A 54,184-nucleotide genomic window follows, 5' to 3' on the forward strand; every position below is an offset into this window, starting at 1 on the left:
ACCCCCCCCCCTTCTCCCCCTCCCCCCCCCCCCCCCCCCCCCCCCCCCCCCCCCCCCCCCCCCCCCCCCCCCCCCCCCCCCCCCCCCCCCCCCACCGCCGGGCGGGTTCACTCGGCCACGGCTGAGCGGGCCGTGCGGCCGGTGCCGGTCTCGACGGCCGCGGCGGTCCGGCCGCGCAGGCGCGCGATGCCCACGTCCAGAGCGGCCTCCAGGTGGGTGGTCGCGCCCGTGGTGAGGAGGATCAGCACGCCGCCCTGGATGCCGGCCAGCAGGGCGGCGGCCTCGCGGTCGGGGTCCAGGTCGGGGTCGGTCTCGCCGGCGTCCCGCAGGTGGCGGATGCCCGCGGCCAGCTGTTGCTGCCACCGGTCGAGCAGGCCGCCGGCCACGGTCCGCGTGGCGTCGGTGGCCGGGCCCAGCTGGGCGAGGGCGGTGTGCAGCGGACAGTCGGTGCCCTGGGCGCGGTAGCGGGCGACGACCTTGTCGCGCCACCGCTGCCAGGCGGCCCACGAGGTGAGGGAGCCGAGCTCCGGCTGCTGGTCGTCGATCACCCGGGCCGCCTCGTGCCGGGCCACGGCGAGGAGCAGCTCGTCCTTGCCGTCGGGGAAGTAGTGGAACAGCTGGCTCTTGCTGGTCGCCGTGTGGGCCATGACGTCCTCCAGCCGCAGCGCGAACACGCCCTGGGCGCGGATCTGCTCGGCGGCGCCCTCGACGATGCGCTGCCTGGTCGCGGCGCCCTTGCGGGTGAGCGGCATGTGTCCTCCCGGTACGAGCTGTCGGCTCCCATCGAAGCGGATCCGGCCCGGCGGTGTCACGGCAGGAGCAGCAGCTTGCCGGTGGTGCGGCGGGATTCGAGGTCGGCGTGGGCGCGGGCCGCGTCGGCGAGCGGGTACCGGCCGCCGACCCGCGGAGTGAGGCGGCCGGCCAGGACCAGGTCGAAGACCTCACCGGTGCGCCGGACGAGCGCCTCGCGGGTGGCGACGTGGTGGTGCACCACGGGATAGGTCAGCAGGATGCTGTTGGGCAGGTCGGTGGGCCGCAGGGTCGGGACGCCCATGAAGGGGCCGTAGTAGGCGTGCACGCCGTGCGGGCGCAGGGCCAGTTGGGAGGAGCGGAAGGTGTCGGCGCCACCGCCGTCGTAGACGACGTCGGCGCCGCGTCCGCCGGTCAGCTCCTTGATCCGGCCCTCGAAGCCGCCGCCGGAGTGGACCAGGACGTGGTCGGCGCCGGCCTCCTTCGCGGCGGCGGACTTCTCCTCGCGGGAGACCAGGCCGATCACGTCGCCGCCACGGGCCTTGACCATCTGGGTGAGCAACTGGCCGACGCCGCCCGCCGCGGCGTGCACCACGGCGGTGTCGCCCGGGCCGATCGGGTAGGTCTCGGTGCTGAGGTGGCTGGCGGTCAGGCCCTGCATCATCAGGGCGGCCGCCGTCTCGTCGTCGACGCCGTCGGGCACCTTGACCAGGGAGTCCGCCGGGACGGCGAGCAACTCGGCGTAGCTGCCCGGGTGGTAGAACCAGGCCACCCGGTCGCCGACGGCGAGGCCCCGGACCCCGTCGCCGAGCGCGGTGACGTACCCCGTGCCCTCGACGCCGAGGACCGTCGGGGCCGCCCAGCCGGGACCGCCCTGGGTGCGGGCACCGATGTCCATGTAGTTGACCCCGGCGACCCCCAGGCGTACCAGTGCCTCGCCGGGGCCGGGGGTGGGGTCGGGCAGCTCGGTCCAGTGCATGGCCTCGGGGCCGCCGTGCTTCTCGATCCGGATCGCGTGCATGGTGCCGCCTCTCTGCAGGGCTTCTTCGTGAGGGAACGGTCAGCACGTTAGGCGGCTCAAAATGGACCGGCAAGTCCAAAACCCGCGCTCGGAAGGCCGGTTGGCGACCCCGAGGGTCCGTGGGGCCCTCGGGCCGGACCGGGTTCGGGTTCGGGTTCGGGTTCAGGCCAGGGTGACGGTGAGGGCGGAGTCGTCGCGGCTGAGGTGGTCGATCCGGAGCTCGCCGGAGGCGCCGGTGTAGTCGCCCGTCCCGCCGGTGATCGCGAAGGTGTGGGACCACGGCTGGTAGCCCAGCGCCACCTCGGTCACCGCCGGAAGCGGCCGCTCGAAGGCACCGGCGGCGGTGAGCATCCCGTCGGTGAGGCGCAGCGCCACGGTGGCCAGGACCAGGGACCCGGTCGGCCCGACGGTGATCGGCAGGCTGTGCGCGCTCTCGGTGCCGACCGGATTGTCGTCGGTGTCGCGGAGTTCGTAGTGGACGAAGTACGGTGCGCCGGCGGTGAGGACGCCCGGGATGTCGGCCGCCGCTCGCCTGCCCTTCAGGTTCAGGGTCGAGGCCCGCCGGCTCGCCCGGGCGGTCCCGGTCGCGCCGAGGGTCGCACCCATGCCGACTGCTGCCGCGGATGCCACGCGCAGGGCGTGCCTGCGGTCGATGTTCGTCATCACGTTCCCGATGCCTGGTGGGGTGGTGGGCGGACGCACGAGGGGTGCGCCCGTGTCCCGGTGGACACGGCGGCTGCCTTCCCCGTTCCGCGCGGTGCCTACCCCGACCTGCTCCGGATCCCCTCGAACGGGCTATGGAGCGAACCGGAGGGTGCGGGGTGGGGACAGCCCCCGTACCGACACGGGCGTCAGCGGGATGGGCAGCCGGTGCGGCGGCCCGGCACGATGAGTCAGGACGAACACGGGCAACGAGGACAGGAGCAATCAGTGAAGGTACGTACGGGGGCCGCGGCAGTGTGGGTGGGGATGTGCGTGGTGGCGGCAGCGGGCGTCCTCCCGGGGGCCGCGGCCGCGGCGGACCGCCCGTCGGCCCCACCGGCCGGCCTCAAGGCAGCCTTGGAACAGACGGTCGTGGACGGGTTCCCGGGTGTCGTGGCGTACACCCGGAACGGCGAGCGGGAGTCCCGCGCGGCGGCCGGGCTCGCCGACACCGCGAGCGGCGAGCGGGCCCGGCCCGACCAGCGTTTCCGGATCGCCAGCAACACCAAGTCGTTCGTGTCGACGGTGCTGCTGCAACTGGAGGGCGAGGGGCGGCTCTCCCTCGACGACAGCGTGGAGCGGTGGCTGCCGGGCACGGTCCGGGGGAACGGCAACGACGGCGCGGCCGTGACCGTCCGCCAACTGCTCAACCACACCTCGGGCATCTACGACCCCACGACCGAGCCGGCGTTCTTCGCCCCCTACCTGGAACACCAGGACCGGGACTTCGTCTACACCCCGCGGGAGGTGGTCGCGCTGGCCGTCCGGCACGCGCCGCTCTTCGCCCCCGGCACCGACTGGGCGTACTCCAACACCAACTACCTGCTCGCCGGGCTGGTCATCGAGGCGGTCACCCATCGCAGCGCGCCCTCCGAGATCCAGCGGCGGATCATCGCGCCGCTCGGCCTCAAGGACACCTCCTTCCCGGTGACCGACCCCGACATCCACGGTCCCCATCTGCACGGCTACGACCTCGCGGGGCACGATGTCACCCGGTTCAGCCCGTCGTACGACTGGACCGCCGGCGCCATGATCTCCACCGTCGACGACCTGTCCCGGTTCCACCGGGCCCTGTTCGCCGGCAGGTTGCTGCGCCCCGCCCAGCAGCGCGAACTCCTGACCACGGTCGACTTCCCCGACAAACCGGCCTACGGACTCGGCGTGCAGCGCCGGGACGTGGAGTGCGGCACCGAGCCGGACACCAGGCAGGTCGGTACCTGGACGACGGACGGCGGCGGCCCCGGCTACACGAGCGTGTCCCTCACCACCGTCGACGGTGAACGGCAGCTCGTCCTGGCCGTCAACCTCTACGACCTCGGGGCCGACCTCAAGGGCGCGCCGCCCGTCCCGCGGAGTACGGGACTGATGGAGGCGCAGACGGCCGCCCTGTGCGGCTGATGCCCCGACAGCTCGGAGTCGACCTCCCGTCACCCCCGGGGCCGGGCGGTCGGTGCTACGGCCCGGGGGGAGCGGGGGAGCCGAGCAGTTGGTCCCCGAGGTGGCTGCGGCGGTAGAGGATTCGGCGGCCGTCTCGGGCGCGGGCCACCAGGCCGGTCGCGTGCAGGACGCGCAGGTGCTGGGAGACGGCGCTGGGGGAGACGTGCAGGCGGCGGGCGAGTTCGACTCCCGCCAGGGGCTCATCGAGGAGGGCGAGCAGCCGCGCCTTGGGCGGGCCCACCAGCGCCGCCAGCGCCGGAGCATCGGGCGCGGGCTCCCGGGACCAGAGGGTCGCCACACCGCGGCAGGGGTAGGAGAGGGCCGGCGCGCCGTCCGGGCTGAGCGGGGGCGCCGGCTTGTGGGCGAAGACGGACGGCACCAGCAGCAGACCGCGTCCCGAGACGGCGACGTGGTGGCGGCTGATCATGTCGGCGATGCGCAGCACCCCGTTCTCCCAACGCAGGAAGGGATGCATGTCGGCGAAGAGCAGACGGGCGCCTCCGACGGCTAGCCGGCGTGCCCGGTAGGTCATGTCGGCCTCCAGGAGGAGCCGCATCCGGGGCCAGCTCGGCCGTACGGCCAGCTCCCAGTACCGCTCCAGGGCGTCGCAGAGCGCGTCCCGAAGCCGCGCGGGGTCCGAGCGGGCCTCCAGAAGGGGTGCGGGGAGCCGGTCCGGCGCGTGGGTGGCCAGCAGGTCGGCCCTCACGACCTCCGGAGCGGTCCGGCGGACGACGGCCAGCTCCTCCTCGAAGGGCGGGGCGAAGCTCTCCGGCCGCGGGGTCAGGAAGTCGGGCAGGGTGCGCCGTGCGGAGACCACGGAGAGCAGCAACTCGGTTTCCGGCCCGGCCAGTCGGGGGAGGATCGACCGCCGCCACGGCAGGTGGAGCGCGGAGAGACCGGGCTCGCGGAGCACCCGCAGACTCACCACGGCCTCGTGCAGGGGCGAGAGGGCGAAACGGGTGTCCGCGAGATCCTCGACGCCCAGTTCGAAGGTGACGACCATGAAGCCCCACGCTACATCCATTGGCGGCGACCACCCGGGTGCCGTGGACTGCCCCGCATGACACCTGAAGCGAACCCGGCCACCGTCGCCCTCGGCGGTGAGGTGGGATGAGCCGCCGCCTTCTCCTGCTCCTCTCGCTGACCTGTGCCTTCGGCGTGGGCAACCTCTACTTCCCGCAGGCGATCACCCCACTGGTCGCCGCCGGACTTGGCACGTCGCTCGATTCCGCCACGCTGGTGGTGACGGCGGTCCAGATCGGTTACACGGTCGGGATCTTCCTGCTGGTACCGCTCGGCGACCGGCTCCCCAGCCGGCCGCTGCTCGTCACCCTGCTCACCCTCAGCGGTGTCGGGCTGCTGGCGGCAGCCTGCGCCCCGACCCTGCCGGCCCTGGTGGCCGCCGGAGCCTTCGTCGGCGCCACCACGGTCGCCGCGCAGATCATCTCCCCGATGGCGGCCGGCATGGTGCCCGCCGACCGGCGCGGTGCGGTGCTCGGCACCCTGCTGAGCGGCTCCATCGGCGGCATGCTGCTGGCCCGCACCTTCGGCGGGGCGCTCGGCGAGTGGCTCGGATGGCGGGCCCCGTACCTGGTGGCCGGCGCGCTGGTGCTGGCGCTCGCGGCGGTGCTGGCGCGCGCCCTGCCGGACGGGACCACCGCCACCGCGTCGGCCACCCGGCAGCCCTACCCCGCGCTGCTCGCCGAACCGCTCAGGCTGCTGCGCGCCGAACCGGAACTGCGCCGCTTGTGCTTCTACCAGGCGACGGTCTTCGCCGGCTTCTCGGCCGTCTGGACCTGCCTGCCGCTGCTGCTCACCGAACCGGCCTACGGCCTGGGCGCCCAGGCGGTCGGGATGCTCGCGCTGGTGGGTACGGCGACCATGGTCTGCACCCCGCTCGCGGGTCGCCACGTCGACCGGCGGGGCTCCGACCCGGTGAACCTGATCGCCCTGCTCGGCACCCTTGGCGCGGCGGCGGTCCTTGCGGCGGGCGGCTGGGGCGGCGCACCCGGGCTGGCGGTCCTCGTCCTCGGCACGCTCCTGCTCGACGTCGCGATGCAGTCCGGCATGATCGCCAACAAGACCCGGGTCTACGAGCTCCGCCCCGACGCCCGCTCCCGGCTCAACACCGCCTACATGACCTGCGGTTACCTCGGCGGCAGCGCCGGCTCCTGGCTCGGCGTCCGGGTCTACGGCCTCGCCGGCTGGCCGGCCGTCTGCGCTCTGGTGGCGCTCCTCGCCGTCCTCGCGCTGGCCCGCCACCTGGCGCCGCCGCTCCGCCGGCGCGGGTCGGACCGGGCCGCCGGAGCGGCCGGACCCATCGCGGCGCGCTCCACCGACGAACGCACCGCCCACTCCTGGCCGGCGGCCGGCGGCCGGCGAGCGGAGCCGGTGCGGGCGCGGGTACAGGCGCAGGTGCCACAATCGCCCCATGAGTGAGCACGGCACCGACCACGGCTACCTGCTGGACAACAAGCAGGCCGAGGCGGGCGTTCGCTTCGGCGCCCTCGCCGAGCTGTTCGACCAGGTGACGTTCCGGCACGTCGACCGGATCGGCATCGGCCCCGGCATGCGGTGCTGGGAGGTCGGCGCCGGCGGACCCTCCGTCCCCCTCGGGTTGGCCGAACGCGTCGGCCCGACCGGGGCGGTGGTCGCCACCGACCTCGACGTCGGCTGGACCAGGGACATCGCCGGCGGCGCGATCGAGGTGCTGGTCCACGACGTGGCGGCCGATCCGCCGCCGCCCGGCGGCTTCGACCTGGTACACGCCCGGCTGGTCCTGGTGCACGTCGCCGACCGCGCCGAGGCCCTGCGCAGGATGGTCAGCGCGCTGCGCCCCGGTGGCCGGCTGCTCCTGGAGGACGCCGACCCCGCGTTGCAGCCGCTGCTCTGCCCGGACGAGTCCGGCCCCGAGCAGCGGCTCGCCAACCGCTTGCGCACGGGGTTTCGCACCCTGATGGCGGCGCGCGGCGCGGACCTCGCCTACGGGCGGACCCTGCCCAGGGTGCTGCGCGAAGCCGGCCTGGAGGACGTGCGGGCCGACGCGTACTTCCCGATCGCCTCACCGGCGTGCGCCGTACTGGAGGACGCGACGGTGCGGCAGATCCGCCACCGTCTGGTCGAGCACGGGCTCGCCACCGACGAGGAGATCGACCGGCACCTGGCGAACGTCGCCACCGGGCGGCTCGACCTCGCCACCGCTCCGATGATCTCCGCATGGGGACGCCGCCCGTAGCCCCGCCCGACGGCTGTCGGACCGGTCCACGGGCGGCGCCGGGCGCCGGACCGGGGGCTCCCGGCCGCGACGGTCCCGCTACCGGAAGAGGCGGTCGCCGGAGTTGGCCATCCGGTGGGTGCCGCTGTGGCGGTTCACCCAGTCACGGATCAGGTTGACGGCGTTGGCGCACTGCCAGCTGTTGTCGTACTCGCGCACGCCGGTGAAGGCGCCGTAGCCGGCGATGATGCCGTCCACGCGGGCGTCGCCGAGGAGCTTGTCGACGTACCACGGGTCGTTGTACGTGGTCGTCCAGGACAGCGTGGCCGCGAGCCGCCCGGCGGCCCGGTCACCGGCGCCCTTCTTCAGCTCCGCGCAGGTGTTGTAGGTGAGTTCCGTGCAGTTGCCGAACCCCTTGGTGATGTCGGAGTCGCCGTAGTCCATCGCCCGGTGCCCGGCCGGGAACCCGTTGCCGGACCGGTCGAAGGCGCCCTGGACCTGGTCGCGGGTCCCGGTCGAGGTGATGCCCTCCAGCGGGCCGAGCCTGCCCGCCAGGCTCTGCCAGCCCCGGCCGCCGACGTCCGGGGTGCTGCCGCCGTGGTACTCGAAGAAGCCGTAGAGCACCTGGATCCCGGCGGCCGTCAGCCGCTGCGCCTTGTCACGCAGCCCGGCGACGCTGCACGTACGGTTCGGCTGCTCCCCGCAGTAGTTCGGGTCCTTGATGTCCAGCCAGACCAGGGCGAGCCGGCGTCCCGCGTTGGCGTTGGAGAGGATGCGGTCGATCATGCTGTCGAAGCTGGGGCCCAGTCGGTTCTCACCGGCCGAGGAACAGTCGTGGTAGGCACGCCATTCGTTCGGGTTCCACCACGCGCAGACGTCGATCTCGATCGCGTTGGCGCCGTGGTTGAGCGCGGCGTCCACGCCGTCCAGGGTGTCGACCCGGTGCGCGATGGCGTAGATGGCCTGGCGCTGGTCGGCGGCCGCGGCCGCGGGGGCGGCCTGGGTGGCGGCCGGAGCGGCGGTCGTGGCGGGGGCGGCGAGGGCGGGTGTGGCCAGCGTGAGCAGCGCGGCCAGGGCCGCGGCCGTGGCGCGGAGGGAGCGGCGGACGGACAGCTTCATCGGTAGGTCCTTTCTGTGCGGGATCCGGCCCAATTGTCCCGTGCATGACAATGAAGGGGGAGTGTATTCTCGGCCAACTTCGTGCACGGACTTGCTGTGCGGGTATCGAATGGCTCCGAGGGGGCGGCCGAGGCCCGTCGTGCGCGATACGCCGGGCGGCGTCGGGGGTGTCGCCGGACACCGGTATGTTGATCACCCGCCGACCCCGCCGGTGTCCCGTCCCGGGGGCCGGCCGGCCGGGCGGGTCCGGTCTCGGTCCGCGTGGGGCCCGGGAGCCCGGCAGCCTGTCGTCCCAACGTGCTTGAAGGAACTTCGTATGGCCATACCTGACCTGCCAGAGACTCGGCCGACCGCGGAGGGACCGGCCAACACCGACCCCTGGGCACCGCCGGACCCGGGCAAGGGTCAGGCTCAGGTCCAGGGTGAGACCGCGGCCACGACCGCCGCCCCCGCCGGTGCGCCGGCACCGGTCCCCGGCGGGGCCCCGGGCGCGGGTGCGCCGTACTGGCCGCCGTACGCGATGCCGCCGCCACCGCCCCGCAACGGCCTGGGCATCACGGCCATGGTGCTCGGAATCGTCGGTACGGTCCTGAGCCTGGTCATCATCCTGTTCTGGCTCTCCTGGCTGCCTGCCCTGCTCGCCGTGATCTTCGGCGCCGTCGGGCTGGGCCACGTGCGCAAGGGCGTGGCCACCAACCGGGCCATGGCGGTCTCGGGCGTGGTGCTCGGGATCGTCGGCCTGCTGGTCTCGGTCGGCGCCGGGGTGTTCGTGGTGGCCGAGGTGCGGGCCGTCCACCAGGAGCAGCGGGCGGAGGAGGCGGCCGCGCGCGCTCGTGCGGACGCGCTGACCAGGGCCGCCGAGGAGCGGGCGGCGAAGGAGAAGGAGCGGATCGAGACCGAGCGGAGGCGGATCGAGGCCGAACGGCAGCGGATCGAGGCCGAACAGGAGAAGGCCGCCGCGGAGGAGAAGGCCCGCCACCTGTCGTTCGGCCAGTCCTACACCTACGGCGACGGGCTGAAGGTCACGATGGCCAAGCCGGAGCCGTACGTCCCGAGTTCGGCGGTCTTCGATCCCCCCAAGGACGCCAGGATCGTCCAGGTGAGGATCACGGTCGTCAACACCGGGTCCACGGACCTCTCGCTCTACGGATCGGGGATGCCCATCGTGAAGGACGCCAAGGGCGACCTCGTCTTCTCGCTGACGGACGGCAGCGGACGGCTGAAGCTCCTCAGCGGTTCTCTCGCGCCCGGCCAGCAGGCCGTGGGCCTGTCCGCCTACGCCCTGCCGAAGGACGCGGCCGACCCGTTCACCGTCGAGTTCGACTACGGCACCGGCCTGCTGCGCAAGGGCGTCGTCTTCTCGGGCCCACCCAGCTGACCCGAGGCACTCCGTGACGGGGGCAGCTCCCGTCACGGGCCCTCCGGCGATCCCTCGCGGGCGCCGGGGCCCCGTGCTGGGCCCGGCGGACACGAGCGCCCGTCACCGCGGCACGGGCGGCCGTCCGCACCGGTCACGGCACCCGCCCGCTCGCCGGGCAGGAGCCGGTGGTCGAGAAGCTGGCACGGGATCCGTCGCTGCGCCTGCGGGAGGACGGCCGCCGACTCCTGCGACTGCTGCGGCAGACCACCGACACCGGATGGTCCGGCCTGATCGCCGCCGTGCCGCCGCACTGCGAGGCCCAGGTCGGCCACCTCGCCCGGGCCATCGCCGCCCAGTGGCTGGCGTTCGCCAAGCAGGTGGAACGGCGCGAGCCCCCGGTCTGACCAGCCGGCACCGTCCGCGGCCGCCCTGTTCGTGGCGGCCCTGTTCGTGGCGGCCCTGTCCGGCGAACGGCGCGGGGCCGGTCGAGTCGGCGGCCCTGGATCCGACGCGCCGCAGCGATGTCGACGGGCGGTGCTTCGGGACGGGCGTGGCTCTGACGCTCTCGGGCCCGCAGCACTGCCCGGGGCCCGGGGCCGCGGCGAAGCCCGCGCGCGGGTGGATTCACCTGCGCGGCCGCGGCCGCGATCATCGGTGCCCTCGCCTGCTGGAGCCACCGCCTGCCGTGGTGAGCGGCGGCACAGACGGCGCTCCCACGGCGGTTCGTGCGGGCCTGAGCTGCGCGGGGGTACCGCCGGGGACGGCGGAAGCCGGCCGGAGGCGGGGCGCCTCGGGAGGTGCCTCAGGCCCCCGCGCCAGGGCCGGGAACCGGTGGCCGGGCAACGCTCCGTAGTCGATGACGCTCCGTCAGTTCGGCCGCATCGCGGCCCCGGTCACTCCCTGTTCCCACGGTCGAGGGGACCGGCGGTGCCCGCCGGCCGGGCGGTCCGGTCTCCCCGTGCGCCCCGCCGCACCGCGGCCTACCGTGGAGACGAGGGGTACGGCCATGGAACGGGGGTCTCCCGTGCAAGAGCCCGTGATCGCCACCGCCCTGCTGATCGCTCTGACCGGCTGGTGTGCGGTCCACTGCGCCCTCGCCGCCGCGGGGCGCGGCTGTCCGGACCGCCGGCTGGAGCCGATCGAGTTCGTGACGGCCCTCGCCATGGTCGCCATGGTGGCACCGGCGGCGGACCCGTTGCCGCGAGTCCTGTGGGCCGCCCTGCTCGCCACGGCCGCGGCCTGGCCGGCGGTCCTGCTGGCGGGGCGGATAGGCCGTCACCACCGCTCGGCCCCGATCGGCGCCCTGCGTCACTATCCGCACCACCTCCTCAGCGCGGCGGTGATGGCCGCCCTGGTGCTGCTGATGGCACCGGCGCAGCACCACGCGGGCGCCGGCCACACCGGTGGCGGCCACGGGGGCGGCCATGCCGCGGTGCCGGAGTGGGCCCTGCTGGCGCTGGTCGCCTACTTCCTGGTCCACGCGGCCCGCGGCGCGGGCACGCTCCTGCCGCGTCCGGCCGCCGGGGGCCGGACGCGGGGGGAACGACCGGCAGGGCGGTCGGCCCGTGTCCACGGACCTGCCGCCCTGACCTCACCCGACCTGGTCGCCGCGCGGCGCACGGTGATGTCGATCGGTATGGCCTACATGCTGCTCGGCATGAGTTGACGGCGGGCCGTCCGGTGACCGGGTCACGCACCGTCGCGGCGCACCGCCAGAAAGCTCGCGGTCTGCCCGGTGGGGCCACCCGAGTGCGGCTCCGCCCGCAGCACCGCCCCGGCCAGGACCATCCGCTGGTCGATCCCGGTCTCCCAGTGGCGCAGGACGACGCCGTCGTACTCGTAGTGGAGGTCCGCGACGGGCGGTCGGCCCCGGCCGCTCAAGGTGAACGGGAGGCGGGGCGATTCCTCGGCCCGGCCGGCGCCGGTCAGATCGCTGACGTTCATGGCGCCCCTCCTGGACGGGTGAGGCGGATCGAGCACCTCGTTCCAGGGTCCTGCGGGCGCCCCGTGCCGCCCACCGCTGCTCGTCCGGACAGCGGGCCCGGTTCACCTCCTCGAAGGCTTGTGGACGAAGCACCACGGGGTGGCCGCCGCCGCCCCGGGAAGCCGGGCCGCCCGGCCAGGGCGCCCGGCCCACCCTAGGAGTGACATGTCGAACGGAACGTTCATACGAAGAGACGCCAGCAAGATGGCCGAGTGGGATCCGGTGCTGTACTGGTACGCCCGCGCCGTCGGAAGGATGCAGCAGCGACCCGCCACCGACCCGACGAGCTGGGTCTTCCAGGGGTGCATCCACGGCATCCCGCCCACCGTCACGCAGACGCACGAAGCCTTCAGCCAGTGTCCGCACGGAGGCTGGTTCTTCCTGCCGTGGCACCGCGGCTACCTCTGGTACTTCGAGCGGATCATCCGGGCGGCCATCAAGGAGATCGCCGCCGAGGAGCACATCACGCCCGACCCGTCCACCACCTGGGCCCTGCCGTACTGGGACTACGCGCTGGACGCACCCTCCGCCGGCCCGCCCCCGACCTTCACGACGCGCGCGCTCCCGGCGGCCTTCCGCAGCCCGAAGATGCCGGACCGCCCGGGCGGCACCACCCTGACCGTCGACAACCCGCTCTGCCTCCGGGACGACCTGGAACCCACGACCGAGGCGGAGTTCTGGGCCGCCCCGCATCGTGCCAAGGACAAGAACGCCGCCCACCAGGTCCTCCCCTACGTGGACCTCAACCCCTTCAGGGCGATGAGCGCGACGATCTTCGCTGCCACGAAGAGACTGTCAGCGGTCCAGCCGACCTTCGGCAGCGAGGTCAGCTACACCGTCATGCCTCACTTCCAGTCCGGCTTCGGCGAGCTGGAGAACGTCCCGCACAACCAGGTCCACGGTGGTGTGGGCGGCTGGATGGGCCGGGTGGAGGGCTCCGCCCGCGATCCGATCTTCTGGCTGCACCACGCCAACCTCGACCGGCTCTGGTCGGGCTGGCTGGACAAGGGCAACCAGAACCCGGACCACACGTCCTGGCTGGACCACGAGTTCATCTTCTTCGACGGGAACGGACAGGAGGAACGGCCCACCAGCAAGGTGGTCATGGACGACGCGCGCGACTACGCGTACGAGTCGCTGACCGACGGGTCGGGCACCCGGCCGGTGATCCTGCCGCCGGTCCAGGCCCCACGGGCGGGCGAGCGGGTCCTGGCGGCCTCCGTCGGCAACCCCCGGCAGCCGCTCGACGTCAGGGCGGCGACCACGGTGTCCCTGGAACCGAGCGGCGTCGAGGGTGCCATGCGCTCGCTCGCCGCCCGCGACGAGCCGCAGACCAACCTCATCCTCACCGTGCACGACGTGTACACCGAGATCCCGCCCGGGACGCCGTTCCACGTCTTCCTCAACGGCCCCGGCGGCGACCTCGACCCGGAGGGCCCCTACTTCGTCGGCTGGATCTCCTTCTTCGGCATGGCCGGCGCCGGCGGGCACGACGCCAGCTACGACGTCACCGAGCAGGTCCAACGCCTCAAGGACCAGGGGCTGATGCCGGACGGTCCGCTCACGGTCTCGATCGTGCCGTCCATCCCGCAGCCGGCGACGAACATCCCGCAGCCCAGCTTCGAGAGCGTCAGCCTCACCAGCATCTGATCGTCCCCGTCCCCGTCCCGGGGGCCCCGGCGAGTGCGCCTCGGCGCGTGGATCGTGCTGACGCGGAAATGCTTCGCGCGGGGGAACCCCGCCCGCGAGCTCCGCACCCCGTCTCGGCGGTGGTCAGCGGGCTGCGGTGGGTCCCTCGTGCCGGGTGCCGGACAGCGCTGCGTGCACGGCGGCCGCCGCGTGGAGTCGCGCGGTGGGGAAGACCGGGACGGGGCTGTCCTCGGAACCGATGAGGAGCTCGATCTCGGTACAGCCGAGAATGATCCCCTCCGCACCGTCGGCCACCAGGTCCGTGATGACCTTCCGGTAGGCGGCGCGGGACTCCTCCCGCACGACGCCCAGGCAGAGCTCCTGGTAGATGACGTGGTGGACGATCGCGCGCCCGTCGGCGTCCGGGACGCGCACATCGAGTCCGCCGGCTTCGAGCCGGCCCCGGTAGAAGTCCTGCTCCATGGTGAACGCGGTGCCCAGGAGACCGACCCGGCGCAGGCCCGACGCCCGCACGGCCGTCGCGGTGGCGTCGGCCAGGTGCAGCAGCGGGATGGAGACCGCCGCCTCGACCCGGTCCGCGACCTTGTGCATGGTGTTGGTGCAGATCAGCACCATGTCCGCGCCGGCCGCCTCAAGCGCCCGGGCGGCCGCGGCCAGGATCTCGCCGGCCTCCGTCCAACGGCCCTGCACCTGCAACCGCTCGATCTCCGCGAAGTCCACCGAATAGATCACGCACCGCGCCGAGTGGAGTCCGCCGAGGCGCTCCCGCGTGAACTCGTTCAACAACCGGTAGTACTCCGCCGTCGACTCCCAGCTCATCCCACCGATCAGGCCGATCGTCCGCATCGCCACACCCTCACATCGACTCCGAGCGGCATCGCGGCCGCCGCGCGATGCCTCGCCATAAGGAATCCATCATGGCAGACGCCGATGTATAAGCTTCCCTTGGCTGTCGTGAAGCCTCCGACGCAAAGGAGGCGGAGGACATCGTGACGCCTGCCGCTGGAGGGCAGAGTTCGGCCGATCCGGTCTGCCGACGAATGGTCCTGACGTAGCGTCAGTAACCCGCAAAAGTCCTATGTGTTGCCGGTCAGCGGGCCCGCAGGCCGTCGAAGACCACTTCGAAGATCCGCTGCTGGGCCGCCGGTTCGGTTCCGCGGAGTTCCATCGTCGTACTGGCGCCGGCGATCAAGGCGATCAGTTCCGGCAGACGCAGCTCCAGGCGGACCGCGCCGCCCTGCTGCGCTCCGGCCAGCAGCGTCCGCGACGGTCTGATCGTCCGCAGCCGGGACTTCCACGACCACCTCACCCTCGTCGTGGCCGGCGGCGCCCTGCCGCAGCTGGTGGCCGCACTGGACGGCCGGCAGACCACCGCCTCTCCGGGGGGAGGTAACCCGCCATCGGACCAAGCGTTCAGCATCCCGGTGGCGCCGGCGGGTTCCGTTCCGCTGCCGCCCCCACGACAACGGCCCGGGGCGCGAGAACCTCGCGCCCCGGGCCGTCGAACTCCGGGCTGTCGAACTCCGGCTCGCCGGAGTCCGGTTCAGCCGTAGGCCACCCGTAGATCGTGGAGCTTACGTCGGCCTGGCCCGCATACGCGTTGCTCAGAGTGAAGAGACGGGTGCTCGGACCGAACACGGTGATCATCCAGGAGGCCTGTGACAACACCGCACGGGGGCGCCTCGACGGCGGAGCCTCCGCGCCGCCCGCTGTCACCCGGCCGCACCGGCTGCGCCGCAGGTCAGACGGGGGAGCGACGCGGTGACGCTAGCGCAGCGGCCCGCACTCGTCGACGAGGACGGGCGGTGCCGACAGGAACACGTCGGCGTCGGCCGGGCCGTAGGCGATGTTGAAGGTGTCCAGCCAGTACGACCAGTCCTGCCTCCCCGCCGCGCTGCTGAAGCGGTAGTTCACTTGCCAGCGCACCCACTGACCCGGCCGGAGCCGCACCGCGGGAGGCCTTCGGGGGCGAGGCGGCAGACCGAACAGGGGATCCACACGAGGAAGCACCCGCAACCGGTCCTCCGCCTCGTGAAGGCGGACCGGTACGTCACGAAGCGCCGCCCGGCTCTCGCGCGGCTCGAAGCCGTCGCGCTCGTGCATCCGGACGATGTGCGCGAACGCGGCCGGGGTCACCGGCACCCCGAATCCCACCGGAGCCGCGTTCCTGCGAGCAGCGGCCTCACCGCCCCGGGATGCCTTCGTCCATGACGTCCTGATCCACTGCACCGTGATCGCCGAACCACCCACCTCTTCCCGCTGGAGGACAGGGGACGATCGGACGGACCGAGTCGTCGGCCGATTCCGGGCCTCCGGGCCCCCGGGCGTCGGCCGGCACCGCCAGCTCGTGGGGGCGCTTCGATCTGGTCGAGGACATCGCCGCCCGTTGCGTTCGGGTCGGCGCGGCCGCTTTCATGGGGGCATGATCACCATTCATCTGAAGTACGAGATCGACGCCGACAAGCTGGCGGACTTCGAGGAGTACGGCCGCCGCTGGGTCGGGCTCGTCAACCGGTTCGGCGGGACGCACCACGGCTACTTCCTGCCGAGCGAGGGAGACAGCGACATCGCCTACGCCCTCTTCTCCTTTCCCGGCTTCGCCGCGTACGAGCGGTACCGCACGGACAGCATGACCGACCCGGAGTGCCAGGCGGCCTTCGAACTGGCCCGGAGCACCGGCTGCATCAAGCGGTACGAGCGCCGTTTCCTGCGCCCGCTGGACGTCACCTCCTAGGCCGGGCAGGGGCTTGGACCGGCTGCCCCGGACCGCCGGGGCGATCGGGGCAGCCGGCGGACCGACTTCACGTCCGGCACGTTGACGAGCGCGATGTGCCTGGCCTGGCCTGGCCCGGCCCGGGTCGGCCTCGGTGCAGGGCGGCGGCTCGGTGGTCGTGAGGGCGAGCGGCCCGGGTGGTGGTGCGCCGACGTGTCCGGAGCGACGACCCGTGACGTACGGACGGGGCTAGGGAGCGCTCGTCCCCGGGCGGGCCTTGCTCATCTTCGTCGCCCTGGCCTGCGCCCAGCGCAGGAGCAGGACCGCGACCACCACCGCCATCAGGGCGGCCTTGCCGACCGGGACGGCCGTCCCGCCGCGCAGGGCGGTGGAGAACATCGGCGTCAGCACCGCCACCGCCACGGCAGGCCCGGCCGCGTACCAGGCGGCGAACAGCAGCGGGCCCGTCCCGCCGCCCGCGCCCTGGGCCGGGGACAGCATCAGGTCCTTGCGCAGCACCCCGCGGCAGGCGTTCACCAGCCCCGCGGCGACCAGTGCCGGTGCGGCGGCCGGGGCGAGCCAGGCGGCCGGGCCGCTGCCCGCGGCCAGCAGCGCCCCGGCGCAGGCCAGCCCCAGCAGGAGCCCGGCCACGGTCGGGACGATCGCGTGGCGCAGCATCAGGGCGGCGAACGGATAGGGCGACCAGGAGGCCCGCCGGACGTCGTCCGTCTCGATCCGGGCCGGCTCCAGCAGCTGTGCCACGGCCAGGTAGCCGAACACCAGGGCGGCGGCGGTGGTCAGCCAGGACAGCCCACCGGTGGCGCCGTGCGCGAGGACGGCGCAGAGCAGCGCGGGCACCGCCAGCGCCACCGCGCGACCCAGCCGGGCGGGCGAGCGCAGCAGGGCGAGGGTGTCCCGCCACGGCACGACCTGCCACGCCCGCCGGGGCGCCGGCAGCCGGAGCCTGCGCTGCCGGTCACTGCCGTTGGCGCTGTTCACGGCCAGTCGTGCGCTGCGCAGCTCGACCGTGCGGAGCGCGGCCAGCACCCCGGCGGCCGTCCTGGCCCGCTCCCGCAGCCGGGCCAGTGGCACCGTCGCGGCGGCCCGGTCGGCGAGCGCCAGGGCGGCGACGGTCGACAGCACCAGCAGTGCGGCGGCCGCCCAGCCGCCCGCCACGGCGGCCGGCGTCGGCGCCAGGGCGGCGATCGCGGCCCAGCCCCACGGCCCCGACCACAGCTCGACCAGCTCCAGCCAGTGCACCGGGTGTCCGGCGACGGCCAGCGCGCTCTGCCCGGCCAGCGCGATGATCAGCACGGTCAGGTACGGAGTGAGCCGGCGCACCCAGCGGGCGGCGCGGTCACTGCGCTCCACGACCAGCGCGGCGCAGGTGGCCAGCAGCGGTACGCAGAGCCCCCCGAGCAGGCACCAGCCGAGCGCGGCCGGCAGGCCGACCCGAACGGTCAGCCCGAGCGCGACCATGCCGCCGACCGCGGCCACCAGGCCGGGGAAGGCGGCCACGGCGCAGGACAGCCAGAACCACGGGCGGAGCACCGGGCGGGGCCGGACGGGGTGGATCAGCAGCCAGTCGGTCGCCGCCCGGGGCGGCACCACCGGGCCGCGCCACAGGCCGTCCCGGACCAGCAGGACGAAGGTGAGCAGCCCGATCGCGGTGATCCCGGCGGGCATGGCGGCGAGCAGATCACCGCCGTGGCCGGTGTAGTCGGCGCCCATGGAGGCTTGGAGGAACAGGCCGAGGCTGGGCACGCCGCCCCAGATGATCAGGATGAGGACCACGCAGTAGACCGCGAAGCCGACCGACTTGGCACGGTTGCGCCGGTGGGGGGCCCGCAGGGCGCGGAGCAGGGCGAGCGTCTCGTCGGTCCAGTCGTCGTCGTCCGTCCAGGCCTCGACGGCGAGGTCGCGGTCGGCCTCCGGGTGGGTCGTGGTCACCGGGCACCCGCCGAGCCGGCGGCGGTGCGGGCCGCGAGATCCGCTGCCAGGACCTTGCGGGTCGCGCCCTGCTTCAGGATCTTGCCGTCCTCCAGCACCACCACCCGGTCGGCCACGTCCAGGGCGAGGTCGGTGTGGTGGGTGACCAGGAGCACCGCGACGCCGTCGGCCAGCTCCGCCCTGAGCAGGTCGGCGAGGTGTCGGCGGGCGTCCGGGTCGAGCCGCTGCTCGGGCTCGTCCAGCAGCAGCAGGTCGCGCGGGCGCACCAGCGCGCACGCCAGCAGCAGGGCCTGCATCTGTCCGGAGGAGAGGGCCGAGGGCAGCGCGTCGGCCCGTGCCGTGAGCATCCGGTCGGTCAGTACCTGGGAGACCCAGTCGGGCGCGTCGGCGACCCCGTGCGCGACCGCGACCAGGAGCAGGTGCTCGCGGACGGTCAGGTCGGGGTAGCAGGCGACGGTGTCGCCGACCACCGCCACCCGGGCCCGGACCCGGGGGTCGTTCTCGTCCATCGGGATGCCGTCGAAGACCACGGTGCCCCTGCTGGGGGCGTCGCGTCCGGCCGCGACCCTGAGCAAGGTCGACTTGCCCGATCCGTTGTGGCCGAGCAGTGCCACGCACTCTCCGGCGGCCAGCGACAGGCTCACGGGGTGCAGCACCTCCCGCTCGCCGTACGAGCGGCTGACGCCGGTCAGCTGCAGCAGGGGCTTGCGGGCCGCGGCACGTGGTTCGGCGGCGTTCTTGGCCATGGGGAGGGCGCCTCTCGACGGGGTGTCCGGCCACAGTACCGATCCACCGGCGGCCACCCGGGTGAGGGTGGTGCCGGCCCGGAGCCGGTGCGGACGTCGAGCCCGGTTCGGCCCGGGGTGGGCGTGGAGCGCACCGGGGGCCACCCGCCCGCCCGCGGTGCGCCCACGCGCCGGTCAGGCGGGGTCGATGACCACGATCGGGATCTCGCGGTCGGTCTTGGCCTGGTACTCGTCGTACGCGGGCCAGTGGCCCACCATGACCGGCCAGAAGGCGGCCCGCTCCGCGGCGGTGGCGGTGCGCGCGGTGCCCTGGACGATCGTCGGGCCGACCTGGACGCGGACCCGGGGGTCGGCCGTCAGGTTCCGGTACCACAGGGGCGCGTCGTCGGCCCCGCCCTTGGAGGCGACGACGAGGTAGCGGCCGCCGTCCTCGCCGTAGATGAGCGGAGTGCGGACGGCCTGCCCGGAGACCCGGCCGACGGTGGTCAGCAGGAGGGTCTGGGTGCCCTTCCAGTGCTGCCCCTCGGCGCCGTTCGAGCCCACGTACTGCTTGACGTGGTCCAGCTGCCAGGTGCCCGGCGCGGGGTCCTTGGGGTGGTCCCAGTCGATGTCGGTCACGGTGTCCGCCTGCCTTCGTGTGGAATGGGTCGACAGTTTCGACAACGACTGCCGACGCCTCCGGGCACGGCCGCCCCGGGCCACTGGTCCGGGAGAACCTGCGGGGGTACAGCGACGGGGCGACCCAGGGGTGCCGCGGGGAGGCAACGGTGGCGCCCGGTCGGGTGCCGCGGCGGTGGGCCTCCCGACGACTCGAAGGGAGGCCCCACCGCTTCTCTCCTACGCTCCCGCCGACCGCGACAGCTGCCGCGCCGTGTCGAGCGCTCCGAGAGGGTGCGGAGCAGTGCGCGCGCCGGTCGGCGCACGGGTGCCGAGGAGCGTCGCGGGCTTCGCCACGTCGACGGAGCCGAAACGCTGGATCGTCAGTTCGAAGTCCCGGTGCGCCCTGGCGCCAAGGGCCGGTGGCAGGTGGATGCGCCCGTCCCCGAGCATGCGCCGGATCCGCGCGCGGCTCAGCCCGAGCCCGAGCGCGAGGAGCCGCTCGACGCGGATCGGCGCGGGCAGCTCGAAGGTGACCAGCACCCTGAGCGGGGTCGGGTCGTCGAGCGCGTAGAGGGGCGTGCGGGTCTCCAGGCCCCAGGTGCCGGTCCAGTCGAGGCGGTATCCGGTCTTCGCGGCGAGTGCCGCACTGATCGTCAACTCCCGCACCACGGACGGGTCATTGGTCTCGTACGCCACCCGGCGGGCGGGCTCCAGCGACGAGACGTGGACGCGCTCGTGGACGGGCACCTTGGACGTCCGGTCGCACCCCGCGCAACTCAGGAGGAGCCAGACGTCGAGGAGCTTGCCGTTCGCGTTGACGCGGATCTTGCCCGAGGGACGGTGACGCGTGCTGGAGCAGTCCGGGCACTGGCGCACGATGGTGGGCAGGGCGGACTGGCGCACGGCCCACAGGGCCTTGCGGTCGGTATGCATGGAGGTGATTGCTTTCAGGACTCGGCAGGAGCTCTCGCAGGCGGTGCTGCGGCTCCTGGATCTGACGGATGCACACGCGGGCGCGACTGATCGCCCCGGGGCCGAGCCATCAGGCTCCGAGATCGATCGCGCGACAGGTGGTTCTCGCTACGTGGCAGCCGTTACAGGTCCATGCGGGCGATCCTGATCGAGGTCACCGCTCGAAGGCAAGCCGTTTTCCGTCGGCCTGGGCCTGGGCTCGGGCTGGGCCGGAAACAGGTGCGGGTGCGGGTGCGGCGTCAGGTCGCCGGCAGCGCAGGGGGCTTCGGACGCCGCGGCAGTCCGGGCGGCGTGCAGGGGAACCGGGGGAGGAGGGAGCGGCGGCTCAGTCGAACCGGATGTGCTTCACACCCGTCCACGTCCGCCGAAGGCGTCCGCGGAGCGCGCTGTCGGTGTTCGGGGCGAGCGTCAGTCCGGAGGCGGCGGCGATGTGCTCGGCGACCTGCGCGACGGTGAGGCGGTCGGTCCACAGGTGCTCGGCGAACTCGTCCTGGCGCAGGCGCTCCAGGCACACGTCGAGTTTCGACAGGGCGAAGCTCTCCCGGCGCGGAGCGGTGTCCTTCCCGGCGACGAACTGCACGACGTGCCCGAAGCCGCGCTCGCGCAGCCGTCGCAGCACCGTCGCGCGCTCCGCCAGCAACGCGAAGTGCCGAACGTCGTGGCCGCGCTCCCGCAGCCGACCGACGGTCTCGCGGAGGTACGCCGGTTCCACGACCGTCATCGGCGCGATCACCACGCCGTGGTGCTCGGTCAGAGCACGGTCCAACACCTCGAACACTCCCTGCCGCCAGGCGGGAAGGTCCTGGAAGTCCCCGCGCAGCGAGGGCGGCATCATCCGGTGCAGGCCGAAACCCACGTGCTCGGGGTCGCAGATGACGCTGCCCGCCAGCCGCCGCCGGATCTCGTGCGCGGTCTGCGTCTTGCCCCCGCCGAAGGGGCCGTTGATCCACAGGAGCATGCGCCGACCCTACTGCGCCCGACGCGGCAGCGGGGAGCGCGGCGGTCAGGGAACGGGCACCGCCCGTCCCCGCTCCGGTCGGGGTGTGGGGAGCGGCGGCGGGCGGTGGTCCGGGACGGGGTCGGTCAGTCGATGGACCAGTGCTGCAGGGCGGAGCCGGTGTCGGGCTGCTGGGTCACCTCGGCGCCGTTGGCGGCCGAGGCGGCGGTGACGAGCAGGCCGGTGGCGGCGGAGGCGATGGTGTACTGGTCGTTGTCGCCGGGGGTGATCTTCCAGCGCTGACCGGTCTGGTTGTCGCAGGTCCGCTGGACGACGGCGCCGCCGGCGGCGCCGGTCGCCTCGGCGCACTTGCCGGACGACTTGTTGGTCATGGTGTAGGAGCCGTCGGGCTGGGGAGCGAAGGTCCAGGTCTGGTTGGGGCCGCGGTTCGGCGACCACAGCACCGGTGCGGTGCCGTCGGTGGTGGAGCCGCCGGGGTTGTCGAGCGCCTTGCCCCCGGTCTCGACGCTGTGCGCGCCCGGCACCGTCTTCACGACGCCGGGCCAGGGGATGCCGGGGGCGGCGTAGTAGCCGATCCCGGCGGCGGTCCAGCGGGGGCCCTGCTGGGCCAGGCGCTGGCGGAAGCTGTTCCAGTCATGGGTGGACCGGGGGCTCCAGCCGACCTCCGCGAGCGCGGGGAGGCGGGGGAAGCTCATGTAGTCGGCGTAGTCCTGCGGTGCGGGCCAGCGGGTGTTCGGGGTCGGCAGGCCGTTACTGCCCTCGTAGGCACGGTCGGCCCAGAGGGCGGCCTCGACCCCGGCGATCTTCTTGGCCGGGACGACCGAGCCGGTGCCGTCGGGCTTGGCGGTGCTGGTCGTCGGGTCCCACTCGTAGGCGCGCTGCACCGGCACGTAGCCGGACCAGCTCAGGCCGTACGGGGTGGCGACCTCGTACTTCATGTCCAGGTAGGCGTGGTCGGACGGGGACATCACGAACTTGGCGCCCTGCGCGACCCCCTGGCGGACCTCGCGGATGCTCTTGGTCTCCTCGGCGGTGCCGATGCTCTCCCGGTCCTCGTCCTCACCCCAGTACTGCAGGAGGCTGTTGGCGGGGACGCTGGACTGGCCGAGCTGGTGCCAGCCCATCACGGTCTTGTCGCGGCCGGTGGTGGCCGAGGTGGCCGCCTTGACGTAGGCGGCGTACTCCTCCGGGGACGCGTCCGGGGTCTCGTCGCCGCCGAGGTGGATGTAGGGGCCGGGGGTGAGCTTGGCGACCTCCTTGATGACCTTCGCCAGGAAGCGCCTGGTGTTCCCGATGTGGGCCGCGTCCTCCAGACAGTAGAGGCTGATGCCGACGTCGAAGCCCGAGTACGGGGCCTTCGCCTTGTCATCGCAGTTCAGGCCCGGTACCGACGCGAGGGCGGCTTCGGTGTGGCCGGGTCCGTCGATCTCGGGCACCACGGTCATGAAGCGGGACGTGGCGTAGGAGACGATCTCCTTGTAGTCCGCTGCCGAGTAGTACCAGTCGCTGCCGCCGGTGAAGCCGCTCTGCGTACTGGCACCGATCGAGGTCAGCTCCGGCATGCCGGCGATGGCGATGCGCCACCCCTGGTCGTCCGTCAGGTGCAGGTGAAGGGTGTTGATCTTGTACGCGGCCGCCTCGTCGATGTAGCGCTTGACCTGGGCGACGGGGTAGAAGCGGCGGGCGACGTCCAGCATCACGCCGCGGTACTCGTAGCGGGGCGAGTCGGAGATCTTCGCGGGCGACACCGTCCACGCACGGGACTGCCTGGTGGGGGACTCGACCGCGGCGGGGAGCAGCTGCCGGAGCGTCTGCACGCCGCGGAACAGGCCCTGGGCGCCGTGCGCCCTGACGAGGACACCGCGCTCGTCGGAGGTGAGGGTGTAGCCCTCGTCCCCCAGGCTCTTGGGGCCGTCGGGATCGAGCACGATCGCGTTCTTCGGCGCCCGGTCGTCCTTGACCACCGCGAGGTTGTAGCCCGTGGCGGGGGCCAGCAGCTGGGCGAGGTAGGTGCCGACGCCCACCGCCGCCGAGTCCCGGGAGAGGACGGCGATGCGGGTCTGCGGGGTGAGGGTGAACCCGGCGCCCGCCACTGCCTGCTGCGAGACCGGCTGCGGTACCAGGGCGTAGGGGGCGGGGTTGGGGGCGGGAGGAGCGGCGGCGGCCTGGGAGAGCGTGGCCGTGAGCGGGAGGGTGACGACGGCTGTGGCGAGTGCGACGAGGCGTCTGCCTCGTCGGTGCGACCTGCGCATGTTGACTCCTCGGGCAAGAAGGCACGGGACCGAACACCGGGTGGACGGTCGGGGAGGCGCGTGGTGTGTGTCGGCGGGGATGGTGACTCGGGGCTCGGCAGCTGGTGTCGGGCCCCCGAGGCATCCTCCCGGCGGTGCGCCGGTGAGCGGAGCGCCGGATCTCCTGCCGCGCCGGGTGTCGCGCGGTAGGGCGGCGGCATCGGGCACGTGACGCAAGAGCGCGCCTAATCTGCTTCTAGATGATTGAATCGAGCGCCTTGTGAGCAGCTTTAACCATGAAGGTGTCAGGGAGGTCAAAAGGTGTCAAGACCTACGCGGCCGTAGCTTGTCCGTTCGTGGGCGGTGCTGCCGCGCGGGCCGTCGGAGCTTCCGGAGCGCCCTCGGAGCCGCGGCCGATCGGTACCGGCCCGCCGGTTCGGCGAGCTGGGCCAATCCGGCGCGTCATCACCGTGGCTGGTCGGAGGTACGGTACGCCTCCGCGCCCCGCCGGCGTCGAAACCGTGCGGGATCTCCGCCGCCCCCGCCCCCGCGAGCGCGTCGCGGGGGCGCAGGGTTCCGGCCTTCTCAGTGACGGATCATGCGCTCACTATCGACCGATGGATCAGATGGCATCAGGCCGGTGTGAGCAGACGCGTCTCGGCGGCGGGCAGGCCCTTGGCCCACCAGTGGTCGTAGCGCCGGTAGACCCGCGGGTCGCGGTCGGCGAGGAAGGCGAACAGCGCACCGGCCTCCGCGGCCAGCGCCTCCCAGACCTCCTCCGGGAGGGGGTGGAAGGCGGTGGCCTCGATCCCCGCGTCGACGCTCCGCCAGACGCCGGCGACGTGGCCGTCGACCAGCAGGGTCGGCAGCACGTCCCCGTTCACCCGGATCACCAGCTTGCGGTAGGCGGCCGGGAGGACCCGGCTGCGGTCGGCGTAGACCAGCAGGGTGCTGTCCCACATCGGCAGGAGCCTGGGCGGCGCCGGGGTGTCCTCGTCCGGCCGGGGCGCGCCGGGGAGGTCGAACAGCACCGTGCCGTCGGGGCCCTCCAGCTCTTCGAGTTCGTCGCCGAGTGCCTGCACGGCCCTTCTGACGCGGGCCCGTTGGATCATGGCGAACTGCGCCATGTCCACCACCGAGGCCGGGCCGAAGCCCTCCAGGTAGCGGCGGATCAGCGGCCCCGTGCTGTCGAGGACGGCGTCCGGGTCGGTCAGCACCGGCCGCGTGGCGGCGGCGACGTACGACGGCCGGGGGGCGAACGACCAGGGCCCGCCGGCGGGCACGTGCCACAGCGGCGCGTACTGCCGCAGCATCCGCCACGCCGGGAGCTCGACCGGCGTGCCGCGGCGTTCGCCGAGCCAGGCCTGGGCCTCGGCGCCGGTCCGCGGCCGGTCGGCGAAGTCCAGCAGCTCGGGAAGCAGGGCGTCGGCGTCGGCGGCGGTCAGCCCGGACGCCGTGAAGCGCGCGTCGCCGAGCCTGGAGGCGCGCAGGGTCGGCTCCACCGCCTCGCGGAAGGCCCGGTAGTCCTCGCTGTGGACCAGGTGCAGCGTGATCCGCATCAGCGTCGACCGCACCACCCGCAGCCCGGCCACGGCGCTGTCGAGTCCGGCCGGGTCGAACCCGCTGATCCGGTTCCACAGTGCCAGGTAGGGCGAGGCGGGCTCCTGCGCCTGGAGGGCGACCACCCGCCGCACCGCGTCGGCGGCGTCGATCGGCTCCCGCGCCAGCAGTAACTGCCGGGCGAGGGTCGAGCGGTTGAGGGCGCGCGCCGTGATCACCATGCCCGCATTCTCCCGGCTCGCCGCTCCCCGGGAAACCCGCGGGCCGGGGCAGCCGACGAGAGGTGCCGGTACCGCCTCCCGCCCGGAGCGGCTGGTGGGCTCCCGGGAAGGGTGAACGGGGCGGCGCCCGTCGGGGAGAATCGCGGCATGCGGATTCTGATCATCACCGCCGGGTCGCGTGGCGACGTCGCACCGTTCACCGGCCTGGGGCGACGCCTGCTGGACGCCGGACACGAGGTCGCCGTGGCGGCCCATCCGGCCTTCGCCGCACTCGTCGGCGGGTGCGGCCTCGGGTACCGGCCGCTGCCGGGGGACCCGGAGGAGCTGATCCGCGGCTGGTCCCGGGCGGCGTCGCGGGAGGAGGCCCGGGCGCTGACGAGGGCGTACGTGGACGGGCTCGCCGACGGTGTGGAGCGGGCCGTGGCGGACGGTACCGACCTGGTGCTCACCGCCTTCGCCCCGGCTCCGCTGAGCGAGACGGCCGGGGAGGCGCTCGGCGTGCCCGTCCTCGAAACCCACCTCGTACCGGCGTTCGCCACCCGGGAGTTCGCGCTGCCCGGTGCGACGGACGCCGAGGGCCTGGGACCGGAGGGCAACCTGGCCGCGGGCCACGACGTGGTGCGGCGCCGGGACCAGCTCTTCGCGGGAGCCGCCACCCGGCTGCGGGCCCGCCTCGGGCTGCCCGAAGCGGCACCGGCACCGTCGGAGGCCGACCGCGGCCCGGTCTTCGCCGGCTTCAGCCCCTCCGTGCTGCCGCGCCCGGCGGACTGGCCGAGCCGGGTCGAGGTCCCGGGCTACTGGTGGCCGGCCCGGCCGGACGGCTGGCGGCCCCCGGCCGAGCTGGTCGACTTCCTCCAGGCCGGGCCGCCACCGGTGTTCATCGGGTTCGGCAGCATGGCCCCGGGGCACGGGGAACGGCTCAGCGACCTGGTGGCCGCTGCGGTGAAGCGGGCGGGGGTGCGCGCGGTGGTCCAGGCGGGCTGGGCCGACCTCGGCGGCGGTGGCGACGACGTCCTCGCCATCGGCGACGTACCGCACGACTGGCTCTTCCCCCGCACGGCCGCCGTCGTCCACCACGCCGGAGCGGGTACCACCGGGGCGGGGCTGCGCGCCGGGGTACCGGCCGTACCGGTCCCCGTCATGGCCGACCAGCCCTTCTGGGCGGACCGGCTGCACCGGCTGGGCGTCGCCCCGCTGGTGCTGCCGTTCGAGGAGCTGAGCGCCGAAGCCCTCGGGACCGCGATCACGGCCTGTACGACCGAGCCGGTCCACCGGAGCCGCGCGGCCGAACTCGCCCGGCGGATCGCCACGGAGGACGGCGCCGCCGCGGTGCTCGCCCACATCGACACGGCCTACGGCCGGTGAGACCGGGGCTCGCCCGGGCCTCCTCGCGGCCGGGCGGAGCGTCCGCCGTCGCCGCGCGCTACGGGGCGGCGTAGCAGCGGACGGCGACCAGCTGCTCCGGGCTCCAGCGCTGTTCGACGGTGGCCAGCAGCCGCCAGCCGAGGCGTTCGTAGAGCGCGGCCGCGGCGGTGTCGGACGCCACCACGTCGAGCACCGGGTGCAGCGCGCGGGCCCGGGCCTCCTCGGCCGCCCGCGCCATCAGCAGCGCGCCGATCCCGCGGCCACGGGCGGACGGGGCGACGAACAGCCGGCTGACCACCGCCGTCCCGTCGACGCCCACCCCCGCCCGAGCGCTCCAGAGCCCCGGCGCCGCGTCGTCCGCACCGCTGCGGGCCAGGACGACATGGCCGGCGATCCGGCCGTCCAGCTCCGCCACCCACGAGCCGATGAGCGCGGGCGGCGTGAGCCATGACGTCGGCGCCTCGGGCCAGTTCACCGGGTAGCCGTCCCGCGCATGGACCTCCGCCAGGACCCGCACGCACGCACCGAGGTCACGGTCGTCACGACACCGCACCCCCGGGGCGGTGCCCGGGCCGGACCCGCTCTCACTCCTCATCGCGGCATGGAACCACAGTCCGGCGCCCGTGACCAGCCGCTTTCTGCCGGTGCCGGGAGGGGGACGGCCGGCACACGCGTGCGCTCGCGCCGCCTCACTCGGGACCGGGACCGTGCAGCTCCAGCCGCCACAGTGCTTCACTGAGCAGGTCCAGCCCCTGCCGCAGATGGCGCCGGTAGGTGCCGTAGGGGAGGCCGAGCCGGCGGGCGGCGGCCTCCTGGGTGGGCGCACCGGAGAAGTAGCCCGCGGTCACGGCGTCGCGGGCGCGGACACCGCGCGGATCGCGGGCGAGGTCGTCGACGCTCCCGCGCAGCAGCGCGCGCAACTCCTCGACGGGCTCGCCGAAGTCGGCCGCCAGGCGGGTGCGGAGCAGCGCGCAGGCGGCGAAGGCGCCCGCGTCGCGCCAGTGCGTCAGGGCATCGCGGACGGCCTGGTCGAACGCGGCGCGCGAGACGCCCGACGGCCCGGCCCGGGTGGGCACGGCGGTGGCCGCTATGAAGTGGCGGAGCCAGGTCTCGACGGGCACCTGGCGCCAGTCGACCGCGAACAGGCCGTAGGTGTGCTCGCCGACCCGCGGCCGGGCGCCGGTGTCGGCGAGGCTGCCCTTGACGCGCGCCGACCACGTCTCGGCGTCCCGCCAGACGGCGAAGCCGTAGGCGCGGCCGCGGGCGCGGGCGGACTCCGCCTGGGCGCGGGAGCTGCTGAGGTCGATGACGCGCGAGGGCACCTGGTACCGCTCGGGGTAGACCGAGAAGCGGCTGACGCCGATGTGCTCGCCGGGCCGGACCGGCCCGGCGGCCTCGGCGTACTCCCAGGCGGCCGCCACGACCGGGTCGGCGGCCAGGTCCTCCGGGTCGGCGGGGGCGGGCAGGGCGAGGCGGGCCGTGAAGGCCACGATGCGGCCCGTGCTCACCAGGCGGTAGACGCTGAAGGCCTGCGGCTGGCGCCGCGCCCAGTAGCGGACGAGCTCCGCGGAGGCCGGGCCCTCGGTCTGCTCGGCCATCCGCAGCACCGTGTCGAGGTCGTCCGGGTGGAGGGGCCGGTCGTGCACCTCGTCCTCGCGGGAGAAGGTGCGCAGGCGGGCGACCATCTCCCCCTCGCGGAAGAGGTAGAACAGCTCGTCGGTGACGGTCCAGACCCGCTCCTCCGGGGCCTCCCGCAGGATGCGCAGGTACTCCTCGGCCAGCCGCCGGCGCATCGTCACGAAGGCGTTGGGGGCCCGCCAGCGGAGGTCGGCGGCCAGCGTCTCGCGGGCGGCGTCGTGCGGGTGGAGCCCGCGGTGGGTGGACTCCATGAACGGCAGGTCGCGCAGCCAGGTGAAGAGCGGGTGGGCGTCCTCCTCGGGCAGGACGGCGGCGAGCAGCTCCTCGGAGGTTGAGTAGGCCTGGGCGGCCAGCTCCAGCGCGCGGCGGTGGGCCGCCGTCGGCACCTCGCCGATCAGGCCCGACAGCAGGGTGCGCAGGACATCCGCCGAGGGCGCCCAGACCTCCTCCCTCGTCCAGTCCGCCATGCCGGACGCGGCCGCCAGGGAGAGCGCCAGCGGGTTGCCGCCGGCGAAGCGGAGCACCCGCTCCCGCAGTTCGGGCAGGACCTGCGCGGTGGTGAGCAGGCTCCGGGCCTGTTCCTCGGTGAACTGCCCCAGCTCACTGACGTGGAGGAGTCCGGCCCAGGCGGGATCGGCCGCCCACTGCGGCTGGGGCGCGAGGCGGCCCGCCAGCACCACCAGGGTGTCGGCGGCGGCGCGGGGCAGGAAGCGCTGCCACAGCCAGCTCTCCAGCCACTGGCAGTGCTCGAAGGAGTCGAGGAACAGCACCGTGCCGGGGACGGTCAGAAAGGAGGCGGCGACGCGCTCGAAGTCGGCCGGGTCCCGGCTGACGAAGCGGCCGTCCAGCTCCAGCAGGGGCCGTCCCGCCGTGCGGGCGTGGTCCGTGAGACGGCGCAGCAGCGTCGACTTGCCGATGCCGCCCGGACCGGACAGGTAGAACGCGAACGGCGCCTGCGGGTCCCCGGCCAGGGCGCGCGCGAAGTGGTCGAGTTCCTCGTCGCGGCCGATGAAGGCCTGGACCCGGGCGCTGCTCAGCCGCTCTCCGACGGTTGCCATGGCGGCTCCTCTTTCCTCGTGTCGGCGGTGGTCCGTGGTGTGCGTACCGTCTGCGGTGGTGACGGGGGCGTGCTTGGCGGCGAGGTCCTCGGACAGGATGCTGAAGCGGGGGTCGACCATGGCGGGGCGGACCTCTCGGAGAGCGCGGGCGCCCGAGGAGCGCCGAGTGACGGTGACGTAAGGGGTGAGCGGCCGACTTCGCTCTCAGGCGGGGGCCGGGCGGCGGCGGGGTCTCCGGCGACCGGGGCCGCGGGCCGCAACGGGGAACCGAGGAGCCCCGCCCGCGAGTGGGCGGCGGAACGCGGATCCGTGCACCGTGTCCGGGCGGGTGAGTTCGACTCTCCGCGCCGTGACCGGGACGGCAACTCGCGTTCTGGGCAACGTCGTATCGGTTCCTGCCTCGGGACGGCGGAGGTGATCCGACGTCAGGGCGGCCCCGCAGAGGCCTGCCCGTGCGTTTTGACGTGCGCACTATAACCTGAAGATCGAATGATCAGAGCTGCTCTGATCCGAGCACCGGGCCGTTCGTCCCGGGAGAATCGCGGGCCGCGGCCGGTGGCCAGAGCGAGGTCCATCGAGGCCGCCTCGCCGAGGGGTTCGGCGCAGCCCGAGGACGGACGGCGCCTCGGTGATCGCCAGTGCCCGCACGCCGGCCTCCCTTCGTCGACGGGGTCACACCGCACACTCCCGCGGACCGGACTGCGAACACCGGACTGCGAACACCGGACTGCGGACACCGGACGAGGCCGACGGCGTGTCAGGCGATCGATGCCGGCCGGACCGGAGGTCCCTTCCCCCCGGCCCGACGCCGCCGCGCCGCCTACGGTTCGAGGGCCGCCCTGGTCCCGCTGTCGTGCGTGACGGGGGCGCGCGCCGTGCCGCCGACCGCCACCACCGCGTACACGCCCGGCACGGCGCGCGCCGGGGCGGTCGGCGGGCCGTCCGGGTGGGGCTCGCCGGTGTCCTCGCACATGCCCGGTCGGTCGACTGCGGGGCGGCTGGGCTGGGTGGCGATCACCGCCTGCGGGTCGCCGCGTCGCTCGGGAGCGCCCTCATCGTCCGTTCGGCACTCGTCATGTTCCCCACGGTGCACCGTCCGTGGCGGTGCGCCGTCAGCCGCCGGAACGATCTCCCTCCCCCTGGCGGGTGAGTGCGCCGGGGTCCCGGGTGCGCGCCGCGGGCACGACCGGGACCCCGGGGGCACTCGGGCGAGGTCACCCCCCGAGGCGGCGCGCCAGGTCGACAAGGTCGGGCAGCAGCAGGACCCGTCCGCCGGAACCCGGCAGCGGGACGTGCAGCGGTGCGGTCCACCGGGCAGGGATCGCGTCCAGCCCGTAGCGGGCGCCCGCGAGCCCGCCGGTGACCGCGGCGACGGTGTCCGTGTCGCCGCCCAGGTCGACGGCCGCGCGTACCGCGCTCTCGAAGCTCGTGGTGGTGCGCAGCGCCCAGACCGCGGATCCCAGGCAGGGCCAGACGGCGCCGTTGAACTCGGTCGCCCGGTCCGGATCCCAGCCGGGATCGAGGACCGTCGCGTAGCGCGGCCGGTGATCGGGATCGACGAGGTCCAGGATCTCCGGGAGCGCGCCGAGGGCGTCCTCGCCCTCCAGGGTGAGGCGGACGAGTTCGTGGAAGATCGCGGTGCCTTCCCAGGCGGCCCGGTCGCCGTGGGTGAGGGCGGCGATGCGCCGGGCGGCGTCCATGGTGGCCGCCCGTCCGGCACCGGCGAAGTGCACCGCGGAGGTCGAGGCCCGCATCAGCGATCCGTTGCCCGCCGCCCGCAGATTCACCTGGAAGTGGATCGCGGCGGCCATGTCCCAGGCCATGCCGTTGGTGAGGACGTCCTCGGTCTGCAGGCCGATGTCCTTGGGATCGGACGCCGCCCACCGCTGGAAGCGGCCGAAGATGTCCGGCAGGTCCAGTCCACCGCGCTGCAGCAGCGACTCCGCCACCAGCACGGCCATCTGGGTGTCGTCGGTCGCCTCACCCGGATCCCAGCCGCCACCTCCGCACATCTCGCCAGCGCCACCGGCGCTGACACCGTCACCGGGTACGGGGAACCGCGCGGAGAAGGCGCCGCGGGGGCCGAACTCGAACGGGGCTCCGAGCGCGTCACCCACCGCCGAGCCGACGACCGTGCCGGTGACCCGCTGAATCCGTTTCATCCCGTTCCTTGGCTGCTGAGGATCTCGGTTGTCCCGGTTCACAGCCAGGCCACCAGGTGCGGCAAGCCGTTCTCGGGGTCGTCCGTGGCGGGGGCGGTCGGGGGCAGGTCGGCCAGTTTGACCGGGACGGCGTCCGGCACCAGGTCGACCCGGTGGATGGACTCGTTCCCGTCGTCGGCGGACAGGTAGGCGAGCGCCTTGCCGTCGGGGGAGAGCACCGCTCCCGAGACGAAGCGCTTCTCGGGCGGGAGCAGTGCGTCCACGCCCTCGACCCGGCTGAAGTCGGCTGCGAACCCGACGCGGTAGAGGTTGTCGCATGTCCCGCAGAGCAGATGGCCGCCGTCGAGCCAGAGCCTGGGAACGCAGCCGCTGGGTACGCCCGCCGAACCCGGCACGACCTGGTGGCCCGGTCCGGCGGGCGTCCCGAGCAGCAGCGGTTCGACGACGCCAAGGGTGCTTCCGGTGACCTGGTCGCCGCGCCACAGCACCGCGTTCTGCTGGGTGTACCCGGCCACTGCCGTGCCGCCGGGGGCGACCGAGACTCCCTCGGGCTTGGTGCCGAACGGGCGAGCCGGCCACGGGCGGTCGCCGTCCAGGGCGAAGTCCTCGCCGGGGGCCGTGCCCCGGGGCGCGGGCTCGGCGCCGCGTACGGCGAGGTCACGGCTGGTCAGCTGCCGGCCTGCGGTCTCGTACCAGAGGACGGAGGTGCCCTCCTGGAACAGCGGTCGGCGATCCTCGCCCGGCCCGTCGGCCGGCGCGGTGGAGGCTGCCCGTCCGCCGGGCAGGGTGAAGGCGGCCGCCCGCTTCATCGCCCCCGAGTTCGGTGCCACGGTGCCGGCGATCAGCGAGAAGTCGGCGTTGAACGCCTGCCGGTCGGCGGTCGCCGAGACGGCTGTGGTCAGGGTCGGGTCGCAGAGCGTGGCACTGGTGGCCAGGTCCGGCAGGGTGGCGACCCGGCGGGCTTCCTCCCTGCCGTCGGTGGCCGCGTGGGCGGTGACGGTCCCCACGTGCACCTTGCCGTCCGCCGTGGTCGGCGACGGCGCGGCCCACCGCTCGCAGCGGGCGACCACCAGCCGGCCGGGCCCCGCGAGCGTCGGCCCGGCCGGCGTCGGCGCCGCCTCCGGCCCGCTGCCTCCGCCGGGACTCGTACAGCCGCTCAACGCCAGGAAGGTCGCGGCGAGCAGGGCCGCCGCCCGGCCGCGGGCGAGAGCGGGTGGGCGCAGGGTCACGGTTCTCCTCGGTGGTACGGCCGGTACGCTCGCCGACCGGGCCCGGGCGCCGACCGGTGCGGACCGCCGACCGGTACGGACCGCTCGAACCGGTGCGATCACCGGACGATACTCCATCCGAGCGGGTGACCTGCCGGCCCATCCGCTCGCCCGGGGGCCCAGGTCCGTGCGGTCCGACAGCCGGGAGTGTCGGTGGCGGGGGCTAGGTTCGGGGGGTGAGCGACTACTACGACCTGTTCCTGGCTGTGGATCTCCCGTCGGACCTCCCGGCGTCGGTCGTACAGGAGGTGAGATGGCTCCTGGGTCAGGCCGACCGGGCACCGGGGACGCATGCTGCCGTCGACTGGGAGGACTCCGGCCACGAGCCGTGGCCGGTCTTCGACGGCGGCTCGGCGAGCCACTCGTTCGCCGGTGCGGACACCGCGTTGCTGGTCCGTGCCGTCGATCGGGCGGACCCCGAGGGGAGCGCCCCGTGGGCGCTCACCCTTCGCACCGGTGTTCACGAGGACGAGTTCGGGGTGGTGATGGAGGCGGTGGAGTGGCTCCTCCGGAAGGCGACCGGCGTCGGATGGGTGGGGTTCGTCCGCAGTTCGGCCTCGGAGGGCATCCGTCATGTGATCCGCCGGCATGACGGGTTCGATCTGGTGGATGTCCGTTCGGCCGGTACACGGGCCCAGGTCTCCTGGTCCTAGGGGCGACGACCTGTCCGGACAGCCCCGCGGGCCCGTCACGGTCGGCCCGCTCACTCCGTCATGGGCAGGCACTCGGCGAGCAGGCCGACGATGTCGCGCCAGGCCCGCCGCGCGTGCTGCGGGTGGTGGCCGACGCCGGGGACCACGCTCTGGTCGACCGGCGGGTGGTGGAAGGCGTGCAGGGCCCCGCCGTAGACCACCAGGCGCCAGTCGACGCCGGCGGCCTGCATCTCGGCGGCGAAGGCGTCCCGTTGTCCGGCGGCCATGATCGGGTCCTCCGAGCCGACCCCGGCCCACACGGGGCATCGGATCCGCGCGGCCTCGCCCGGGCGGCCCGTGGTCAGTGCGTTGACCGTTCCGATCGCCCGCAGGTCGACACCGTCGCGTCCGAGTTCCAGCGCGATCGCGCCCCCGGTTCCGTAGCCGATCGCGGCGATCCGGTCGGGGTCGGTCCGCGGTTCGGCACGCAGCACATCGAGGGCCGCGTGGCCGATGCCCCGCATCCGGCCGGGGTCGGCGAGCAGCGGCATCACGCGGGCCAGCATCTCCTGCGGGTCGGTGAACCAGTGTCCGCCGCCGTGGAGGTCGAAGGCGAGTGCCACGTAGCCCAGTTCGGCGAGGGCGTCGGCCCGGCGGCGCTGGAAGTCGTTCAGGCCCGGCCCCTCGGGGCCGATCAGGACGGCGGGCCGGCGGTCGACCCCGGCGGGAAGCGCGAGGTGCCCGGCCATCGTCAGGCCGTCGGCGGGATAGGTGACCGTGCGTGTGGTGACCATCGTCATGGGATCGGACTGTACGGATCGTCGCTCCGGACCGGGGCGGACTTTCCCCACAGCGAAACGGAGCAGGTGCGGGCTCCGCCGCCCCCGCCCACCCTGCGGTGAAAATCCTCTCCGGCCCCCGATGGCCGAAACTACACTTCACCGCATGCCATATGACAATGTGACACTGCGCCCCGTGGCCGAGAGCGAGCTGGGCACCCTGGAGGAACTGGTCCAGAACCCGGAGGCGGTCGGGACGTTCCAGTGGTTCGGCTGGACCGACCCCGGGTCCTGGCGGCGGCGGTGGGCCGAGAACCGGCTGCTGGGCGAGGACCGCGGACAGCTGGCCGTCGCGGCCGGCGGCGAGTTCCACGGGTTCGTCGGCTGGCGGCGGGTGGACGTCGTGCCGCGCTCGTACTACTGGAGCATGGGCATCCAGCTACTCCCCGGATCGCGAGGGCGGGGCATCGGGACTCGGGCCCAGATCCTGCTGGTGGACTACCTGTTCGCGTACTCGCCGGTCGCGCGGGTGGAGGCCGACACCGAGACGGAGAACTTCGCCGAGCAACGCGCGCTGGAGAAGGCCGGGTTCACCCAGGAGGGCGTGCTGCGCAACGTGGTGTTCCGCGACGGGCAGTGGCGCGACAGCATCCGCTACAGCGTGCTGCGGGACGAGGCGGCCGCCCGCCGGACCTCCGCCGAATCGTAAGCGGAGGGCGGGCGGGCGGCCGGGTGGGTGGCCAACTGACGGAGCGCCCCGCCCCGGGGCCCACTCCCGGGGCCGGGGTGCCCGATGTGTGGAATACCGGTCGAAGCCGTTCACGGTTGCGGCAGAATGTGCGCCTACCACCTGTGATCTTGACCCGGGGAATCCGCGTGAATTCGACCCATGCCCACACCCCCGCGCCCGCCGCGGCGCCCGTGCCCCCGCGCACCAAGGGGCAGATAGCCCTGCGGGTGCTCGCCCTCTGGCTGCTCCCGCCGCTCGGCGCACTGTGGGCGTGGCGCTCCAAGCGGCTCACCAAGGGCGCGAAGCTCGCCGTCACCGTGCTGGCCGCCGTCTGGCTGCTGATCCTGATCGGCGCCTCCGGCGACTCCAAGGCCGAGCAGAACAGCAAGCCCCCGGCCCCGCTGAGCTCCGCCCCGGCCCCGGCCGAGCCCACCACCCCGCCCGCCGGGACCACCCCGCCGGCGCCCACCACCCCGCCCGCCCCGGCCGCGCCCGAACCCGCCGCCACCGAGCCGCCCGCCGCACCCAGCCCGGTACCGACCACCGCGCCCCCGGTGCCCCCGGCACCCGCGCCCGTCCCGGTCGCGCCCAGCACCCCCGCCGCCGCCCCGGCTCCGCCGAAGCCGCCGGTCCCGGAGACCAAGCCGCCGGTGACCACCCCGAAGCCCCCCACCAGCGAGCCGGAACCCACCACCCAGGCCCCGGCGGCGGCCTACTACAAGAACTGCGCCGCCGCGAAGGCCGCCGGCGCCGCACCGCTGCACCGGGGCGACCCGGGCTACCGCGCCGGGCTCGACGCCGACGGCGACGGCGTCGCCTGCGAGCGCTGAGCCCCGGAGGAGGGGGCGGCGCCCGGCCGGTCCGACCCGACGGTGCTCCGGACCGCATGCGTGCCAGGAGCGCGTTCGGCCGGGAGCCGTACGGCGGTGGGTGCGGGAACGGAGGTGAGGCGGGCAGTGCTCCGGGAGGGGGCTCCGCCCGCCTCCTTCCCCGCCCCGATATGAACCGGCATGAACCGGCATGCCCGAACGCCCTCGGGACAAGCCACTCGACGCGCTACTGCGGCTGGTCCCGCCAGGTGGGCGGGACCAGCGGCCATGGCCGACGCTCAAGGGTCCCGACGGCTCAGGAGAAGATCACCGAGCGGACCTTCAGTCGGTCGCCGAACTTCTTGCCCGGGTGCATGACGAAGAAGACGTCACCATTGCAGCCGAACTCGAGGAAGACCGTGGCCGTCGACGTGGTGAAGTTCTCCGGTGCGAAGCCCGGGTGTTCCTCGGTGGTGTGGGGCAGGTCGATGCACTTCCTGCTCTCCGGGTCGGCGAGTCCGGTCGGAACTCCTCGGCCGACCTTGTAGAGGAAGTCACCCTCCGCCGCGTGGGCAGGGCTGGGGGCGCCGACGGTGAGGACGGCGGCGCCGACGACGGCGAACAGGGCTTTGCGGAGACGCATGCGGAATGGCCCTTTCAGTGCGGTACTCGCTGATACCTGCAGAATTGATGTGACGTCAGCGTAGTGACGGAGAATCTGCAGAAACGGATCTGCAAAGGCGGCCATTCGAGCGGTTCACGACGGAAAGCCGTGACCCGGACATCTGTCTCCCCGATGGACCCGACCGACCCGCCCGCGTCGGACCCGCCGGACCCGTCTGACGCGTCCGACGCCTCACGGTGCCGCTGCCCGGACCGGTCCTTCCGTCACACCGTCGACCACGGCGACGCCGAGCACCGGACGATCCCCGGCCGGAGCACGGTGGCCCCGAAATCCGTGGAAGAAAGTTCGCGAAGGGATGTCGAGAAGCCGCGCCCGGCTCCGTCCCAGGGGTGAAGACGGCCACAATGGGCCGTACCTCACCAAGGAGAACATCATGGCCAAGTACCTGCTGCTCAAGCACTACCGGGGCGCGCCGGCGGCGGTCAACGACGTGCCGATGGACCAGTGGGAGCCGGAGGAGGTGACGGCCCACGTGCAGTACATGCGTGACTTCGCCGCCCGGCTGGAGGGCACCGGCGAGTTCGTCGACAGCCAGGCGCTCTCCCCGGAGGGCACGTTCGTCCGCTACGACGGCGAGGGGCGGCCCCCGGTCACCGACGGTCCGTTCGCGGAGACCAAGGACCTGATCGCCGGCTGGATGGTGATCGACGTGGAGACCTACGAGCGCGCGGTCGAGCTGGCCGGCGAGCTGTCGGCGGCCCCGGGGGCGGGGGGCAAGCCGATCCACGAGTGGCTCGAGGTGCGCCCGTTCTACGGCGAGAAGTGCCCGGCCACCGAGTGAACGAAGCACTGCTCCGGGCCCTGGTGCCCGCGGTGATCGGTGTCCTGGTCCGTCGCGGAGCGGACTTCGCGGCGGCCGAGGACGCCGTACAGGAGGCTCTGGTCGAGGCCGTGCGCAGGTGGCCGGACGACCCGCCGCGCGACCCGAAGGGCTGGCTGGTCACGGTGGCCTGGCGCAAGTACCTCGACGCCGTCCGGGCCGACACCTCCCGGCGGCGGCGCGAGGACCTGGTCGAGGCCGAGCCCGTGCCCGACCGGGGCGAGGCGGTGGACGACACGCTCCAGCTGTACTTCCTGTGTGCGCACCCGTCCCTGACGCCGGGCTCCGCCGTCGCGCTGACCCTGCGCGCGGTCGGCGGCCTGACCACGCGGCAGATCGCGCAGGCCTACCTCGTGCCGGAGGCGACCATGGCCCAGCGGATCAGCCGGGCCAAGCGGACCGTCTCCGGCGTCCGCTTCGACCGGCCCGGTGACGTCGCCACCGTGCTGCGGGTGCTCTACCTGGTCTTCAACGAGGGGTACTCCGGGGACATCGACCTCGCGGCCGAGGCGATCCGGCTGACCCGCCAACTGGCGGCCGGCACCGACCACGTGGAGGTCGCGGGCCTGTTGGCGCTGATGCTGCTCCACCACGCCCGGCGCCCGGCCCGGACCAGCCCGGACGGCAGGCTCGTGCCCCTCGCCGAGCAGGACCGCGGCCTGTGGGACACCCGGCTGATCACCGAGGGCGTCGACGTGCTCCAGGCCGCCCTCGCCCGCGACCGCCTGGGCGAGTTCCAGGCCCAGGCGGCCGTCGCCGCGCTCCACGCCGACGCCCGGACCACCGAGGAGACCGACTGGGTGCAGATCGTCGAGTGGTACGACGAGCTGGTGCGGCTCACCGACAGCCCGGTGGCACGCCTCAACCGGGCCGTCGCGGTGGGCGAGGCCGACGGAGCCCGGGCGGGGCTGGCCGCCCTGGCGGAGCTCGACCCCGCCCTGCCGCGGTACACCGCCGTCGCGGCGTACCTGCACGAGCGCGACGGTGATCCGGCGACCGCGGCACGGCTCTACGCCCAGGCCGCCCGGTCGGCGCCCACCCTCCCCGAACGCGACCACCTCACCCGGCAGGCCGCCCGGCTCAACGCGCAACTGCGCCGGTGACGCGGCGGGCCCGGCGCTCGTAGCGGTCCTCCGTCGGCAGCCGTTCGACGACCTCGACGTCGAACGGCTGCCGGGTGTGGCCTCCGTGCCGGCCGTCCGGGCTGTGCACGGAGACCTCCCCGCCGAACAGCGGGCCCGTCCGCACGGCGGGGGAGATCCGGACGGGAGTGATCACGGTCGCGCCGCTCTTCCGGTAGCCCGGGCCCGAAGGTGCGGCCCCGACCCTCCGGTAGCCCGGGCCCGAAGGTGCGGCCCCGATCCTCCGGTAGTCCGGGCCCGAAGGTGCGGCCCCGCTCTTCCGGTAGCCCGGGCCCGAAGGTGCGGCCCCGCTCTTCCGGTAGCCCGGGCCCGAAGGTGCGGCCCCGACCCTCCGGTAGCCCGGGCCCGAAGGTGCGGCGCAGGCGGCGCTTGTCCAGGGTCACCTTGCACGTCCGGGGGGAAGAACGGCGGGCACGGCGTCCTCACCCACCTCGGCGTCGACACCATCCAGCGCAAGTGGTCACGCTTCCTGCCACCGGCCGTGAGTTGTCAGCCTTCCTGGCGCCCGTCACCGCCGCACAGCCGGTGCAGCGCCGCGCGGCTCTCGTCGTCCGCGCCGCGGTAGACCAGAAGCCGGAGCTCCGGGTCCTCCAGCGGGAGCAGGACCTCGAAGTCGACGGCGATCGTCCCGACGGCCGGGTGCCGCAGCAGCTTGCGACCGCGGCCGTTGACGCGGACCTCCCGCTCGGCCCAGAGCCGGGCGAAGTCCTCGTCCTGCGCGGTGAATTCGGCGATCAGCGCGGCCAGTGCCCGGTCCTGCGGGTGGGCGGCCCAGGCCGCGCGCAGATGGGCGACGCCGTCCCGCAGCACCCTCTCGCGGTCGGCGTAGAAGCCGCGCATCGGCGGGTGCAGCAGGCAGAGCCACATCGCGTTCCGCCGCTCCGGCGGAACGGCGTCGAACTCCGGTAGCAGCCGGGCCATTTCGGGGTTCCAGGCCAGCAGGTCGTAGCGGTGGTCCAGCAGCGCGGCGGGCAGCGGGGAGAGGTCGTCGACCAGGTGGGCCAGCGACGGCGCCGGACCAGCGGCCGGCCCGCCGGTGGTGCCGGGGCGGCGCCGTCCGGCCAGGTCGAAGAGGTAGTCGCGTTCGCCGGGTGCCAGCCGCAGGGCCCGGGCCAGCGCCGCCAGCACCTCCGCGGAGGGCCGAAGCCCCCGGCCCTGCTCCAGCCGCACCACGTAGTCGGTGCTGACTCCGGCCAGCTCGGCGACCTCCTCGCGGCGCAGTCCGGGCGTTCGCCGGGTCCGCCGGTGCGCGGGCAGGCCCAGCCGGTCCGGGTCCAGCCGTTCGCGCCTGCTGCGCAGGAAGGCGGCCAGTTCCTCGGTGGTGTCCATGGTGCGGGTCGTCATGACCGGTCCAACCGCCAGGGTGGGACCGGTCTTCCCAGGAAAGTCCCTCCCTTATCCGGGACCCCGCCGTCGCTACAGACTCGGTCCCGGCAAGGGAACACGACCACACGCGAACACAGGAGAACCCGATGGCACTGGCCCTCGACGACTACCGGCTGCTGGGCCGCTCGGGACTGCGGGTCTCACCGCTGGCCCTGGGCACCGCGACCTTCGGCACCGAATGGGGATGGGGCGCGGAACGGGCCGAGGCCCGCAAGCTGTTCGACCGCTACGTCGGGCTCGGCGGCAACCTCCTCGACACCGCCGACACCTACACCGACGGCAGCTCCGAGCGCCTGCTGGGCGAGTTCGCCCAGGAGGAGCGCGAACGCCTGGTGCTGGCGACCAAGTACTCGACCCTGCGCCGCCCCGGCGACCCGAACTCCGGGGGCGGGCACCGCAAGGCGCTGTTCGGCTCGGTGGAGGGCAGCCTGCGGCGGCTCGGCACCGACTACCTCGACCTGCTGTACCTGCACGTCTGGGACTTCCGGACCTCGGTGGAGGAGGTGCTGCGCGGCCTGGACGACCTGGTCCGGCAGGGCAAGGTGCTGTACGTGGCGATCTCCAATACGCCGGCCTGGCAGGTGTCCCGGATGCAGGCGATCGCGGACCTGCGCGGCTGGTCGCCGCTGGTCGCGCTGCAGGTCGAGTACAGCTTGATCGAACGCACCGCGGAGCGCGACCTGATCCCGATGGCCCGGGAGCTGGGCCTGGGCGTGGTCCCGTACTCGCCGCTCGGCGGCGGGGTGCTCAGCGGCAAGTACGGCCGGGACGACGTGGGCGCGACGGGCGCCGGCCCCGACGGGAGCACCCGCCGGAGCCACAACCTCGCCCTGGGAACCCTCACCGAACGCAGCCTCGGCGTGGCCGGGGTGGTCCGGGAGGTGGCCGACGAGGTGGGGCACACTCCGGCCCAGGTGGCGCTGGCCTGGACGCTGCGGAACCCGGGCGTGACGAGCACGCTGCTCGGCGCCCGCACCTGCGCCCAGTTGGAGGACAACCTGGGCGCCCTGGCGGTCGAGCTGACGGACGCCCAGCTGGCCCGGCTCGACGCGGCGGGCGCGATCGCCCTCGGCCAGCCGCACGAGCTGCTGGTGAGCGAGCCCATCCGTCGGGTGACCACGGGCGACCTGCGGATCGAGAGCCGCCGCTGACCCGGCCGCCGGCGACGGGAGCCGGAATCCGGAGCCGCGGTCGGTTCACCGTCCGGGCGAGCCACGTCCGGACCGCTTCCGCGTCGGCGACGGTCGGACCGGTTCCCACTCTCGTGACCAGGTTCCAACCAGCGCGTCACGACTCAGGAACCATGGATCGGCTGTGTGGATCGTGGTGACCACCAGCTCGCGCACGGGACAGATGTCGCGCGTCGGCACCGGGCCCCCATCCGGCGGCCCGCGCAGCTGACGTTTGATCACTCGAACAAACAATCGAATAATGGGTTCATGACCTCGGCCGTTCCGTTCTCCCGCCCCGTCCGCCCGCCCGAGCGGCCCGGCGATGCCGAGCGGGCGCCGCGCGAGCTGATGACCCTGCCCGGAGCGTCCCGGGACGTGCGGCGGTGGCGGCTGGTGGAGATCCGGCTCGGCGGGGAGTGGCGCCCGGGGATGCTCACCGTGTGGCGGCGCCCGCCCGGCGCCGCCTGCTGGGTGGTCCATGTGCGCTGGGCGCCCGACACGGACAGCCCACAGCCCTGGGGCTGGTTCCTGTACACGGAGGAGACCGTCCGGCCGCTGCCCGAGCCGCAGGACGCGCCTCCCGCGGCCGCGCCGTTCCTCGGCCGGTGGCGGGACGCGGTGGCGGTGCCCGCCGAGCTGGCCGGCACGCCCGCCGAGGACGGCGCCGACCGGTGCTGGCGCCTGGCCTGGGCGCGGGTCGGCGGCCACTGGCGCTCCTGCCTGGTCACCGCCCGTCGCCGCCCGGGCCCGGAGCTGCCCTGGATCGCGAACGTACGGTGGGGCGAGGACAAGGACACCGCCTGGCTGATCGCCGACCCCACCACCCTGCGGCCCGTCCCGCCGGGCCGATCACCTGCGGAGGAAGCGGCAGCAGAGTCCTCCCCGGAGGGCAACCCCTACGGGCGTGCCCAGGGGGGTGCCTCGAAGCCTGGCACAGCCTGAAGGGGCTTCCTAGGATCTGGAACCGCACCGGAAGACCCTCTCCCGGCACCGTCCTGAAACCCAAGGCTCTCCCATGGCACACCCCCTCACCCTGCTGCGGGCGGCGAAAGGGCTCTCCCAACCGGAGTACGCCCTCCTCGTGGCGCAGACGCACATCGCGCTCGGCCTCGGCCAGATGGCCTGCCGCCGGGAGAAGGTGTCGCGCTGGGAGTCCGGCCGTACCGTGCCCGAGCACAGCGCCCAGCTGGCCATGGCGCGCCTCCACGGTGTCCCGGCGCGCGAGGTCTGCCGGCTGGGGTGGCCCTTCTGGCTGCACCTGGCCACCGGCGACGCCGCCCTGCTGGGCGAGCCGTACACCGAGGACGGCGCCGTACACACGCTCCGCAGCGCCCGGTACCTGCCCGACGCTCCGCGCCCGCCCGCCTTCGCGCTCCAGGGATCCGCGCTCGTGGCGCAACTGCACTCGGCACTGTCGCAGCTGTCCGACCTCCGGCGCCGACCGGTTCGTCGCGGACCGTCCCCGTACTCCGAGCGCCTGGACTGGGCCGAAGCCCGGATCACGGCCCTGGAGGCGCACGAGACCGGCACCGTCATCCCGGCCGCGGGGCTGTACGGCGCGGCCCACACCGAATACCGGCTGCTCATAGGCCTGCTCTCCGAGGGCGGCCCCGACCGCCGGCTCCTGGGACTGGCGGCCCGCACCGCCCTGCTGTGCGCCTGGCTCAGCGGGGCCCTCGGCGAGGTGACCCGGGCCGAGCGCCACAACCTCACCGCCCTCCGGGCCGCTGCGGCGGCGGGCGACCCCGCTCTCACGGCGGTCGCCATGACCCAGCTCTCGCGCCACCACCTGGTCGCCGGAGATCCGGGCGACGCCCTCATGCTGGTCCATGCCGCCCGCACCGCGGACCCGCGCCCGGCCCCGTCGGCCGCGATCGGGTTGCACCACCACGAGGCCTTCGCGCTCGCCTGCCACGGCCGGGCCGACGCGGCCGCCAGGTCGGTGGACCGGGCGGCCGAGGTCCTGGCCGGCTCCGGCGGGCGCGACGGCGACGGCGACGGCGACGGCGCCGAGCTCGACGCCGACGCCTACCGCCGCTACGCGACCGTCACCCGGGCCGCGGTCTGGACCGCCCTGGGCCAGTACCACCGGGCCGGCCCGCACTTCGCCGATCTTGTGGGGGCCCTGACCGCCACCTCCCGCCCCACCCCGTCCCCCTACACCGGACTCTGGCTGCTCTACGCCCTCGACACCCAGCTCGCGCTCGGCCGGTTCGACGACGCCGCCCACATCGCCCACCGGGCCGCCGACCTCACCGGCGTCCTGCCCCCCGGCCTGGTACTCGGCTACCGCCGGAGCCTGACCCCGTACCGCCACGAACCCCTGCTCCGGCAGGCCCTCGACCACCTCTGCGACAGCGACCCCCGATGAACGGACCCACCGTTTCCATGCCCGTCGACGCCCGCCGCACCACTACTCCCTGCACCTGCGAAGGCGGCGCCCCGGCGGTGTCCCAGGCGCCGCGCGACCTCTCCGTCCTCACCGACCGGGAGTGCGCCGTGCTGCTGCTCCTCTCCACGGGGCTGGGCAACATCCCGATCGGCCGCCGCCTGGGCATCACCGAACGCACCGTCAAGAAGCACGTCTCCGGGCTGCTGGGCAAGCTCGGGGTGGCCTCACGCCTCGAAGCCGCCCTGATCGGCATCCGCCAGCACGACCGGATCTGTCGCCGCGAGGCCCGGCCCTGACCCCCACCCCGGAGGTGCCCGGGTGGGGGCACGGGCCGGGGTTCGCCCCGGCTGCGGCCGTACCCCCGCCGGTCACCGTCCGGCCGGGCCCGTCGAACGGCCTCGGGCCTCAGCCGTTGCGTGCCTCGGCCTCCTGCTGCAGCAGGCCCGCGATCCGGGACAGGTCGTTGATCTCGTCGAGGAAGCCCTCGATGTCGGGCGCGGACGCGCCGTTCACGGCCAGGTAGAAGGTGTTCAGCCGCCCGTGGCCCGCGTCGAGGTAGCCGCCCAGGGTCTGGGCGCCGACGGCGAGCCGCTGGTTGAGCCCGTCCTCGCCGACCACGCTGCCGGGCTTGGCCCAGACCTTGCCCTTGCCGGGGCAGGTGGGGCAGCCGGCGCACGCGCCGGCCAGCGAGCCGTCCACGCCGAGGATCGGCAGCGCGTCGCGGAAGCGGGTCGCCTCCGGGGTGGTCTGCCAGTAATTGAGGATGTCAGTCTCGATCCTCGGGGTGACCCGGTCGACCGGGTTTCCGCCGCGGCCGTCGAGGAGTTGGGCCTGGGTCGGGTCGATCCCGGCCCCGCGCAGGAACTCGTTGAGGACGGGGAGGCCGTCCTCGCACTGGTGGCTGCCCGCGGTCACGGCCATCAGGCAGATGGCGAGGTTGGCGCCGAGGTTGTGGCTGACCTTGAGGATCAGCTTGGCGTACTTCGCGTAGACCGGGGAGACGTAGGCGGCCACCCGCCGGGTGCCGTCGTAGGAGTCCGGCACCTTGTCGGTCGGGTTCGGCCCGGTCGGCGCGGCGGTGACCGTGACGCCCGCGCGGCCGAGCGCCTCGATCAGGGCGGTGCGCCCGAACGCGGCCGGGTCCTGCACCGGGGAGATCCGCAGGGTGGGCGGGGCGTCGGCCGCGATCGTGCCGGAGACGGTGATCCGGGTGCCGTCGGGGGAGGCGGAGACCGTCAGGTCGGTCGGACTGCCCGCCGCGACCGTCCGCACCGTCGACTCGACCTGGTACGGCGCGACCTGGGGACGCCAGGTCAGCTGCGCGCTCTGGCCCGGGGCGGTCGGGGTGGTCAGCAGGTCGATGACGTTGTCGTTGACGATCAGCGGGGTGGGAGTCGGGTCCAGGCCGGGGAAGGAGCTGAAGAGCCGGGTGTCGACGGCGACGTCGCCGTCGATCCGGGTCAGCCCGGCATCGCGCACCTGCCGGGCGATCAGGTCGAGCCCGGCCAGCGGGTCCTCGGGGGTGAGGGTCGCGCCGGGCACGTCGTTGGCGTAGGTGTGGTCGATCGGGGTGTAGGAGACCGAGCCGTCCGGCGCGGTGCGGCCACCCATGGTGAGGTCGCCCTGGCCGATCAGGACCAGGTTGCCGTCCAGGGCCGAACCGTTCTGCTGCCCGACGGCCTGCACGGGGGTGGTGAACTCGTGGTCCCCGCCCAGCGCGTGCCAGGCGCCCGAGACGCTGAGCAGCTTGGCCGTCGAGCCGGGGAGGAAGAACTGGTCGGGGAACTGGGAGTGGATGACCTCGCCGGTGGTGCCGTCCCGCTCCAGCAGTCCCCACTGGGCGTGCTCGTAGCCGGGCTTGGCCATGATGGCCCGGATCTCGGCGCTCAGCTCGTCGCCGTGCGCGGCGGCCGGCGCGGCGGTGCCGAGCGTCAGTGCGGGGACCAGCACGGTCGCGAGGCTGGTGAGGAGGGCCGCGGCCCGGACGCGCCGACTTCTGGGGGTCGAACTCATGGATCCACCTGTTCTGGGCCGGGTACCGGCGCCGTCCTGACGGTCGGACATTCCGCGACACATACCCGGGCGGTGGCCCCCGCCGGTGGGGCGGGAGCGCGGTTCACCCTCCCGCCACGCGTCCTGCCGTCACTCCGGGGTTCCGGCCGTCGGGTGGCGCCTTTCGGTGAATGCCGGCGGCTCCTTGACGGGCCAAGTCATTAGCTGCCATATTATCTGCATGACGAGGGACGGTGGCGACGGTGAGCAGCCCACGCTGGAGCAGGCCGGATGGCAGCTGCGGCACTACGGGCTGGAGGTCGATCCGCAGGCGGTGCTGGTCGCGGTGCGACTGATCTCCGCGGGCGCGAGAGTCGGCCGGGCGGCCGAGGCGCACTTCGCCAGGTTCGGGCTCTCGACGGGCCGCTACCGCCTGCTCTCCGACCTCGAAGGTCACGGGGGAGAGAAGTCCCCCTCGCAGCTGGCGGCCGATCTCGACGTCTCCAGGGCCACGGTCACCGGCCTGCTCGACGGACTCGAACGCGAGGGCCTGGTCGCCAGGCGCCCGTCCACCGATGACGGGCGCGGCACGGTGGCGGTCCTGACCGCGCGCGGTGCGCAGCGCCTTCGCTACATGGCGCCCGAGCACTTCGGGCGACTGGAGGCGATGGTGGGCGGGCTCACCGTCGAGGAACGCACGGTGTTCCTGGACCTGCTCTCCCGCGTCGTGCGCGGCAGTTCGGCGCTGACCGCCGACTGACCCCGGCCCATTCGACTGACCCGGCCCATTCGGCCGACCCCGGCCGTGGGCCGGCCCGGGCTCCCGTCCCGTGGACGGGAGCCCTTTTCACGAAGTAGTAATTAGCCAACTAATTATCTGTCCGGGGTGGGCCCGTCCGGCCGCCCGGTCGAACCCTTTCGCCTTTCGGAACCCGAACGAGAAGAAGAGGCCGACATGCCCGCAACGAAGGACCGAACCGCCCCGAGCCGGGCGGCCGCCCGGCCGTTCGTCCTGTGGCGCGAGGTGCTGACCGCCTACGCCGCTCCCGCGTTGATGGCCGGTACCGCGGGGGTGGTCACCGGTCAGGCGGACCTCACGGTGGCGGCCGTCACCTCCATCGCCGGCACCTCCGCCGTGGTGGCGCTCCTGGTCGGCGCCTGGCTTCGGCACGGCGGGCGGCCACGGCGCTGGACCCTCGCCCTGCCGCGGCTCGTGCTGACCGTGCTGCTCGTCGTCGCGACCGCCGGCGTGGCGGCGGGGCTGGGGTGGTTCGTCGCCGCATGGCTGCCGGCGCACACCGCGCTTCCCGCCGCCCCCTGGCTGCGGCGGCTGCGCATCGACCTGCCCGTCTCCGCCGTGCTCGCCACCACCATCGTCACCCTGCGCTGGCGCGGCACCGTCGCGAAGCCCCGGCCGTAGCCCCGGCCCCGGCCGTACATCCGACCGTAGGCCCGGCCGTAGCCCGGGCCCCGGCCGTCACCGCACCCGGCGGCACCCGCCGCCGCGGAACACACCAGGTATGTGAGGACACCCGATGATCGTTGTCATGGGAGCGACCGGAACCACCGGAACCGCCCTGCTCCACAGCCTCCGCGCACTCGCCGTACCCGTGCGCGCCCTCACCCGCACCCCGCAGCGGCCGCTCCCCGGCACCGCCGGCCCGCGGCACGACCGGCTCGTCGAGGTCCGGTACGCCGACGCCGGCGACCCCGACTCGCTGCGCGCCGCCTTCGAGGGCGCCGACCAGCTCTTCCTCGCCATGGCCAACAGTCCCGCGCAGGTCGCGCTCGAAACCCGCGTCATCGACATCGCCGTGGTCAGCGGCATCGGACACGTCGTCAAGGTCTCCGCCCCGGCCGCCGAGCCGGACTCGCCCGTCGCGATATCCCGCGGACACCACGCCGTCGAGGCACACCTGCGCGCCTCCGGACTCACCGGCACCGTCCTGCGGCCCTACGCGTTCATGCAGAACCTCCTGCGCCTGGCGCCCGCCGTGGCCGAGGGGGTCGTCCTCGGCGCGATGGGGGAGGCGCCCTGCAACTACGTCGACAGCCGCGACATCGGCGACGTCGCGGCCGCCGTACTCACCCGCCGCCACCTCGCGGGCGGCACCTACACCCTGACCGGACCGGAAGCCGTCTCCCACCCCGACCTCGCCGCCCGGCTGACCGCGGTGACCGGCCGCCTGATCCGGTACGTCGACCTCGCCCCGGACGAGATGCGCGACAACCTCGTCCACCGGGCCGGCATGCCCGACTGGCTCGCCGACCACGTCGTGGAGATCCAGCGACTGGCCGTCGCCCGCCCCGAGACACCCACCAGCACCGTCGCCGACGTCCTCGGCCGCTCGCCCCGCACCCTCGACGCCTTCCTGGCCGAACACCGGCACCACTTCGACCGGTAGCCGACCGCCGACTCCCGCCTCGGCTCCGGCGGGGGAGTCGCGCCCCGGGGGCCGACCACAGCGGTCGGGCCCCCGGGCCTGCGTGCCCCGAGATCCGCTGCGCGGTCCGCGCGGCGGCGCGCCGGGCGGCCGGGCCGGCCGCGTTAGGCGGCGCGGATCCGTCGTACCAGGTCGGCGGCGGTCTCCGGCCAGTGCGGGTGCTCGAAGCCGAAGCCGGCCTCCAGCAGCCTGCCGGGGACGACCCGGCGGCTCTTGAAGAGCAACTCGGTGTCCGGCCGCCGAGGCGCGCCCGGCGTCCCCGGCCCCCGTGCAGAGCGCGACGTCAGCTGCTCGAACGGCACCACCCGCTCGGCCGGCCCGCTCACCACGGTCCAGAACGTGCGCCTCCTCTGCCCGCCGAACACACCGCCGTCCTGCGCGGCTTGGGTCACCTCCTCCTGACCCGGCCGCGGGCCGGCGGCCCGGCACACCCCCTCGGCGTGCCGGGCCGCCGGCCCCGGACGGCCGTGCGTCAGGTCCGCCCCAGCCGCAGGGCCAGCACGGGCTCGCCGGTCGGCCGCACCGACCCGCCGGCGGGCTCCACCGTCAGGCCGACGGACCGGGCGCCGTCCAGGGGCGCGGTGAGCAGGAGGGCGCCGTCGCCGTCCGGCAGCAGACCGGCCGGGAGGTAGGTGCCCGCGTGGTCGAGCCAGAGTTCGTAGACGCGGCCGGGCCCGGGATCGGGAAGGCCGGTGGCGAGGAACCCGGCCCGGTTGCGGTCGGCCGACCAGACCACGGTGCCGGCACCCGAACCGGCGGTGACGGTGCTCACCCGGGCGTCCGGGGCGGTCAGCAACTCGCCGAAGGCCGCCTGCCGGGCACGCAACTCTTCGGCGTCGGAACGCGCCCGCCGGGCCTGCTCGTGCTGCTGCACGACGAGGACCCCGAGCGCGCTGGTCGCGGCCAGCGAGGCGGCCAGGGCGAACCGCGGCCAGCGGGCCCGCCGGCGGACGCCGGGCGGCGCGACCCGGGGCACGGCCGCGCCGGTGTGCCGGGGGAGCGGCGGCAGCTGGTGTTCCCGCTCCAACCGGGCCAGCAGCGCCGCCCGCAGTCGCGGCGGTGGCTCGACCGCCTGGGCCGTACCGAGCCGGCTCAGGGCCGCGGCGAAGCCCGCCACCTCCTCCCCGCAGCTCTCGCACCCGCCGAGATGGGCCTCGAAGGCGTCACGTTCGTCCGCGTCGAGGGAGTGCAGCGCGTACGCGCCGGTGAGCAGGTGGAGATCGCTGTCGGCGGGGGCGGTCATGATCCGGCTCCCAGGCAGTCGCGCAGCCGGATGAGACCGTCGCGCATCCGGGTCTTGACGGTGCCCAACGGGGTGCTCAGCCGTTCGGCGACCTCCCGGTGGGTCAGGCCCTGGTAGAACGCCAGCAGGACGGACTCGCGCTGCAGATCGGTCAGGCGCCGAAGGCATTGCCGGACCTGTTGTCGCTCCATCCGGGTACCGGCTCCTTCGGCGGCCTCGTCGAAGGGCGTCTCCCGGCTGCCGGCGGCCACCGTCCGGTCGCGGTCGGCCGCCGCCTCGCAGTGCCGGACCCGGTCCACGGCACGGTGGTGGGCGATGGTCATCACCCAGGGCAGTACTTCGCCGCGCAGCGGGTCGTAGCGGGCCGCGCCGCGCCACACCTCCAGCATCACGTCCTGCGTCACCTCCTCCGACTGGGCCTCGTCCCGAAGGATCCGGCGAACCAGGCCGAACACCGGGCCGGCCACCGCGTCGTACAGCCGGGCGAACGCCTCGTGATCACCGGCGGCGACGAGCGCCATCACCGCCTTGAGGTCGCCCGGCGGCTCGGAGCGGCCGGGCAGGAAGGCGACGGCGGTCACCTGCCACGCCCCCGCGATCCGCAACTCCGGTGACCGGCCGGGCGGATGCACCGGCGAGGCGTACCGGCCGGACGGTCGCGTGCGGCAGGCACGGCGACCGCCCGGGCCTGGTTCGGGGCTTCAGGAATGTCGTTCATCGGTCGCACGGTATTCGCCCCCGGCGGGCCGGCGGATTGCCTTCGGACGGATCCGGTCGCCTCCCTCACCCGATCGAGTGAACCCGGGCAACGGACCCATCCGCGGCGCCGAGCCGACCGAATGGGGAGTGTGAGCAACGATGTGACCACCCGACGCGCCGGGCGCCGCGACCGTGCCGGAGCGCTGCCGGCCCTGATGGCGTTCGGCGCGGCCGCCGCCTGCGCGGCCCTCGCCGTCGGCGAGACGGCGGCCGCGTTCCTGCGCCCGCAGGCGGCCCCGGTGATCGCGATCGGCTCGGCCGCGATCGACCTCGCGCCCACCGCGGTCAAGGAGTGGGCGGTGCGCTCCTTCGGCACCTCCGACAAGACCGTGCTCCTCACCGGGATCTACACCGTCATGGCGCTGCTCGCCGTCGCCCTGGGGCCCGTGGCGGCCCGCCGTCGCGCCGCGGCCGTCGTCCTGCCGGCCGCCTTCGGCGCGCTCGGCGGCTGGGCGGCACTCGCCCGCCCGGGCGCACGGCCCGTCGACGCCCTGCCCTCGGCGGCGGCCGCGCTGGCCGCCGCCGCCGTCCTCCTCGTCCTGCTGCCCCGCCGGACCGCCGGACGACGGCCCCCCGTCCCGGGCAGTCCGGGGCGCCGGGAGGTCCTGACCGCGGGCGCCGTCGTCGCGCTCTCGGCCGGTCTCGGCCCGGGCGCCCGGTACCTGTCCGACCGGCGGACCGACGTCGGCGCCGCCCGCGCGGCCGTCGTCCTCCCGCCACCGGCCCGCCCCCTGCCGCCGCTGCCGCCCGCCGCCGGGCCACGGATCCCCGGACTCCCCCCGCTGCGCACGCCGACCGCCGATTTCTACCGCGTCGACACGGCCCTGACCCTGCCCCGGATCGACCCGCGCGACTGGACGCTGCGGATCCACGGCCTGGTCGACCGGCCCCTGGAACTGTCCTTCGACGAGCTGCTCGCGCTGCCGATGGAGGAACTCGACCACACCCTGACCTGCGTCTCCAACGAGGTCGGCGGCCCGTACGTGGGCACCACCCGCTGGCTCGGGGTCTCGCTGCCGGGCCTGCTGCGCCGGGCCGGTGTGCGGACCGGCGCGGAGCAGTTGCTCGGCCGCTCCGAGGACGGCATGACCATCGGCACGCCCGTGGCGTCGGTCCTGGACGGCCGCGCCGCCCTGCTGGCGATCGGCATGGACGGCGCGCCGCTGCCCGTCGAACACGGCTTCCCGTGCCGCACCGTCGTCCCGGGCCTCTACGGCTACACCTCCGCCACCAAGTGGCTGGTCGACCTGGAGGTCACCACCTTCGCCGCCCGCGACCCGTACTGGGTGCAGCGCGGCTGGGACCGCACCGGCGAGGTGCGCACCGCCTCCCGCATCGACGTGCCCGCCGCCTTCGCACGGGTGCCGGGCGGGGACGTCACCGTCGCCGGCACGGCCTGGGCGACCCACCGCGGCGTCGCCGCCGTCGAGGTCCGCGTCGACGGCGGGCCCTGGCAGGAGGTGGTGCTCGCCGCCGACGCCGGGCCCGACGTGTGGCGGCAGTGGCACCACACCTGGCGCTCGGCCGCGCCCGGTACGCACCGCCTGGAGGTCCGCGCCACCGACGCGACCGGGGCCGTCCAGGAGGAGACCCGCAGACCACCCTTCCCGGCCGGGGCGACGGGCTGGCACAGCACCGTCGTCACCGTCCTGTGAACCGTCCGACCCCCGCTCCGAGCGGGACGGCACCATCCAACCGAAAGAGAAAGAAACCGATGACCACCATCCTGCGCCGCAAGCCCGTCACCGCCCTGCTCGTCGGCGGCGTCCTCGCCGCCACGCTCACCGCCTGCGGGGGCGACGACAGCTCCACGGCGGCCGGCCCGGCGCCGACCGCGGCGGCCGCGACCACCGGGGCCGCGAACCCGGTACCCGTGCCGGACTCCCCGGCCGCCCAGAGCACGGCCGGGGCGAGCACGGCCGGACAGGCGATGACCGGGCAGCCGTTCGGCGCCGCCTGCACCGCCGTCCCCAAGGACGGCGCCGGCTCCTTCACGGGCATGGCCGCCGACCCGGTCGCCACCGCCGCCTCCAACAACCCGCTGCTCTCCACCCTCCTCACCGCGGTCAAGAAGGCCGGTCTCGTCGACACCCTCAACTCCGCGAAGAACATCACCGTCTTCGCCCCCACCAACGACGCCTTCGCCAAGCTGCCCAAGGCCGACCTCGACGCCGTCCTCGCCGACAAGGACAAGCTCACCAAGATCCTCACCTACCACGTCGTCCCGCAGCGCCTGGCCCCGACGGCCCTGACCGGCGCGCACAAGACCCTGGAGGCCGACGAGGTCACCGTCACGGGTGCCACGCCCGAGTTCGCCGTCAACGGGTCCGCCAAGGTCCTCTGCGGGAACGTGCAGACCGCCAACGCCACCGTCTACATCGTCGACACCGTGCTGATGCCCGCCTCCTGACCCTTCGTCGCCCCACCGACCGCGGTCCCCGGCCCCATGTCCCAGGGCCGGGGACCGCGTCCACCGGGCGAACCGCCCCTCACTCCTGCGGCCCGGCCTCCAGCGCGGCCCGCAACGCCCCGGCGACGACCATGACACCCAGGTCGACGACGACCCCCTCGGCGTCCCACACCCCGCGGTCGGTGATCATCAGGCCGATCAGGGCCAGGTCGCCGGCGTCATTGCGCAGTTCGTACTCCGCGATGCTCTCCTCGCCGACCTCGCCCAGCTCGTCGCGGTCCCAGGCGGCGACCGCCGCCTCGGCCACGGAGCGCGGCAACCGCACGGTGATCCGATCGACCTGGGGATCGAGATGGGCCCCGATAGCCGCCAGCACGGCACGGTCCTGCTGGTACCTCACGTACTGTTCGCGATCTTCCATGGGGCCGAGCGTACCCAGGCCGATCCGGGTCCCGGTGCGGAAGCCGGTGAACGTCGGGGCGGTGGCCCTCCGGGAGACCGCCCGGCAGCCGAAACGACGAACTCCACGCCGGCACCGGGCGGGGAGATCGTCGCCAGGGCACGGCCGACGGCGCGATGTCACGACGACGCGGCTCGGCCACGGCCCTGCCGCGGCTCGCCGCCGACGTCGACCCGCGCTCGAATGCCCGACGGGCCGGGGAAGTCGGGGTGCTAGGCGATCCGGGCCCAGGCCGTCCAGCTGCCGTTCGCGGCGTGGTCCCGGGCCCAGAGGCCGCCGTCCGAGCCCCTCGCGGCGATCTCGAACTGGCCCCCGCCCGTGTCCGAGGCGATGATGCCGACGCCACCGATCAGGTAGCCGCCCAGGGACGTCCAAGCGGTCTTCTTGCCGGCCGCGCTGCTCGAACGCGTCCACACGGCGTGGTCGGTGCCGATGACGAACACCTGTCGGCGACCGTCCCGGTAGTCGTACTCGGCCAGGCCGGGCTGGCCGAACTCGCCGCCGCAGAGGTACTCGCCGCCCCAGGCCGGGCTGGTGCAGTGCATCGGCTCCGCCACCGCGCTGGCGGGCGCGGCCATCGACGCGACACCGGCGAGAACGGCGGCGGCCACCGCCGTCTTGATCTTCTTCACGGGTACTCCTCAGTAGCGCGGACCGGAGCCGCCCGTCCGGCGGACGGCTTCCTCTGTCGAGGTGACGGCTGCTCAGGTCCGAGGGGTTCACCGGGCCTTCGCGGGGTGCGCGTTCGCGCAACCGCACGGTGCCGTCGGGGCAGGCCGTGGCCCGCCTCCCCGCCGGCCGCCCGCCCGTCCCGGGTCGGCGAACCCCGAGCGCGTCCTGTTGAGGGCGAGTGGCGTGCGTCACATACTGCGGCCATGACGGATGAGTTCAGGCGGCAAAAGGAGTCCACCTCGACATGACACGAATCATCGCGGACATCTCGGTCTCCCTCGACGGCTTCGTCACCGGACCGGACCCGGGCCCGGACAGCGGGCTGGGCACCGGTGGCGAGGCGCTGCACACCTGGGCGTTCTCCGACGACCCCGACGACCGTCGGCTCCTGAGCGAGGCGACCGGCCGTTCGGGCGCCGTCATCCTCGGCCGCCGGCTCTTCGACCTGGTCGACGGGCCGCACGGCTGGGACGACGAGACCGGCTACGGCGCCGGGGAGGTCGGCAAACCCGCCTTCGTCGTCGTGACGAGCTCGCGGCCGGAGTCCGTCCGACTCGGCGCCCTCGACTGGACGTTCGTCACCACCGGTCTGCCCGATGCCGTCACCGCCGCGCGCCGGCACGCCGAGGCGGCTTCCGCGAGCAGCGGCCGGGACCTCGACGTCGTCCTGATGGGCGGGGGCGCCCTGATCCGCTCGGCGCTGGACGCCGGCCTGGTGGACCTGCTGTCGCTGCACCTGGCCCCCGTCCTGCTGGGCGCCGGCACACCCCTGTTCACCGGCGCGGTGCCGCGCACCCTGGTACAGCGGAGCGTCCTCGCGACATCGACCGCGACGCACGTGACCTACGACGTCCACTGACGGCGCGATCCCCAGGTCGCCCGGCCGGCCGCGATCTCGGCACTGGTCAGCCTGGCCCTGGGCGAGGTCGTCGCGTACCGCGAGGAGAAGTCCGGCGCCCTGGTACAGAACGTCGTCCC

54 protein-coding genes and 1 pseudogene are annotated in these 54,184 nt (G+C 74.2%); 24 read left to right on the plus strand and 31 right to left on the minus strand.

Annotation, left to right across the window (positions count from 1 at the left end; translation table 11 throughout):
* Positions 1-107 precede the first annotated feature (107 nt).
* The 3 genes from ACZ4UX_RS20385 to ACZ4UX_RS20395 all read right to left on the minus strand — a co-directional run bounded on the left by ACZ4UX_RS20385 (position 108) and on the right by ACZ4UX_RS20395 (position 2,434).
* Complete coding sequence (locus ACZ4UX_RS20385; protein WP_465707676.1) at positions 108-752, minus strand: TetR/AcrR family transcriptional regulator; 645 nt, start codon at positions 750-752, stop codon at positions 108-110.
* A 56-nt stretch (positions 753-808) separates the two neighbouring features.
* Positions 809-1,771 (minus strand): quinone oxidoreductase family protein, encoded by a 963-nt coding sequence (locus ACZ4UX_RS20390; RefSeq protein ID WP_465707677.1) that lies wholly within the window; start codon positions 1,769-1,771, stop codon positions 809-811.
* Between the two features lie 162 nt (positions 1,772-1,933).
* A complete protein-coding gene (locus ACZ4UX_RS20395) occupies positions 1,934-2,434 on the minus strand; it encodes a hypothetical protein (RefSeq protein WP_359808933.1) in 501 nt (166 codons plus the stop codon).
* Positions 2,435-2,830: 396 nt separating this feature from the next.
* Between ACZ4UX_RS20395 and ACZ4UX_RS20400 the strand changes: the two genes are divergently transcribed.
* Positions 2,831-3,871: a serine hydrolase domain-containing protein gene (locus tag ACZ4UX_RS20400; protein WP_465707678.1), complete on the plus strand. Its 1,041-nt coding sequence runs from the start codon at positions 2,831-2,833 to the stop codon at positions 3,869-3,871.
* A 55-nt stretch (positions 3,872-3,926) separates the two neighbouring features.
* Here ACZ4UX_RS20400 and ACZ4UX_RS20405 read toward each other — a convergent pair whose 3' ends face one another.
* Positions 3,927-4,913, minus strand: coding sequence for an ArsR family transcriptional regulator (locus tag ACZ4UX_RS20405; protein WP_465707679.1), 987 nt, complete (start codon positions 4,911-4,913; stop codon positions 3,927-3,929).
* Between the two features lie 107 nt (positions 4,914-5,020).
* Here ACZ4UX_RS20405 and ACZ4UX_RS20410 point away from each other — a divergent pair, with 107 nt between their 5' ends.
* Positions 5,021-6,349 carry an MFS transporter gene (locus ACZ4UX_RS20410; protein ID WP_465707680.1) on the plus strand — a complete coding sequence of 443 codons (1,329 nt, stop codon included), beginning with the start codon at positions 5,021-5,023 and terminating at the stop codon, positions 6,347-6,349.
* A complete protein-coding gene (locus ACZ4UX_RS20415; RefSeq protein WP_465707681.1) occupies positions 6,342-7,145 on the plus strand; it encodes a methyltransferase domain-containing protein in 804 nt (267 codons plus the stop codon). Before ACZ4UX_RS20410 ends, ACZ4UX_RS20415 begins: the two co-directional genes overlap by 8 nt.
* Before the next feature lie 78 nt (positions 7,146-7,223).
* On the opposite strand, the gene ACZ4UX_RS20420 is transcribed toward ACZ4UX_RS20415, so the two are convergent.
* The gene (locus ACZ4UX_RS20420) at positions 7,224-8,243 is read right to left on the minus strand and encodes a PI-PLC domain-containing protein (RefSeq protein WP_465707682.1); all 1,020 of its coding nucleotides are present in this window, start codon (positions 8,241-8,243) and stop codon (positions 7,224-7,226) included.
* A 316-nt stretch (positions 8,244-8,559) separates the two neighbouring features.
* Between ACZ4UX_RS20420 and ACZ4UX_RS20425 the strand changes: the two genes are divergently transcribed.
* The 3 genes from ACZ4UX_RS20425 to ACZ4UX_RS20435 all read left to right on the plus strand — a co-directional run bounded on the left by ACZ4UX_RS20425 (position 8,560) and on the right by ACZ4UX_RS20435 (position 11,269).
* Entirely contained in the window at positions 8,560-9,621 is a 1,062-nt protein-coding gene (locus ACZ4UX_RS20425) for a DUF4190 domain-containing protein (RefSeq protein WP_465707683.1), read from the plus strand.
* 167 nt (positions 9,622-9,788) lie between these two features.
* Entirely contained in the window at positions 9,789-10,007 is a 219-nt protein-coding gene (locus ACZ4UX_RS20430) for a hypothetical protein (protein WP_465707684.1), read from the plus strand.
* 620 nt (positions 10,008-10,627) lie between these two features.
* The gene (locus ACZ4UX_RS20435) at positions 10,628-11,269 is read left to right on the plus strand and encodes a DUF5134 domain-containing protein (RefSeq protein ID WP_465707685.1); all 642 of its coding nucleotides are present in this window, start codon (positions 10,628-10,630) and stop codon (positions 11,267-11,269) included.
* 23 nt (positions 11,270-11,292) lie between these two features.
* On the opposite strand, the gene ACZ4UX_RS20440 is transcribed toward ACZ4UX_RS20435, so the two are convergent.
* A complete protein-coding gene (locus ACZ4UX_RS20440) occupies positions 11,293-11,547 on the minus strand; it encodes a hypothetical protein (RefSeq protein WP_465707686.1) in 255 nt (84 codons plus the stop codon).
* Between the two features lie 205 nt (positions 11,548-11,752).
* Here ACZ4UX_RS20440 and ACZ4UX_RS20445 point away from each other — a divergent pair, with 205 nt between their 5' ends.
* Positions 11,753-13,237: a tyrosinase family protein gene (locus tag ACZ4UX_RS20445; RefSeq protein WP_465707687.1), complete on the plus strand. Its 1,485-nt coding sequence runs from the start codon at positions 11,753-11,755 to the stop codon at positions 13,235-13,237.
* 123 nt (positions 13,238-13,360) lie between these two features.
* On the opposite strand, the gene ACZ4UX_RS20450 is transcribed toward ACZ4UX_RS20445, so the two are convergent.
* The 3 genes from ACZ4UX_RS20450 to ACZ4UX_RS20460 all read right to left on the minus strand — a co-directional run bounded on the left by ACZ4UX_RS20450 (position 13,361) and on the right by ACZ4UX_RS20460 (position 15,487).
* The gene (locus tag ACZ4UX_RS20450) at positions 13,361-14,083 is read right to left on the minus strand and encodes an aspartate/glutamate racemase family protein (RefSeq protein WP_465707688.1); all 723 of its coding nucleotides are present in this window, start codon (positions 14,081-14,083) and stop codon (positions 13,361-13,363) included.
* A gap of 244 nt (positions 14,084-14,327) precedes the next feature.
* Positions 14,328-14,546 (minus strand): SbtR family transcriptional regulator, encoded by a 219-nt coding sequence (locus ACZ4UX_RS20455; protein WP_465707689.1) that lies wholly within the window; start codon positions 14,544-14,546, stop codon positions 14,328-14,330.
* Positions 14,547-15,004: 458 nt separating this feature from the next.
* Positions 15,005-15,487: a hypothetical protein gene (locus ACZ4UX_RS20460; RefSeq protein WP_465707690.1), complete on the minus strand. Its 483-nt coding sequence runs from the start codon at positions 15,485-15,487 to the stop codon at positions 15,005-15,007.
* 172 nt (positions 15,488-15,659) lie between these two features.
* Between ACZ4UX_RS20460 and ACZ4UX_RS20465 the strand changes: the two genes are divergently transcribed.
* Complete coding sequence (locus ACZ4UX_RS20465; RefSeq protein WP_329485390.1) at positions 15,660-15,971, plus strand: NIPSNAP family protein; 312 nt, start codon at positions 15,660-15,662, stop codon at positions 15,969-15,971.
* A 228-nt stretch (positions 15,972-16,199) separates the two neighbouring features.
* Here the strand turns inward: ACZ4UX_RS20465 and ACZ4UX_RS20470 are convergent, their stop codons facing one another.
* The 7 genes from ACZ4UX_RS20470 to ACZ4UX_RS20500 form a co-directional block, all read right to left on the minus strand.
* Positions 16,200-17,900 carry a hypothetical protein gene (locus ACZ4UX_RS20470; protein ID WP_465707691.1) on the minus strand — a complete coding sequence of 567 codons (1,701 nt, stop codon included), beginning with the start codon at positions 17,898-17,900 and terminating at the stop codon, positions 16,200-16,202.
* Positions 17,897-18,646, minus strand: coding sequence for an ABC transporter ATP-binding protein (locus ACZ4UX_RS20475; RefSeq protein WP_465707692.1), 750 nt, complete (start codon positions 18,644-18,646; stop codon positions 17,897-17,899). The genes ACZ4UX_RS20470 and ACZ4UX_RS20475 overlap by 4 nt, the downstream gene beginning before the upstream one ends.
* Positions 18,647-18,820: 174 nt before the next feature.
* Entirely contained in the window at positions 18,821-19,264 is a 444-nt protein-coding gene (locus ACZ4UX_RS20480; protein WP_352286738.1) for a nitroreductase family deazaflavin-dependent oxidoreductase, read from the minus strand.
* Between the two features lie 219 nt (positions 19,265-19,483).
* Positions 19,484-20,179 carry a DUF1062 domain-containing protein gene (locus tag ACZ4UX_RS20485; RefSeq protein ID WP_465707693.1) on the minus strand — a complete coding sequence of 232 codons (696 nt, stop codon included), beginning with the start codon at positions 20,177-20,179 and terminating at the stop codon, positions 19,484-19,486.
* A gap of 364 nt (positions 20,180-20,543) precedes the next feature.
* Positions 20,544-21,176, minus strand: a complete 633-nt coding sequence (locus tag ACZ4UX_RS20490; RefSeq protein WP_465707694.1) for an AAA family ATPase — start codon at positions 21,174-21,176, stop codon at positions 20,544-20,546.
* 125 nt (positions 21,177-21,301) lie between these two features.
* A complete protein-coding gene (locus ACZ4UX_RS20495) occupies positions 21,302-23,428 on the minus strand; it encodes a family 20 glycosylhydrolase (RefSeq protein WP_465707695.1) in 2,127 nt (708 codons plus the stop codon).
* A gap of 611 nt (positions 23,429-24,039) precedes the next feature.
* Positions 24,040-25,188: a winged helix DNA-binding domain-containing protein gene (locus ACZ4UX_RS20500; RefSeq protein WP_465707696.1), complete on the minus strand. Its 1,149-nt coding sequence runs from the start codon at positions 25,186-25,188 to the stop codon at positions 24,040-24,042.
* 147 nt (positions 25,189-25,335) lie between these two features.
* On the opposite strand from ACZ4UX_RS20500, the gene ACZ4UX_RS20505 reads away from it, so the two are divergent.
* Positions 25,336-26,553, plus strand: a complete 1,218-nt coding sequence (locus tag ACZ4UX_RS20505) for a glycosyltransferase (RefSeq protein ID WP_465707697.1) — start codon at positions 25,336-25,338, stop codon at positions 26,551-26,553.
* Positions 26,554-26,611: 58 nt separating this feature from the next.
* Here ACZ4UX_RS20505 and ACZ4UX_RS20510 read toward each other — a convergent pair whose 3' ends face one another.
* From ACZ4UX_RS20510 to ACZ4UX_RS20530, 5 genes are all read right to left on the minus strand, one after another.
* Positions 26,612-27,148, minus strand: a complete 537-nt coding sequence (locus ACZ4UX_RS20510) for a GNAT family N-acetyltransferase (protein ID WP_465707698.1) — start codon at positions 27,146-27,148, stop codon at positions 26,612-26,614.
* A 94-nt stretch (positions 27,149-27,242) separates the two neighbouring features.
* Positions 27,243-29,249 carry an ATP-binding protein gene (locus tag ACZ4UX_RS20515; RefSeq protein ID WP_465707699.1) on the minus strand — a complete coding sequence of 669 codons (2,007 nt, stop codon included), beginning with the start codon at positions 29,247-29,249 and terminating at the stop codon, positions 27,243-27,245.
* An 820-nt stretch (positions 29,250-30,069) separates the two neighbouring features.
* A complete protein-coding gene (locus ACZ4UX_RS20520; protein WP_465707700.1) occupies positions 30,070-30,222 on the minus strand; it encodes a hypothetical protein in 153 nt (50 codons plus the stop codon).
* Positions 30,223-30,463: 241 nt separating this feature from the next.
* On the minus strand, positions 30,464-31,411 hold the full coding sequence (locus ACZ4UX_RS20525; protein WP_465707701.1) for an ADP-ribosylglycohydrolase family protein: 948 nt from the start codon (positions 31,409-31,411) through the stop codon (positions 30,464-30,466).
* A gap of 38 nt (positions 31,412-31,449) precedes the next feature.
* A complete protein-coding gene (locus ACZ4UX_RS20530; RefSeq protein ID WP_465707702.1) occupies positions 31,450-32,640 on the minus strand; it encodes a hypothetical protein in 1,191 nt (396 codons plus the stop codon).
* A gap of 215 nt (positions 32,641-32,855) precedes the next feature.
* Between ACZ4UX_RS20530 and ACZ4UX_RS20535 the strand changes: the two genes are divergently transcribed.
* On the plus strand, positions 32,856-33,332 hold the full coding sequence (locus ACZ4UX_RS20535) for a hypothetical protein (protein WP_465707703.1): 477 nt from the start codon (positions 32,856-32,858) through the stop codon (positions 33,330-33,332).
* Positions 33,333-33,382: 50 nt separating this feature from the next.
* Here the strand turns inward: ACZ4UX_RS20535 and ACZ4UX_RS20540 are convergent, their stop codons facing one another.
* On the minus strand, positions 33,383-34,111 hold the full coding sequence (locus ACZ4UX_RS20540) for a dienelactone hydrolase family protein (protein ID WP_465707704.1): 729 nt from the start codon (positions 34,109-34,111) through the stop codon (positions 33,383-33,385).
* A gap of 145 nt (positions 34,112-34,256) precedes the next feature.
* Between ACZ4UX_RS20540 and ACZ4UX_RS20545 the strand changes: the two genes are divergently transcribed.
* Entirely contained in the window at positions 34,257-34,799 is a 543-nt protein-coding gene (locus ACZ4UX_RS20545; RefSeq protein ID WP_465707705.1) for a GNAT family N-acetyltransferase, read from the plus strand.
* Between the two features lie 167 nt (positions 34,800-34,966).
* The gene (locus ACZ4UX_RS20550) at positions 34,967-35,650 is read left to right on the plus strand and encodes an excalibur calcium-binding domain-containing protein (protein ID WP_465707706.1); all 684 of its coding nucleotides are present in this window, start codon (positions 34,967-34,969) and stop codon (positions 35,648-35,650) included.
* Between the two features lie 295 nt (positions 35,651-35,945).
* Here the strand turns inward: ACZ4UX_RS20550 and ACZ4UX_RS20555 are convergent, their stop codons facing one another.
* On the minus strand, positions 35,946-36,272 hold the full coding sequence (locus ACZ4UX_RS20555) for a hypothetical protein (RefSeq protein ID WP_465707707.1): 327 nt from the start codon (positions 36,270-36,272) through the stop codon (positions 35,946-35,948).
* A gap of 415 nt (positions 36,273-36,687) precedes the next feature.
* On the opposite strand from ACZ4UX_RS20555, the gene ACZ4UX_RS20560 reads away from it, so the two are divergent.
* Together ACZ4UX_RS20560 and ACZ4UX_RS20565 are read left to right on the plus strand one after the other, a co-directional pair.
* Positions 36,688-37,095 (plus strand): YciI family protein, encoded by a 408-nt coding sequence (locus ACZ4UX_RS20560; RefSeq protein WP_465707708.1) that lies wholly within the window; start codon positions 36,688-36,690, stop codon positions 37,093-37,095.
* The gene (locus ACZ4UX_RS20565) at positions 37,092-38,237 is read left to right on the plus strand and encodes an RNA polymerase sigma factor (protein WP_465707709.1); all 1,146 of its coding nucleotides are present in this window, start codon (positions 37,092-37,094) and stop codon (positions 38,235-38,237) included. The genes ACZ4UX_RS20560 and ACZ4UX_RS20565 overlap by 4 nt, the downstream gene beginning before the upstream one ends.
* Here ACZ4UX_RS20565 and ACZ4UX_RS20570 read toward each other — a convergent pair.
* A complete protein-coding gene (locus tag ACZ4UX_RS20570; protein ID WP_465707710.1) occupies positions 38,215-38,412 on the minus strand; it encodes a hypothetical protein in 198 nt (65 codons plus the stop codon). The genes ACZ4UX_RS20565 and ACZ4UX_RS20570 overlap by 23 nt on opposite strands.
* Positions 38,413-38,765: 353 nt before the next feature.
* Positions 38,766-39,620, minus strand: a complete 855-nt coding sequence (locus tag ACZ4UX_RS20575) for a helix-turn-helix domain-containing protein (RefSeq protein WP_465707711.1) — start codon at positions 39,618-39,620, stop codon at positions 38,766-38,768.
* Between the two features lie 128 nt (positions 39,621-39,748).
* Between ACZ4UX_RS20575 and ACZ4UX_RS20580 the strand changes: the two genes are divergently transcribed.
* The 4 genes from ACZ4UX_RS20580 to ACZ4UX_RS20595 all read left to right on the plus strand — a co-directional run bounded on the left by ACZ4UX_RS20580 (position 39,749) and on the right by ACZ4UX_RS20595 (position 43,522).
* The gene (locus ACZ4UX_RS20580; RefSeq protein WP_465707712.1) at positions 39,749-40,813 is read left to right on the plus strand and encodes an aldo/keto reductase; all 1,065 of its coding nucleotides are present in this window, start codon (positions 39,749-39,751) and stop codon (positions 40,811-40,813) included.
* 288 nt (positions 40,814-41,101) lie between these two features.
* The gene (locus ACZ4UX_RS20585; RefSeq protein WP_465707713.1) at positions 41,102-41,776 is read left to right on the plus strand and encodes a hypothetical protein; all 675 of its coding nucleotides are present in this window, start codon (positions 41,102-41,104) and stop codon (positions 41,774-41,776) included.
* Positions 41,777-41,849: 73 nt separating this feature from the next.
* Entirely contained in the window at positions 41,850-43,205 is a 1,356-nt protein-coding gene (locus ACZ4UX_RS20590) for a hypothetical protein (RefSeq protein WP_465707714.1), read from the plus strand.
* A gap of 17 nt (positions 43,206-43,222) precedes the next feature.
* Complete coding sequence (locus tag ACZ4UX_RS20595) at positions 43,223-43,522, plus strand: response regulator transcription factor (RefSeq protein WP_465707715.1); 300 nt, start codon at positions 43,223-43,225, stop codon at positions 43,520-43,522.
* Positions 43,523-43,631: 109 nt separating this feature from the next.
* Here the strand turns inward: ACZ4UX_RS20595 and dacB are convergent, their stop codons facing one another.
* Positions 43,632-45,239 (minus strand): D-alanyl-D-alanine carboxypeptidase/D-alanyl-D-alanine endopeptidase, encoded by a 1,608-nt coding sequence (dacB, locus tag ACZ4UX_RS20600; protein WP_465707716.1) that lies wholly within the window; start codon positions 45,237-45,239, stop codon positions 43,632-43,634.
* A gap of 220 nt (positions 45,240-45,459) precedes the next feature.
* On the opposite strand from dacB, the gene ACZ4UX_RS20605 reads away from it, so the two are divergent.
* The 3 genes from ACZ4UX_RS20605 (at position 45,460) to ACZ4UX_RS20615 (ending at position 47,623) form a co-directional block, all read left to right on the plus strand.
* Positions 45,460-45,978 (plus strand): MarR family winged helix-turn-helix transcriptional regulator, encoded by a 519-nt coding sequence (locus tag ACZ4UX_RS20605; protein WP_465707717.1) that lies wholly within the window; start codon positions 45,460-45,462, stop codon positions 45,976-45,978.
* A 195-nt stretch (positions 45,979-46,173) separates the two neighbouring features.
* Positions 46,174-46,638: a hypothetical protein gene (locus ACZ4UX_RS20610; protein WP_465707718.1), complete on the plus strand. Its 465-nt coding sequence runs from the start codon at positions 46,174-46,176 to the stop codon at positions 46,636-46,638.
* 127 nt (positions 46,639-46,765) lie between these two features.
* Entirely contained in the window at positions 46,766-47,623 is an 858-nt protein-coding gene (locus tag ACZ4UX_RS20615; protein WP_465707719.1) for an SDR family oxidoreductase, read from the plus strand.
* A 152-nt stretch (positions 47,624-47,775) separates the two neighbouring features.
* Here ACZ4UX_RS20615 and ACZ4UX_RS20620 read toward each other — a convergent pair.
* From ACZ4UX_RS20620 to sigK, 3 genes and pseudogenes are all read right to left on the minus strand, one after another.
* A pseudogene (locus ACZ4UX_RS20620) lies at positions 47,776-47,901 on the minus strand (DUF1731 domain-containing protein); the annotation flags it as partial.
* A gap of 233 nt (positions 47,902-48,134) precedes the next feature.
* Complete coding sequence (locus ACZ4UX_RS20625; protein ID WP_465707720.1) at positions 48,135-48,905, minus strand: anti-sigma factor; 771 nt, start codon at positions 48,903-48,905, stop codon at positions 48,135-48,137.
* Entirely contained in the window at positions 48,902-49,486 is a 585-nt protein-coding gene (gene sigK / locus ACZ4UX_RS20630) for an ECF RNA polymerase sigma factor SigK (RefSeq protein ID WP_465707721.1), read from the minus strand. The genes ACZ4UX_RS20625 and sigK overlap by 4 nt, the downstream gene beginning before the upstream one ends.
* A 258-nt stretch (positions 49,487-49,744) precedes the next feature.
* On the opposite strand from sigK, the gene ACZ4UX_RS20635 reads away from it, so the two are divergent.
* Positions 49,745-51,319 carry a molybdopterin-dependent oxidoreductase gene (locus ACZ4UX_RS20635; protein WP_465707722.1) on the plus strand — a complete coding sequence of 525 codons (1,575 nt, stop codon included), beginning with the start codon at positions 49,745-49,747 and terminating at the stop codon, positions 51,317-51,319.
* Positions 51,320-51,378: 59 nt separating this feature from the next.
* Complete coding sequence (locus tag ACZ4UX_RS20640; protein ID WP_465707723.1) at positions 51,379-52,074, plus strand: fasciclin domain-containing protein; 696 nt, start codon at positions 51,379-51,381, stop codon at positions 52,072-52,074.
* 79 nt (positions 52,075-52,153) lie between these two features.
* Here ACZ4UX_RS20640 and ACZ4UX_RS20645 read toward each other — a convergent pair whose 3' ends face one another.
* Positions 52,154-52,495, minus strand: coding sequence for a hypothetical protein (locus ACZ4UX_RS20645; protein WP_465707724.1), 342 nt, complete (start codon positions 52,493-52,495; stop codon positions 52,154-52,156).
* Positions 52,496-52,746: 251 nt separating this feature from the next.
* A complete protein-coding gene (locus ACZ4UX_RS20650; protein ID WP_465707725.1) occupies positions 52,747-53,166 on the minus strand; it encodes a DUF8189 domain-containing protein in 420 nt (139 codons plus the stop codon).
* A 284-nt stretch (positions 53,167-53,450) separates the two neighbouring features.
* Between ACZ4UX_RS20650 and ACZ4UX_RS20655 the strand changes: the two genes are divergently transcribed.
* The gene (locus ACZ4UX_RS20655; protein WP_465707726.1) at positions 53,451-54,065 is read left to right on the plus strand and encodes a dihydrofolate reductase family protein; all 615 of its coding nucleotides are present in this window, start codon (positions 53,451-53,453) and stop codon (positions 54,063-54,065) included.
* The last annotated feature ends 119 nt before the right edge of the window (positions 54,066-54,184 follow it).

It is taken from the genome of Kitasatospora sp. NPDC028961 (genome assembly GCF_055564815.1).

Excerpts from the sequence above, each read along its gene's own strand:
- ACZ4UX_RS20390 (WP_465707677.1), bottom strand. The coding sequence starts at position 1,771 with ATGCACGCGATCCGGATCGAGAAGCACGGCGGCCCCGAGGCCATGCAC.
- ACZ4UX_RS20475 (WP_465707692.1), bottom strand. The coding sequence starts at position 18,646 with ATGGCCAAGAACGCCGCCGAACCACGTGCCGCGGCCCGCAAGCCCCTG.
- ACZ4UX_RS20645 (WP_465707724.1), bottom strand. The coding sequence starts at position 52,495 with ATGGAAGATCGCGAACAGTACGTGAGGTACCAGCAGGACCGTGCCGTG.
- ACZ4UX_RS20555 (WP_465707707.1), bottom strand. The coding sequence starts at position 36,272 with ATGCGTCTCCGCAAAGCCCTGTTCGCCGTCGTCGGCGCCGCCGTCCTC.
- dacB (WP_465707716.1), bottom strand. The coding sequence starts at position 45,239 with ATGAGTTCGACCCCCAGAAGTCGGCGCGTCCGGGCCGCGGCCCTCCTC.
- ACZ4UX_RS20635 (WP_465707722.1), top strand. The coding sequence starts at position 49,745 with ATGGGGAGTGTGAGCAACGATGTGACCACCCGACGCGCCGGGCGCCGC.
- ACZ4UX_RS20585 (WP_465707713.1), top strand. The coding sequence starts at position 41,102 with ATGACCTCGGCCGTTCCGTTCTCCCGCCCCGTCCGCCCGCCCGAGCGG.
- ACZ4UX_RS20440 (WP_465707686.1), bottom strand. The coding sequence starts at position 11,547 with ATGAACGTCAGCGATCTGACCGGCGCCGGCCGGGCCGAGGAATCGCCC.
- ACZ4UX_RS20415 (WP_465707681.1), top strand. The coding sequence starts at position 6,342 with ATGAGTGAGCACGGCACCGACCACGGCTACCTGCTGGACAACAAGCAG.
- ACZ4UX_RS20505 (WP_465707697.1), top strand. The coding sequence starts at position 25,336 with ATGCGGATTCTGATCATCACCGCCGGGTCGCGTGGCGACGTCGCACCG.
- ACZ4UX_RS20420 (WP_465707682.1), bottom strand. The coding sequence starts at position 8,243 with ATGAAGCTGTCCGTCCGCCGCTCCCTCCGCGCCACGGCCGCGGCCCTG.
- ACZ4UX_RS20490 (WP_465707694.1), bottom strand. The coding sequence starts at position 21,176 with ATGCTCCTGTGGATCAACGGCCCCTTCGGCGGGGGCAAGACGCAGACC.
- ACZ4UX_RS20395 (WP_359808933.1), bottom strand. The coding sequence starts at position 2,434 with ATGACGAACATCGACCGCAGGCACGCCCTGCGCGTGGCATCCGCGGCA.
- ACZ4UX_RS20425 (WP_465707683.1), top strand. The coding sequence starts at position 8,560 with ATGGCCATACCTGACCTGCCAGAGACTCGGCCGACCGCGGAGGGACCG.
- ACZ4UX_RS20465 (WP_329485390.1), top strand. The coding sequence starts at position 15,660 with ATGATCACCATTCATCTGAAGTACGAGATCGACGCCGACAAGCTGGCG.
- ACZ4UX_RS20515 (WP_465707699.1), bottom strand. The coding sequence starts at position 29,249 with ATGGCAACCGTCGGAGAGCGGCTGAGCAGCGCCCGGGTCCAGGCCTTC.
- ACZ4UX_RS20625 (WP_465707720.1), bottom strand. The coding sequence starts at position 48,905 with ATGACCGCCCCCGCCGACAGCGATCTCCACCTGCTCACCGGCGCGTAC.
- ACZ4UX_RS20450 (WP_465707688.1), bottom strand. The coding sequence starts at position 14,083 with ATGCGGACGATCGGCCTGATCGGTGGGATGAGCTGGGAGTCGACGGCG.
- ACZ4UX_RS20610 (WP_465707718.1), top strand. The coding sequence starts at position 46,174 with ATGCCCGCAACGAAGGACCGAACCGCCCCGAGCCGGGCGGCCGCCCGG.
- ACZ4UX_RS20615 (WP_465707719.1), top strand. The coding sequence starts at position 46,766 with ATGGGAGCGACCGGAACCACCGGAACCGCCCTGCTCCACAGCCTCCGC.
- ACZ4UX_RS20385 (WP_465707676.1), bottom strand. The coding sequence starts at position 752 with ATGCCGCTCACCCGCAAGGGCGCCGCGACCAGGCAGCGCATCGTCGAG.
- ACZ4UX_RS20495 (WP_465707695.1), bottom strand. The coding sequence starts at position 23,428 with ATGCGCAGGTCGCACCGACGAGGCAGACGCCTCGTCGCACTCGCCACA.
- ACZ4UX_RS20580 (WP_465707712.1), top strand. The coding sequence starts at position 39,749 with ATGGCACTGGCCCTCGACGACTACCGGCTGCTGGGCCGCTCGGGACTG.
- ACZ4UX_RS20520 (WP_465707700.1), bottom strand. The coding sequence starts at position 30,222 with ATGTGCGAGGACACCGGCGAGCCCCACCCGGACGGCCCGCCGACCGCC.
- ACZ4UX_RS20510 (WP_465707698.1), bottom strand. The coding sequence starts at position 27,148 with ATGAGGAGTGAGAGCGGGTCCGGCCCGGGCACCGCCCCGGGGGTGCGG.
- ACZ4UX_RS20590 (WP_465707714.1), top strand. The coding sequence starts at position 41,850 with ATGGCACACCCCCTCACCCTGCTGCGGGCGGCGAAAGGGCTCTCCCAA.
- ACZ4UX_RS20525 (WP_465707701.1), bottom strand. The coding sequence starts at position 31,411 with ATGAAACGGATTCAGCGGGTCACCGGCACGGTCGTCGGCTCGGCGGTG.
- ACZ4UX_RS20410 (WP_465707680.1), top strand. The coding sequence starts at position 5,021 with ATGAGCCGCCGCCTTCTCCTGCTCCTCTCGCTGACCTGTGCCTTCGGC.
- ACZ4UX_RS20545 (WP_465707705.1), top strand. The coding sequence starts at position 34,257 with ATGCCATATGACAATGTGACACTGCGCCCCGTGGCCGAGAGCGAGCTG.
- ACZ4UX_RS20655 (WP_465707726.1), top strand. The coding sequence starts at position 53,451 with ATGACACGAATCATCGCGGACATCTCGGTCTCCCTCGACGGCTTCGTC.
- ACZ4UX_RS20445 (WP_465707687.1), top strand. The coding sequence starts at position 11,753 with ATGTCGAACGGAACGTTCATACGAAGAGACGCCAGCAAGATGGCCGAG.
- ACZ4UX_RS20605 (WP_465707717.1), top strand. The coding sequence starts at position 45,460 with ATGACGAGGGACGGTGGCGACGGTGAGCAGCCCACGCTGGAGCAGGCC.
- ACZ4UX_RS20485 (WP_465707693.1), bottom strand. The coding sequence starts at position 20,179 with ATGCATACCGACCGCAAGGCCCTGTGGGCCGTGCGCCAGTCCGCCCTG.
- ACZ4UX_RS20560 (WP_465707708.1), top strand. The coding sequence starts at position 36,688 with ATGGCCAAGTACCTGCTGCTCAAGCACTACCGGGGCGCGCCGGCGGCG.
- ACZ4UX_RS20405 (WP_465707679.1), bottom strand. The coding sequence starts at position 4,913 with ATGGTCGTCACCTTCGAACTGGGCGTCGAGGATCTCGCGGACACCCGT.
- ACZ4UX_RS20595 (WP_465707715.1), top strand. The coding sequence starts at position 43,223 with ATGCCCGTCGACGCCCGCCGCACCACTACTCCCTGCACCTGCGAAGGC.
- ACZ4UX_RS20575 (WP_465707711.1), bottom strand. The coding sequence starts at position 39,620 with ATGACGACCCGCACCATGGACACCACCGAGGAACTGGCCGCCTTCCTG.
- ACZ4UX_RS20540 (WP_465707704.1), bottom strand. The coding sequence starts at position 34,111 with ATGACGATGGTCACCACACGCACGGTCACCTATCCCGCCGACGGCCTG.
- ACZ4UX_RS20640 (WP_465707723.1), top strand. The coding sequence starts at position 51,379 with ATGACCACCATCCTGCGCCGCAAGCCCGTCACCGCCCTGCTCGTCGGC.
- ACZ4UX_RS20500 (WP_465707696.1), bottom strand. The coding sequence starts at position 25,188 with ATGGTGATCACGGCGCGCGCCCTCAACCGCTCGACCCTCGCCCGGCAG.